The 57,671-nt window shown below is 46.0% G+C and carries 45 protein-coding genes and 1 pseudogene (2 of these 46 only partly in view); 29 read left to right on the top strand and 17 right to left on the bottom strand.

Annotation, left to right across the window (positions count from 1 at the left end; genetic code table 11):
- Both K0H61_RS08355 and K0H61_RS08350 read right to left on the bottom strand, forming a co-directional pair.
- A protein-coding gene (locus tag K0H61_RS08355; RefSeq protein ID WP_220052220.1) for a cation diffusion facilitator family transporter crosses the window boundary here: on the bottom strand, positions 1–273 show its beginning. The gene continues 906 nt to the left of window position 1, outside the view; the window shows 273 of its 1,179 coding nt (coding positions 1–273); its start codon is at positions 271–273; the stop codon falls past the left edge of the window.
- Positions 274–492: 219 nt separating this feature from the next.
- A complete protein-coding gene (locus K0H61_RS08350) occupies positions 493–1,632 on the bottom strand; it encodes a hypothetical protein (protein WP_220052219.1) in 1,140 nt (379 codons plus the stop codon).
- Between the two features lie 1,907 nt (positions 1,633–3,539).
- Here K0H61_RS08350 and gloA point away from each other — a divergent pair.
- Positions 3,540–3,950 (top strand): lactoylglutathione lyase, encoded by a 411-nt coding sequence (gloA, locus tag K0H61_RS08345; protein WP_220052218.1) that lies wholly within the window; start codon positions 3,540–3,542, stop codon positions 3,948–3,950.
- 90 nt (positions 3,951–4,040) lie between these two features.
- Here the strand turns inward: gloA and msrQ are convergent, their stop codons facing one another.
- Positions 4,041–4,721, bottom strand: coding sequence for a protein-methionine-sulfoxide reductase heme-binding subunit MsrQ (gene msrQ, locus K0H61_RS08340; RefSeq protein WP_220052217.1), 681 nt, complete (start codon positions 4,719–4,721; stop codon positions 4,041–4,043).
- A gap of 65 nt (positions 4,722–4,786) precedes the next feature.
- Complete coding sequence (msrP, locus tag K0H61_RS08335; RefSeq protein WP_220052216.1) at positions 4,787–5,821, bottom strand: protein-methionine-sulfoxide reductase catalytic subunit MsrP; 1,035 nt, start codon at positions 5,819–5,821, stop codon at positions 4,787–4,789.
- Between the two features lie 232 nt (positions 5,822–6,053).
- On the opposite strand from msrP, the gene rmuC reads away from it, so the two are divergent.
- The 11 genes and pseudogenes from rmuC to K0H61_RS08285 all read left to right on the top strand — a co-directional run bounded on the left by rmuC (position 6,054) and on the right by K0H61_RS08285 (position 26,185).
- Positions 6,054–7,616, top strand: a complete 1,563-nt coding sequence (rmuC, locus tag K0H61_RS08330; RefSeq protein WP_220052215.1) for a DNA recombination protein RmuC — start codon at positions 6,054–6,056, stop codon at positions 7,614–7,616.
- 95 nt (positions 7,617–7,711) lie between these two features.
- Positions 7,712–9,637, top strand: a complete 1,926-nt coding sequence (locus tag K0H61_RS08325; protein ID WP_220052214.1) for a transglycosylase SLT domain-containing protein — start codon at positions 7,712–7,714, stop codon at positions 9,635–9,637.
- A gap of 272 nt (positions 9,638–9,909) precedes the next feature.
- On the top strand, positions 9,910–10,818 hold the full coding sequence (locus tag K0H61_RS08320) for an AAA family ATPase (RefSeq protein ID WP_220052213.1): 909 nt from the start codon (positions 9,910–9,912) through the stop codon (positions 10,816–10,818).
- 29 nt (positions 10,819–10,847) lie between these two features.
- Positions 10,848–11,918 (top strand): DUF58 domain-containing protein, encoded by a 1,071-nt coding sequence (locus K0H61_RS08315; RefSeq protein WP_220052212.1) that lies wholly within the window; start codon positions 10,848–10,850, stop codon positions 11,916–11,918.
- Positions 11,915–14,047, top strand: coding sequence for a transglutaminase TgpA family protein (locus K0H61_RS08310; protein WP_220052211.1), 2,133 nt, complete (start codon positions 11,915–11,917; stop codon positions 14,045–14,047). The genes K0H61_RS08315 and K0H61_RS08310 overlap by 4 nt, the downstream gene beginning before the upstream one ends.
- Positions 14,048–14,144: 97 nt before the next feature.
- Positions 14,145–17,867: an exodeoxyribonuclease V subunit gamma gene (gene recC, locus K0H61_RS08305; protein WP_220052210.1), complete on the top strand. Its 3,723-nt coding sequence runs from the start codon at positions 14,145–14,147 to the stop codon at positions 17,865–17,867.
- Positions 17,864–21,595, top strand: a complete 3,732-nt coding sequence (gene recB / locus K0H61_RS08300; protein ID WP_220052209.1) for an exodeoxyribonuclease V subunit beta — start codon at positions 17,864–17,866, stop codon at positions 21,593–21,595. Before recC ends, recB begins: the two co-directional genes overlap by 4 nt.
- Entirely contained in the window at positions 21,592–23,673 is a 2,082-nt protein-coding gene (recD, locus tag K0H61_RS08295) for an exodeoxyribonuclease V subunit alpha (protein ID WP_220052208.1), read from the top strand. The genes recB and recD overlap by 4 nt, the downstream gene beginning before the upstream one ends.
- 289 nt (positions 23,674–23,962) lie before the next feature.
- A pseudogene (locus tag K0H61_RS17815) lies at positions 23,963–24,739 on the top strand (PAS domain-containing protein); the annotation flags it as partial.
- A gap of 30 nt (positions 24,740–24,769) precedes the next feature.
- On the top strand, positions 24,770–25,267 hold the full coding sequence (locus tag K0H61_RS17810) for a methyl-accepting chemotaxis protein (RefSeq protein WP_258406045.1): 498 nt from the start codon (positions 24,770–24,772) through the stop codon (positions 25,265–25,267).
- 264 nt (positions 25,268–25,531) lie between these two features.
- Entirely contained in the window at positions 25,532–26,185 is a 654-nt protein-coding gene (locus tag K0H61_RS08285) for a 3'-5' exonuclease (RefSeq protein WP_220052206.1), read from the top strand.
- Between the two features lie 96 nt (positions 26,186–26,281).
- On the opposite strand, the gene K0H61_RS08280 is transcribed toward K0H61_RS08285, so the two are convergent.
- Positions 26,282–27,322 carry a LacI family DNA-binding transcriptional regulator gene (locus tag K0H61_RS08280; RefSeq protein ID WP_220052205.1) on the bottom strand — a complete coding sequence of 347 codons (1,041 nt, stop codon included), beginning with the start codon at positions 27,320–27,322 and terminating at the stop codon, positions 26,282–26,284.
- Between the two features lie 216 nt (positions 27,323–27,538).
- Positions 27,539–28,261, bottom strand: a complete 723-nt coding sequence (locus K0H61_RS08275; protein WP_220052204.1) for a DUF3334 family protein — start codon at positions 28,259–28,261, stop codon at positions 27,539–27,541.
- A 322-nt stretch (positions 28,262–28,583) separates the two neighbouring features.
- On the opposite strand from K0H61_RS08275, the gene K0H61_RS08270 reads away from it, so the two are divergent.
- From K0H61_RS08270 to K0H61_RS08210, 13 genes are all read left to right on the top strand, one after another.
- Positions 28,584–30,221, top strand: coding sequence for a methyl-accepting chemotaxis protein (locus tag K0H61_RS08270; protein WP_220052203.1), 1,638 nt, complete (start codon positions 28,584–28,586; stop codon positions 30,219–30,221).
- Positions 30,222–30,395: 174 nt separating this feature from the next.
- Entirely contained in the window at positions 30,396–30,791 is a 396-nt protein-coding gene (locus K0H61_RS08265; protein ID WP_220052202.1) for an ACT domain-containing protein, read from the top strand.
- A 22-nt stretch (positions 30,792–30,813) separates the two neighbouring features.
- On the top strand, positions 30,814–31,071 hold the full coding sequence (locus K0H61_RS08260; protein WP_220052586.1) for an HPr family phosphocarrier protein: 258 nt from the start codon (positions 30,814–30,816) through the stop codon (positions 31,069–31,071).
- A 32-nt stretch (positions 31,072–31,103) separates the two neighbouring features.
- Positions 31,104–32,810, top strand: a complete 1,707-nt coding sequence (ptsP, locus tag K0H61_RS08255) for a phosphoenolpyruvate--protein phosphotransferase (protein WP_220052201.1) — start codon at positions 31,104–31,106, stop codon at positions 32,808–32,810.
- 67 nt (positions 32,811–32,877) lie between these two features.
- Positions 32,878–33,387 (top strand): PTS glucose transporter subunit IIA, encoded by a 510-nt coding sequence (crr, locus tag K0H61_RS08250; protein WP_220052200.1) that lies wholly within the window; start codon positions 32,878–32,880, stop codon positions 33,385–33,387.
- Positions 33,388–34,048: 661 nt separating this feature from the next.
- The gene (locus K0H61_RS08245; RefSeq protein WP_258406032.1) at positions 34,049–36,739 is read left to right on the top strand and encodes a TonB-dependent receptor; all 2,691 of its coding nucleotides are present in this window, start codon (positions 34,049–34,051) and stop codon (positions 36,737–36,739) included.
- Between the two features lie 181 nt (positions 36,740–36,920).
- Positions 36,921–37,265 (top strand): ArsC family reductase, encoded by a 345-nt coding sequence (locus tag K0H61_RS08240; protein ID WP_220052199.1) that lies wholly within the window; start codon positions 36,921–36,923, stop codon positions 37,263–37,265.
- The gene (gene dapE, locus K0H61_RS08235) at positions 37,262–38,413 is read left to right on the top strand and encodes a succinyl-diaminopimelate desuccinylase (protein WP_220052198.1); all 1,152 of its coding nucleotides are present in this window, start codon (positions 37,262–37,264) and stop codon (positions 38,411–38,413) included. The genes K0H61_RS08240 and dapE overlap by 4 nt, the downstream gene beginning before the upstream one ends.
- A gap of 41 nt (positions 38,414–38,454) precedes the next feature.
- Entirely contained in the window at positions 38,455–39,165 is a 711-nt protein-coding gene (locus K0H61_RS08230) for a M15 family metallopeptidase (protein WP_220052581.1), read from the top strand.
- A gap of 35 nt (positions 39,166–39,200) precedes the next feature.
- Positions 39,201–40,070 (top strand): alpha/beta fold hydrolase, encoded by an 870-nt coding sequence (locus tag K0H61_RS08225; protein WP_220052580.1) that lies wholly within the window; start codon positions 39,201–39,203, stop codon positions 40,068–40,070.
- Between the two features lie 230 nt (positions 40,071–40,300).
- Positions 40,301–40,918, top strand: a complete 618-nt coding sequence (can, locus tag K0H61_RS08220; protein ID WP_220052197.1) for a carbonate dehydratase — start codon at positions 40,301–40,303, stop codon at positions 40,916–40,918.
- Between the two features lie 192 nt (positions 40,919–41,110).
- Positions 41,111–41,857 carry a 3-deoxy-manno-octulosonate cytidylyltransferase gene (kdsB, locus tag K0H61_RS08215; protein ID WP_220052196.1) on the top strand — a complete coding sequence of 249 codons (747 nt, stop codon included), beginning with the start codon at positions 41,111–41,113 and terminating at the stop codon, positions 41,855–41,857.
- Between the two features lie 73 nt (positions 41,858–41,930).
- Positions 41,931–42,173 (top strand): DUF2897 family protein, encoded by a 243-nt coding sequence (locus K0H61_RS08210; protein WP_220052195.1) that lies wholly within the window; start codon positions 41,931–41,933, stop codon positions 42,171–42,173.
- Between the two features lie 65 nt (positions 42,174–42,238).
- On the opposite strand, the gene K0H61_RS08205 is transcribed toward K0H61_RS08210, so the two are convergent.
- Both K0H61_RS08205 and trhO read right to left on the bottom strand, forming a co-directional pair.
- Positions 42,239–42,721, bottom strand: a complete 483-nt coding sequence (locus tag K0H61_RS08205) for a nuclear transport factor 2 family protein (protein ID WP_220052194.1) — start codon at positions 42,719–42,721, stop codon at positions 42,239–42,241.
- A gap of 207 nt (positions 42,722–42,928) precedes the next feature.
- Complete coding sequence (trhO, locus tag K0H61_RS08200; RefSeq protein ID WP_220052193.1) at positions 42,929–43,930, bottom strand: oxygen-dependent tRNA uridine(34) hydroxylase TrhO; 1,002 nt, start codon at positions 43,928–43,930, stop codon at positions 42,929–42,931.
- A gap of 256 nt (positions 43,931–44,186) precedes the next feature.
- Here trhO and K0H61_RS08195 point away from each other — a divergent pair, with 256 nt between their 5' ends.
- Positions 44,187–44,843, top strand: coding sequence for a glutathione S-transferase (locus tag K0H61_RS08195; protein ID WP_220052192.1), 657 nt, complete (start codon positions 44,187–44,189; stop codon positions 44,841–44,843).
- 493 nt (positions 44,844–45,336) lie between these two features.
- On the opposite strand, the gene K0H61_RS08190 is transcribed toward K0H61_RS08195, so the two are convergent.
- Together K0H61_RS08190 and K0H61_RS08185 are read right to left on the bottom strand one after the other, a co-directional pair.
- Positions 45,337–47,094, bottom strand: a complete 1,758-nt coding sequence (locus K0H61_RS08190; protein ID WP_220052191.1) for a SulP family inorganic anion transporter — start codon at positions 47,092–47,094, stop codon at positions 45,337–45,339.
- 360 nt (positions 47,095–47,454) lie between these two features.
- Positions 47,455–49,338 (bottom strand): choice-of-anchor I family protein, encoded by a 1,884-nt coding sequence (locus K0H61_RS08185; RefSeq protein ID WP_220052190.1) that lies wholly within the window; start codon positions 49,336–49,338, stop codon positions 47,455–47,457.
- A gap of 369 nt (positions 49,339–49,707) precedes the next feature.
- Here K0H61_RS08185 and K0H61_RS08180 point away from each other — a divergent pair, with 369 nt between their 5' ends.
- The 3 genes from K0H61_RS08180 to ilvN all read left to right on the top strand — a co-directional run bounded on the left by K0H61_RS08180 (position 49,708) and on the right by ilvN (position 53,537).
- Positions 49,708–50,934, top strand: coding sequence for a multidrug effflux MFS transporter (locus K0H61_RS08180; protein WP_434086607.1), 1,227 nt, complete (start codon positions 49,708–49,710; stop codon positions 50,932–50,934).
- 390 nt (positions 50,935–51,324) lie between these two features.
- Positions 51,325–53,043, top strand: a complete 1,719-nt coding sequence (locus tag K0H61_RS08175; RefSeq protein WP_220052189.1) for an acetolactate synthase 3 large subunit — start codon at positions 51,325–51,327, stop codon at positions 53,041–53,043.
- Entirely contained in the window at positions 53,043–53,537 is a 495-nt protein-coding gene (ilvN, locus tag K0H61_RS08170; RefSeq protein ID WP_220052188.1) for an acetolactate synthase small subunit, read from the top strand. The genes K0H61_RS08175 and ilvN overlap by 1 nt, the downstream gene beginning before the upstream one ends.
- Positions 53,538–53,663: 126 nt before the next feature.
- Here ilvN and K0H61_RS08165 read toward each other — a convergent pair whose 3' ends face one another.
- From K0H61_RS08165 to hscA, 7 genes are all read right to left on the bottom strand, one after another.
- Positions 53,664–54,119: an Hsp20 family protein gene (locus K0H61_RS08165; RefSeq protein ID WP_220052187.1), complete on the bottom strand. Its 456-nt coding sequence runs from the start codon at positions 54,117–54,119 to the stop codon at positions 53,664–53,666.
- Positions 54,120–54,465: 346 nt separating this feature from the next.
- Positions 54,466–54,897 (bottom strand): nucleoside-diphosphate kinase, encoded by a 432-nt coding sequence (gene ndk, locus K0H61_RS08160; protein WP_011717218.1) that lies wholly within the window; start codon positions 54,895–54,897, stop codon positions 54,466–54,468.
- 231 nt (positions 54,898–55,128) lie between these two features.
- Positions 55,129–55,296 (bottom strand): hypothetical protein, encoded by a 168-nt coding sequence (locus tag K0H61_RS08155; RefSeq protein ID WP_220052186.1) that lies wholly within the window; start codon positions 55,294–55,296, stop codon positions 55,129–55,131.
- A gap of 195 nt (positions 55,297–55,491) precedes the next feature.
- On the bottom strand, positions 55,492–55,689 hold the full coding sequence (gene iscX, locus K0H61_RS08150; RefSeq protein WP_220052185.1) for a Fe-S cluster assembly protein IscX: 198 nt from the start codon (positions 55,687–55,689) through the stop codon (positions 55,492–55,494).
- Positions 55,690–55,812: 123 nt separating this feature from the next.
- A complete protein-coding gene (rimK, locus tag K0H61_RS08145) occupies positions 55,813–56,712 on the bottom strand; it encodes a 30S ribosomal protein S6--L-glutamate ligase (RefSeq protein WP_220052184.1) in 900 nt (299 codons plus the stop codon).
- A gap of 156 nt (positions 56,713–56,868) precedes the next feature.
- Positions 56,869–57,204: an ISC system 2Fe-2S type ferredoxin gene (fdx, locus tag K0H61_RS08140; RefSeq protein ID WP_220052183.1), complete on the bottom strand. Its 336-nt coding sequence runs from the start codon at positions 57,202–57,204 to the stop codon at positions 56,869–56,871.
- Positions 57,205–57,212: 8 nt separating this feature from the next.
- A protein-coding gene (gene hscA, locus K0H61_RS08135) for a Fe-S protein assembly chaperone HscA (protein ID WP_220052182.1) crosses the window boundary here: on the bottom strand, positions 57,213–57,671 show its 3' end. 1,404 nt of this gene lie beyond the right edge of the window; the window shows 459 of its 1,863 coding nt (coding positions 1,405–1,863); its start codon lies beyond the right edge, outside the window; the stop codon is at positions 57,213–57,215.

Here is a 57,671-nt window from a genome sequence, read left to right as displayed (position 1 = left end):
ACGGGCATAGCGATAGGCAAACAAAGTAATCATAAAAGCCGCGGCATGGGTGCCCATGTGCCAGCCATCGGCCAGCAGTGCCATAGAACCATAAATGGTCCCCGCAGCAATTTCGGCAATCATGGTAAAAACGGTGAGATACAGTACGTAGCGAGTGTTTTTTTCACCCTCACTATTTTGACTCGAGAAACTATGGGAATGTTGCCATTGGCTGATTGAATGCCCAAGACCTGCATCTTGCACTTGTTGCCCATTAGTTGATGCCATTTTCATTGTTTTATCCTGCAGTTAGCTGGCGTGATACACCTTGTAGAGACTGCGGATTATTTTAGTTTGATTTTCAAAATATTTAAATATCAAACTAATTTCTTTTTGAAGAAATATGGCAATGCAAATAAGTAGAAAGCCAACTAAAACAACCACTCGGAAAATATCGGACCACATCAATAGAAGGCTTTCACAGTGGTAATCTAACACACGAGGATTACAACACTATTCCATAGATGCATCAGCCTGAGCTTCAGCATTAGCACTCACATAAGCACAATCCAACTCAAGATTGCCCGTTTTGGTGATTTCAAGAAAATCTTCCGTTCCTGGAAGGTTTTCATACGTGACGGTCATGCCCATTGCTAAGCTACTACTGGCAAATGTGCCTGCCGCAGCCGTGGCGCTCGCGGTGGCAAATGCGCCGATGTCAGCAGATGCCCCCTTTATCATCTGAGCCGCAGCCGACGCAGTATCGATGTCGGTCACTATGGGCAAAGAACCTGAACCGATAATAGGCAAATCATACTCGAAAGTTAATTGCCCAGAAGACATCGCATCACCGGAAGCCTCAGCCAGCGCATAGACCAATGAAGTTGCAAACGCATCCGCATACACTTTAGCTAATACTTCGGTTTGAACATCAACGATAGCAGCGCTAGCTGTTGCAAGATGGGTTTCAAATTGCTCGATATTGGCTCCTTGGACATAGAAATGTGAACCGTTAACTCCCCCCATAGCACCTGCTGCTGTGGATTGGGCATCACTTTGTCCTTCGGCGGCAGCTTGCGCATCAGACTCGGCGATACTTTGAGCAGTCCCTTCAACGGAAGCGATGGCTTCGATTTTCGCTTCGGCACCAATCTTAATGGTAATGTCGACCAGATCGAGTACATTAATTTCCCAATTCGGCCCAACAAACAAGGTTGCTACAGCTTGCGCTATCATCATCGCAGTAGCTTGGACTTCTTCGCTGGTAGTCGCCTGTGCATCGACATTCACCTCTGCCCCTGCCTTGGCAACTTGAGCAAATATCGTCCCACTTCCCATGCCTGCAGTTAACTCAACCTGATGAACCGCGCCATTATTACCGTGCCTTGTCAAATCAACGTATACATCTCCACTATAACCAACATTGATATAAGACTCTGCCAAAGACTCAGCAAAAGCCCACGCATGGGCAGAATCGGAACTAGCTGTATCAGAATCACTCGCAGGCGCTGACGTCATACACAGCTTTGCATCATCCAGATTCTCCGATACTGAAATCGTGGTACTACCATGGGTATTTGCGCCCGGCGCACCTGCCCATGCGCCGGTTGCTATCACTGAACTTATTACGCCAACAAGAATTGACTTTTTCATAACTTATTTTCCTTTTGTTACGGGGTTAATGAATTACTCGACATGAGCAATTCAAGTCGTAACTTGTTTGTCTTGAGGTGTAATAACAGCACTAAGTCAGTGCGCAAAGATTGGCTTTACTGTCAGCGAACGGTGCAACATGATTCGTTAGGCTGTTGCTAACTCGATTGCAAATTAATTGACAGATACCGCATGAAATACACTGTTATTGCTAAACGCCATTATTCAGTTAGCAAGTACACCTAAGATGACATACTTAACAACTTGACTAAATTAGGACGTTAAAAATTAAGACGTTATATCAATAAGAACACCACAAGATCATTAATATTCAGAATCGACAGACTCATCAGTCCTATAATGGTTTCTCCATAATTAAAATTCCTAAAAATGCGTCCTTGACCAAAATTGACATGGACGCATCAATTTATTATTAACGTGCTTTGTATTAGTTAATTATCTTGATGGATTAATCAATTTATCCTGCAATTATAAATCCATAAGAGTTTAAAAGGAATTAAAAAACAATAAAAATAAAAACCTAATAATAACCATGAACCAGCTTACTAAAATGCATTCACAATCTATATTTAAAATAAAAAATCGAATAAATCTTATGATTAAGAATATAAAATAACGTTATTCATTATGATTTTAAAAAACCATTACCCCCACATCTAATTTAGGCAATCGATCTTTAATTTATTAAAATTTTGATAATTTATATTCAGTGCTTATGCTGCATGCATCAATTAAAACCCGTTAATGGTCTTTTCGAACCTAAAAGCGCAGTATCAAACAAACCACTTTGAACAATCAACTCTCAAGCGGTCAGCTGCAATCTATTTTTGACCAATTAAATAGATAGTGTACCACTCTTGTTTTATCAAGTTTATTTTTAATAAAATAAAAAATAAAAGCGTCAAAATTTTAACTGCAAACTCAATACTGATACAGTCAAAAAAATATCCATTATTGCATAAATGTTGTTTAATTGACTACTTAACCATTAACTGCTCAAATATAACAAATTAATCGAAATCAATTTAATCATTGATAAGTTTTCGCCAACTAATTTTCAGAATGAACTTGAATTAAACCCAAAAATTTAGATTTTTGACGATGTCAAAGTTACTAATTTTTAATTGCCTAAACTCTAGTCCAAAAGCACTTCATCAAATAAAGGCCACACCTAATTTCAACATATTCCATAGTGAAGACTTTAGACTAATCGCAAAACCAACTAGCCGAAAATTCCACAACATCGAACTGGTTACTCTGCCATTTTCACTAACATGTTAAGCAATAAAGATCGAAGAACGCATGTCTTATCAGAGATAAAAATCCAAGAATGAGGGAGGATTTTAAGTATGAGTAAAAATAAGCAAAGGAGGATAACACTCAGGGGTTACTGTCCGAACAGTTCACCTTGAGTGCTAATTAAGAAGGGAAAAACTAGAAAATAGATACGAAAAAAGCACTGAAAAATAACGCGATAACAACGGTAGTACCTAGAGCCATTTTGAGTTCGGTTGACATATTTCACTCTCCTAATCTGTTGTGGCTACATTATGATAACGGCACAGACGAATGCCTATTTTCTCTAGTCAATTTTGTGAGCAACAACCAAATAATTCTTTAGATTTTGCGCGAGTTAACATCGAAAAGTACCCGCGACTCCCATTGACTAACCTGCTTCAGAGGCCCTATTTCGGAAGAATTTAAGTCTTTTGTGCAAGATAAGTAAGACTTATCGGTAGTGCCCGCGCCTCGAGCCCATGATAGTGTTGCCATAGCCGCAACTGCCTGCGCAAACAATGGCATGTCATCATCTTCAATGTTGTAAGTGCCAAATCCCAACAATAGTTTGTTATACTGGGTCGGAAACTTATTTACCGAGATACCCTATGTCACAACTGTTACACACTATGATCCGTGTTGGTAATTTAGAGCGCAGTATTGCCTTTTACACCGAAGTGTTAGGCATGAAGCTTTTACGCACCTCTGAAAACCCAGAATACAAATATTCCCTCGCCTTCGTTGGGTTTGGTGAAGAGTCCACTGGCCAAGCCGTCGTTGAACTCACCTATAATTGGGGCACTGAGAAATACGATTTAGGCACAGGTTTTGGCCATCTTGCCATTGGCGATGAAGATATTTATGCCCGTTGCGAAGCCATTGCTGCTGCGGGTGGTAAAGTGATTCGTGCCCCAGGCCCTGTCGCGGGTGGCACCACTGAAATTGCCTTCGTGGAAGATCCTGACGGATACAAAATTGAATTCATCCAAATGAAATCGGCAACTCAGGGTTTAGGTTAACTCCTTAAGTTTGATTCATACTTCATAAGTTATAAAAATGGCGTTTAAGAGCAACTTAAACGCCATTTTTTTAAACAATTGTTCGTTAATCTAGCCTTTCACCACTTCATTGGCAGAACGCGTTATCGCAGTCTGCTTAATCACTTGACCCTTTTCCAATGACTTAGGCAGTATCCTCTTCTTGCGATACCAAGTGGGCACGCGCCACAGCAGTAACAAACAAAAGCCAAGGATATAGAGACTCGGCTCAATGATTTCTGATTTAACCGACCAATAGAAATGAATAGGTCCCAAAATCGCAATCAAATACACGCCATTATGCAAAGTTTGCCAATGTCGTCCCATTTTACGCATCACTGACTTTAACGATGTGATAGAGAGCGCCGTAAGCAAAACATACGCGGTTGCCCCCACCAAAATATAAGGTCGTTTCATCACTTCACTTAACAGCAAATGCCAAGCAAACAGTAAGTCCAAACTGAAAAATGCCAGGATATGTAAACTTGCATACGCAAACACATAAAGCCCTACCAATCGGCGAGTTTGGATTAACAACCCAAGCTTAAATGTTTTCGCCACGGGTGATATTAGCAGCGTGGCCACCAACGCATTGAGCGCACCTATCCCGGTAAAGTGGATAATGTGCTGCACAGGATCGCCACCCGCGCGCCCCATCATCACGCTCCACACTAAATAGGCTATCGGGAGCAGTCCGATAAGATGGAACAGCAACTTTAACCAAAACAGGTGTTTTGTCGTTAACCTCAACATCTTGTTCCTAATTTTCTGTCATGTTTCTCGGGCCTTCGATTGACTCCCGAACTGGCAAAAAGTGCCTAATAATACTGACGTAAATCCATGCCATCATAAAGCGATGCCACAAATTCACCATAGCCATTAAAGGGTTGGGTATCGATTCTTGTCGCCGAGAATAATCCGCCTGCCCCGATTCGTCGCTCACTGGCCTGTGACCAACGGGGATGATCAACAGCGGGGTTCACATTGGCATAAAAACCATATTCATGTGGCGCGAGTTGATTCCAACTCGTTGGTGGTTGTTTTTCCATGACTTGAATACGTACTATGGATTTAATGCTCTTAAATCCGTACTTCCATGGCACGACAAGGCGAAGTGGCGCACCATTTTGTGGCGGTAAGGTCTTACCATAAAGGCCAACCGAGAGCAGCGTTAGCTCATTCATCGCTTCATCCATGCGCAGCCCCTCAACATAGGGGTAATGAATCCCTCCCCCCATTAGCCGATTTCGTTGTCCTGGCATCTGCTCAGGATCGAAAGCGGTTTCAAAGGCCACATATTTACCCTTACTGGTCACACCCACTGATTTGAGTAATGCCGCCAGCGAAAATCCCACCCAAGGAATGACCATCGACCAAGCCTCTACACAGCGCAGCCGGTAGATTCGCTCCTCAAGGGGAAAGCGCTTAATCAACTCGCTGATATCTAAAGTCATGGGTCGCTCGACTTCCCCTTCAATTCGTATTTGCCATGGGGAAGTTTTGAAGCCTTGCGCGTTTTCGAAAGGATCCTGTTTGCTGGTGCCAAATTCATAGAAATTATTATGGGTTGTCACTTTATCAAGCGGGGTTTGCACCTCATTCTGACCAAAGCCTGCATTCACACTAAAGCTTAAGGGGGTGGTAATAAAACGCTGCTTGGGTTGCTCCCCAAAGAGATCGAACAGTCCCGCCTGCACATATCCTGGAATACTTGCCCCAATTGCCCCCAGCCCAAGGGCTTTAACGATTTGTCGCCGCGCCTTAAATACCGCCTCAGGCGTGCTATGTTGCTCGCTGATATGCCACCGCGGGCGCTTTAAAATCCCTTGCGTGAAACGTGAATGTTTAGCCAATTGTCACCTCGAAGAAAAAACGGCGTTCCTTGGTTGAAAAACGCAATGAAAAATTGCCTGTGCAGATATAGACACGCACGTTAAAAAAAAACTTTCAATCGTGTACAACTTTATCCAACGACTAAGAGTTGTTCATTTAGCTGAACAGCCTAACAGATTGTTGCTTAAAGCACTTGAAGCCTTATTAGGAGCATGCGACCCTAACCATAATCGCTAAAGGAGTGCAGCTGATATGCCATTTTCCCCTACATTTTCCCCCGCTACTATCGTCACCTTAGTCGCCGTTGCACTTTTAAGTCTGCTTATCGGCGCCCTACTCAATCAAAGGTTAACCCGTGGACGTTGGCAACAGTTTAAAGATGAACTTGAACAGGAAATGCGCCAAGTAAACGAGGATGCCGAGCTTTCCCTCGCCCAGCAGCAGATTTTAGTTGACGATAAGGACGCTCAGCTTCGCCAATATCAACAGCGTTTGGAGCAAAAAATTGAGCAACTTGGTAAGGCTGATGCCCTTGCCGAACGCGTGCCTAACCTTGAGCAACAATTAACCGAGAGTCAACGACGTCAATTAGAGTTACAACTGGCACTGTCGAAATCCAATGCCATGCAGCAGAGTATCCAAGCCAAGGCTGAGGCGCAGCAAAGTGCGCTGCAAGAAAAAATCGAGACCCTCGAAAATGCAGAAAAACGTCTGCATACCCAATTCGAAAATCTCGCCAACCGCATTTTTGAAGAACGCAGTGAGAAATTTAAGCATCAAAACAGCAGCCAACTCGAGGGCGTTTTAGGACCCTTAAAACAACAATTAGAAGGTTTTAGACAACAAATCCGTGAATCATACAATCACGAACAGTCTGAGCGCAGTGCCCTAAAACACCAACTAGAACACCTGCGTGAGCTCAACTTAAAGATGAGTCAGGATGCCATCAACCTGACTAAAGCTCTCAAGGGCGATAATAAGCAACAAGGTAACTGGGGCGAAGTCATTTTAGATCGCGTGCTGCAGGAGAGTGGGCTCCGTGAGGGACACGAATACCATACCCAGCAGGATTTAAAGGATGATTCGGGTAAACGCTTTAAGCCTGATGTGATTGTGCACCTCCCAGAAAATAAAGATGTGGTTATCGACGCCAAAATGTCGCTTGTTGCTTATGAGCGCTATTTCAACAGCGAAGACCCCTTAGTACGTGAGCAAGCAATTAATGAACATGTGCTGTCAATTCGTAATCACATTCGAGGTTTAAGCCAAAAGGATTACCAACGTTTGCATGGGCTTAAGAGCTTAGATTATGTGCTGATGTTTATCCCGATTGAACCAGCGTTCCTCCTCGCCCTCGAACACGACCCGAGTTTAGTCAGTTTCGCCCTCGAGCAAAACATCATGTTAGTCAGCCCCACGAATCTGCTGGTGGCACTGCGAACCATTAACAATATTTGGCGCTACGAATATCAAAATCAGCACGCCCAAACGATTGCTAAACAGGCGGGGCGTATCTACGACAAACTCTGCGGTTACCTTGAAGATATGGATAAACTTGGCCGCGCACTAGAAAATGCCGAGAAGACCTACAATAGTGCCATGAACAAATTATCTTCTGGCAAGGGCAACTTAGTCCGCCAAGCCCATTTAATGCAGCAACTGGGGGTTGATACCAGTAAACAACTCGATAAGATATTGCTGGATAAAGCGCTAAACGAAAGCCTCGATGAGGCTGACATGGCTGACTTTTATGCCAATAGCTCAAGCTCAAGCTCAACGGATATAGGGGATAGCAACGCTCGCCAAGCCAACTAAACTTAACCACTAGCGCGTTACCTAAATGATTATCAGTAGCCTTAATCGACAGGGATAGGTCGATTGTAACCCTGATGCCGGGAGGCAATTTTCGCATGTGCAAGCCATTTATGAAGATGGTGTTATCTAGCGCAATTTTATTAGCTGGGGCATTCAGTGCCTCTGCTGCATACGCCTTAACCTCAACCCAAAAAACCTTTCTCGATGCTGAAAAGGCATTGAAAAAACAAGATTATGATACCTATAAGCCCCTTAGGGCGAAATTAGGCAATTATCCGCTGGCAATTTACCTCGATCATGATATCGATATTGGCAAGCTCAATGACCTTCGAGGTGAGCAGGCTAAGCTAATGATCGACAAGTACAAAACAACCCCAATGTATCAACGTTTAAGAGCAAAATATTTGCTCAACGCTGGCGCGCAGAAACGCTGGAATGATTTTTTAACCATTGCACAAGATGTTCCGACAGACGTGCGTCTGCAATGTTATTTTTACGAAGCCAAACTCGCGAAGGGTGAAATCCAAACAGCCTATACTGCGGCCCAATCCCTCTGGGTGTATGGGGGCTCACGCCCTAAGGAATGTGATCCCCTATTCAACAGCTGGACTAAGGCCGGGAAACGCACCCAAGATGTGATTTGGGCCCGTATGCTTTTAAGTTTCGATGCTGGTGAATCTAGCTTACTGAGTTATTTATCCCAAAAAATGACCAGCCACAGTAACGACGCTAAGCGTTTGGTCGCCGTTTATAAGGACCCAAACAGTCTGCGTCATACTGAGAAATTTAGAGATAAAAACCCCATCGTCGGAGATATCGTACTCGCAGGCCTAAAAAGCCTATCCCGCAAAGATTTAGATCAAGCAATTAATTTGTATACCCAGTATCACAAAAATAAACGCTTCACCCCAGCGCAAGATGAGATACTGCAAACATTTTTAGTTCGCCGAGTGTTAATCGAGCAAAACGATGATTACAAAGCCTTTGCCGATCAACGATTGCCTATGATGAAGAGTGACGAAATGATTGAACGTCGTTTGCGCTGGGCAATAAGAGAACAAGATACTGAGCAACTTGCGCGGTATCTTCCTCTGTTGAGTCAAGAGAGCCAAGCAAAAGAACGTTGGCAGTTTTGGCAAGCAAGGGTCAGCGCGAAACAAGCTCAAGAAAAATCAACTCAATTGTTAGCCACCATCAGTAATGAGCGTGACTTTTATGGTTTTGCGGCCTCGCAGCTTTTGAATAAACCCATTTCCCTCAATCAAAGCCCCGAGCCTGTCGTTAATAGTGCAAGCCCAAAACTCGAGGACGATTTGGGCTTTGTTCGGGTAAAAGAATTAATGGCCTTAGACCGCTACTTTGATGCCCGCTATGAATGGGTCGCCCTGCTTAAACGCAGTAATAATGACATGCGTGCACGGTATGGCCGTTTTGCCCACGATCAAGGCTGGTATGACTTCGGGGTCGAAGCCAGTATTCAGGGCAAATTATGGGACGATATTCCGCTTCGATTCCCTTTAGCTCATACCAAAGGTTTTGAGCATGCCAGTAAAAAACACAATGTGAACGTCAACGAGATTATCGCTATCAGTCGCCGCGAGAGTGCATTTTTTCGCTATGCCACTTCAGGAGTTGGTGCTCGCGGCCTAATGCAAATTATGCCCACAACGGCCAAAGCGACAGCGAAAAAGTACGGCGCAACATATCGGGATCCTAAGGATCTCTATGATGCTGAGCTCAATCTTAATCTCGGCAGTGCCTATTATTCACAGCTGCTAAAAGACTTTAACCAAAACCGTATTCTGGCTACCGCAGCCTATAACGCTGGTCCGTCTAGAGTTCGTCGCTGGTTATCGCAATCCGAGGGCAAACTCGATGCGATAAGCTTTATCGAGTCTATCCCCTTCACAGAAACCCGTGAGTATGTGCAAGCAGTATTAAGTTATCGGTTAATTTATGAGGCACAGAAACAAAAGCCCCAGCCGTTATTTAATGAAGCCGAATTGAGTTTTAAATACTAATTCGCTCGTCACATTCAGTGTTCTCAGGCTCCGAACTAAAACAAAGGTGGCATCTAGCCACCTTTCTTTTTCCCCATCTTGATTCGATAAAACACCCTTCTACGCCAAATTTTTGCCTTAGAATTTTCGCATAATCGCAATCTAATCGATTAAAGCATCAGGGTTAATATCAAGCACAGTAATTAATTTGAAAGTAAAAAAGAGGCTGGCTAAGCGCCGAGGATTCTGCCACAGTGATAAGGCATCACCCATCACGGTTACAGGAGTCACATGTGGTTCAGACTGGGATAAATGAATTATTACTCCAACTGGAGCAAGTTTTATTAGGGAAACCAAGGCAAATCCGCTTAGCCCTAGCCTGTATTCTGGCAAGGGGCCACTTGCTGATTGAAGATTTACCCGGCATGGGTAAAACCAGCATTTCCCATGCGCTGGCGCAGAGTTTAGGCCTAAGTTATCAACGCATTCAATTTACTAGCGATATGTTACCCGCAGATATTCTTGGGGTGAGTATTTTTGATAAACATCAAACGCAATTTGTGTTTCACCCTGGCCCTATTTTCAAACAGATGGTGCTCGCAGATGAAATCAACCGCGCGAGCCCCAAGACCCAAAGCGCCTTGCTTGAGGCCATGGCAGAGCAACAAATCTCAGTCGATGGTGTCACCCATCGATTGCCCAATCCCTTTTTTGTGATTGCCACTCAAAACCCCACGGATCAATCAGGGACTTTTCCTTTACCAGAATCACAGCTTGACCGTTTTATGATGCGCATTTCGATTGGCTATCCCAGCCACGATGCCGAGCTATTAATGCTGAAGGGCGATAAAACCATCAATGTAAATGACTTGCCCCAATGTTTGACCCCTATGGCGCTCACTCAACTTCAAGCACAGTGCGATAATGTCAACGCATCAGACGCGCTACTCAATTATATTCTGGCGCTAGTGAAGCAATCACGCACTCAACCCGAGGCCATTGGGCTGTCACCACGGGCAACTAAGGCATTATTACAGGCGGCAAAAGCGTGGGCATTTTTACAGGGTCGGCAGTACTTAGTGCCGGAGGATGTGCAAGCCGTGTTTTGCAGTGTGGCGGAACATCGTCTCAGAACCAGCAGCCAATTACAGGGTGAAGCCATTTCCGAGCGAATACTGGCAAGTGTCAATCCCATCATGTAATCGCCTCCCAATACGGAGATCCAAATTAGGTGAAAACGCTGTTCTCTCCCCTATGGCAAAAATGGTTAGCAAGGCGATTACCGCCAAGCACCGACATCACCTTGAGCCATCGCAGCATTTTTATTTTTCCCAGTGGCTTTGGGATCGTCTGGCTTGCTCTAGTGCTGCTGCTTTATCTTTTTGGAACGAATTATCAAAACAACCTTGTGATTGGTTTAAGTATTTTACTATTAAGCCTGTTTAATACCTGCATCCTCTACAGCTATAAAAATTTAGCAGGATTGAGGCTTCGCGCTGTCACGCCACCCGAGGTCTACGCGGGGGAAACCATCACCTTTCCCGTCGATCTAAGCTCTACCCATAAGAGTCACAATGTGCAGCTTAAATATCCAAAAAATACTGCCTATTTGATTAACCGCGTCGGTGCTGATGAAATTCAAGCACTGGTTCCCTTTGTGCAACATAAGCGCGGCTGGGTTAGGCCTAGTAGGCTCACAATCGAGTCGCTTTATCCCTTAGGTCTCTGCCGCGCCTGGTCAAATGTGGATTTGGCCACCGAACATTTAGCCTTTGCTAGGCCTATCGAATCGCCGTTGCAACTGCAATCGGCTGAAGAACCCGGCGATGAGGAACCACCGCTATGGGCGGGCAAGTACGTTGCGGGTATTGATGAATTTAAGGGGCTTAAACCCCATGTGTTAGGGGAATCCCTTAAACAGGTGGCCTGGAAACAATGGGCCCAAGGGCGCGGCATGTTAACCAAGGAATTTGAGCAGCCCCAAGGGGAGCCTATTTGGCTGAGGTTAATCCCAGATCCCAAGCAATTAGAACTGCAACTAAGTCATTTAAGCTGGCAGGTGGACAAATTAAGTCAGCAGGATCAAATTTATGGATTGTGGCTAAACACAATTAAAGGCGACGACATTATTCTTGCTCCCGCCATCGGCAATCCTCATCGTATCGCCTGCCAACGGGCGCTGGCGCTATATCCAGAAAAGGATGCACCAACAACCCGCTGGACAAATAGCGGATCTTCCCTGTTTGAGGGCGTACTCAATACGGGCACGAACACCGATTTAAAAATGGAGACTCGTCAATGACAAAGGTGAAGTCATCCTGTCTATCCCAAGGCCTCAATAGCCCGCAAACTGGGGATAATATCAGTCGCCAAACCCTGATGTGGTTACTCTTCACCAATGTCGCAGTGCTCAGCCCCTTATTTGATAAAACCACGCCTTGGACCTTAGGGATCTGTGCCATTTGCCTTGTCTGGCGAATAGGCATTTACTTTGGCAAAGTCGCAAAACCGCCACGGTTTTTGGTGACTAGCCTTGCGATAGGAGCTGCTATCACCCTCGCCTTAGTGTCATCGGAAATCGGCCTACTCAATGCACTCATCAACCTGCTGATTTTGGGGTACGCCTTAAAATACATTGAAATGCGAAGCCTTAGGGATGTGCGGGCCGTGGTGATTGTCGGCTATTTTTTGATTGCCCTCACCTTCATAGACCATCAATCGATGTTAAGTACTCTGCATTTAATGGTAGTGACTTTAATCAATACCTGCGTATTGGTGACCTTGTACCAAAGCCGGCATCGCTGGCAGCATACTACCCTCATCGGGGCTAAATTACTGTTACAAAGCGTTCCCCTCGCCCTACTGCTTTTTATCGTGCTGCCGCGTTTTGCCCCACTTTGGTTAGTACCTAATATGAAGGAAACCAAAACGGGGCTCTCAGATACTGTCGCAATTGGAGACATTGGCAAATTAACCCGCTCGACTGAACTGGCCTTTAGGGTGTCATTCGATAGGGAAATTCCTACCCAGCCTGAGCGTTATTGGCGCTCAATTGTACTTGAAGATTACGATGGTAAGACTTGGAGCCAGGAAGCAGGTATAAAAAAACGCCAACGCGAAGCGTTTATCTTTTCACCCACACGGCCTGAGCCATCAAAGTTGCTGCCCCGTTCTACGCCTAGCGGCTCAAACCAACAAACAGATACTGAGCCCAAGGTATATCGTTATGAGGTAATTGCCGAACCCAGCCACCAGCCCTGGCTATACGGTTTGGATGTTGCCTACAGCCAAGATCCCAATGTGGTCAATCTGCCTGACTATCGTCTCTACGCCCTGAGAAATGTCGATCAACGCATGAGTTACCGCGCCACCTCTTGGCCAACGGCCACCATGGACCTTACACTCACAGAAATACAACGTCAACAAAATCTTAAGCTTCCCCCCAATAGCAATCCCCGAACCCTTGCACTCGGGCTTGAGTTTTCACATCAATACCCAGAGCCACAGCAGCGCCTTGCCGCCATGATGCGCTACTTCAACCATGAACCCTATTTTTATACCTTGACGCCTCCGCCACTCGGGCCGCAGCAAATCGATGACTTCTTATTTGAAAACAAAGCGGGATTTTGTGTGCATTATGCCTCGGCCTTTATTTTTATGGCGCGGGCCAGCGGCTTACCCGCACGTATGGTCACTGGCTATCAGGGCGGGGAACTCAATAGCCAAGCCAATTACTTAAGCATTTATCAGTATATGGCCCATGCGTGGGCCGAAGTTTGGATTGAAAACCGTGGCTGGGTACGTTACGACCCCACGGCGATGATCGCCCCTAATCGGATCAATGAGGGCTTCGATGCCGAGTTTTCCCCCGAGCAAAGTTACCTATTGGACAGACCCTTTAGCACCTTGCGCCTAAAATCCATTCCCTGGCTGAATGAACTGAGATATCGCTTTGCGAGCCTTGATTACTATTGGAGTCAATGGGTGTTAGGCTTTAATCATCAACGGCAAAATACCCTCTTAAGTGGCATCTTGGGCGAGGTCACCAAAACCAAGGTCGCCGTCTTTATGAGCATTTGCATTAGTCTTATCGGGCTTTACATTGCCTATAGTGTCGGCCTTTTCAAGCGAGGAAAAAAAACGGAGCCTTTGAGTGCTCGCTATCAAAAAATTTGTCAGCAATTACCCCGCTATGGCATTAACCGCAGCGAACACTTGGGACCAAGTCAATTTGCCGAGCAATTGCAACGGGATTATCAGGCTAAAGCGCCGCAATTTTGCCAGTTATTTTCAGCCTTCAGCCAAAGTTATGTCGCGCTGAAATATCAAAACCTTAACGATAGGGATTATCGGCAGCAATTAAGTACCTTTAATGCCGCCGCGAAAGCACTTAACTGGATGCTATTTCGCCAACGGGAAAAACTGAAATAGCCGCAAAAATCATCACACTAAATAAGATTATTGAATCTTATAAATCAAACACATAGAATCGATAACGCCTTTGCATGCCTAACATCAAGAGTCGAATATGCTTAAGTTGATCCAGTCAAATCAGATGGAAGTGCTCTGCGCCCACCTAGCGGCCTTTTTGCGCACGCCCTTACCCCACGCCAGTATCTTACAGAGCGAACATATTCTGGTTCAGAGTCCCGGCATGTCGACCTGGTTACGCCTTGAAATTGCACAGCAAAATGGCATTGCGGCGGCGCTTGAGTTTCCTCTGCCCTCAAGCTTTATTTGGCAACTCTGCCACCAATTACTGCCCAATGTCCCCAAGGAAAACGCCTTTACTAAGCCGTCAATGACTTGGAAGCTGATGCAATTACTGCCAAGGTTGTTAGCGCACGACGCCTTCGGTCCATTAAGGCATTACCTTAACCTGGATACCCTTGACTCGAAAACGCCAAATCAACACGAGTCACACCCCGTAAACGATCAAGATGATGTAAAGCTGTATCAGCTCTGCGGACGCATTGCCGACATTTTCGACCAATATTTAGTTTACCGCCCCGATTGGATTGCAGCCTGGGAAGCACAAGATACCGACAACGCGCCTCAGCTGAATAATGATCAGCAATGGCAACCCATCCTTTGGCGGGCATTGATTGAATTTAACGCGACTGAATTAGGCCAAAGCCGCTACCACAGGGCGAATCTTCATCGTGATTTGATTGACGCCCTGAAAAATCCACACACTTCGATAAGTAAACTGCCTAAACGGCTGTTTGTGTTTGGGATTTCATCCATGGCGCCGCAAACCATCGATGTGTTGCATCAACTTGCTGGGCGCATCGATGTGATTATTCTGAGCTTGAGTCCCTGTCAGCACTATTGGGGCGATATTATTGACCCACGTCATCGGGCGCGGATGGCTTTGCAATACGCAGGCAAGCGCCAATTAGCGGAGCAATGGGAAGATAAACTCGAGGTTGGTAATCCCCTGCTTGCCAATAACGGCAAGATGGGCCGCGAACTCTTAGACATGTTGCTCGAACTCCCTGAAGAACATTGTGACTTTGGTGATGATGTTTACCTTGCTCCCTGTGCCGATCCCAACGATGCTCACAGCAATGCCAGCATGCTCCAAGGAGTGCAGTACGATATCCTCGAGATGCAAACATTGGATCGGGTACTGGGTCCCGACGCCGAATTATACCAAGACGTCAGTCATCGCCGCATCCTAAAAGCAACCGATGAGTCCATCCAAATCAACAGTTGCCACAGCCCACTACGTGAAGTCGAAACTCTGCACGATCACCTGCTGGATTTACTCGATAGACACAGCTCGCTCACGGTAAAGGATATTGTAGTGATGATGCCCGATGTGGCCGCCTATGCGCCCTATATCGATGCGGTATTTTCAGCAAAGCAAGGACTTAACTTTTTACCCTATGCGATTGCCGACCGCGGCGCCGCGCAGGAATCTCCGCTCATTAACAGCTTTTTAAATCTGCTCAAGATTAATCAGAGCCGCTTTGGTCTGACCGACATCTTAAGTATTCTCGAAGTGCCGGCCGTGCTCAGACGCTTTCGTTTAAACGATGATGAGTTTGGGCTGATCCGCCGCTGGCTCGACGATGCGGGGGTGCGTTGGGGCCGCGATGAGCACAGTCGTGAGAAACAAGGTTTACCTGCCTTTAGTCAGAACTCCTGGGCCTATGGGATTAAACGACTGATATTGGGTTATGCCATGCGCGATGACGCGCCGCTGTACCATGACCAATTAGTGGTCGCGGGGATTGAGGGGCAATCGGCGCAGGCGCTAGGCAAGTTGCTGAATTTTATTGAGGTGCTCGATGAGACCGCCAAGCGCCTGCAAACTCGGCAAAACAGTCAGGTGCGTTTAGCCGAGTTAACCGCGCTACTCGATGCCTTTTTTGAGAGTGATGAAGAAGAGCGCGAGCAAATCCAGGAAATTCGTGAGGCCATCGTAAAACTCGAAGAGGAGCTGTTATCTGCGGCCAAAGCGCAATCCCTGCCCCCCATAGCGTCCGAGGTGGAGCAACACCTTACAAACCTTGATCTTAAGCGCAATAGCTTAGAAAACAATGGGCTCGAAATCAGTATCGATGTGCTTTCCCAATGGTTTAATCAACGCTTAACGGAATCCCGAGTAGGTCAACGCTATCTCGCCGGCAGTGTGAACTTTTGCACCCTAATGCCAATGCGTTCTATTCCCTTCAAAGTCGTCTGTTTACTGGGAATGAACGATGGCGTATACCCAAGGGTTCAACATCCAGTGGGTTTTGATTTAATGGCGCACTTTGGTGCCCGTAAGGGCGATCGCTCACGCCGCCTCGATGACAGATACCTTTTCTTAGAAGCGTTGCTGTCGGCGCGCCAGCAGCTTTACATCAGCTTTATAGGCCGCAGCGAGCGGGATAACTCCGAGCGTATCGCATCCATGTTAGTCTCAGAACTGATTGAATATTGTCAGCTATGTTATCTACCTGAATCCCTAGAAGCGCAGCTTCCCAATGTTAATAATGAACAAGCGAAAGAAGCGCTACTGGCTCGTATCTTGCGCCATCAGCCGCTGCAGCCCTTCGACGCTAAACTGTATCAAGTAGCGGCTCTAACCGATGGCCATCCAAACGACTTAGGCGTTAAACAAAGTTATTCCACCCAGTGGTGCCCGCCGACATTGCAAATCAGCTCTGACTCGCAGATTAAGAGCCGCTTTATCACCCCCGGCAGTAAGATTGTCTTGGAGGCTAGCCAAGCTGACAGCGACTTTGACGCCAACTGCGATGAGTTCATCGACCTCTCCGCCTTCATTCGCTTCTTTCGCAATCCGGCGCAGTATTTTTTCAATCGCACTTTAAAGGTTGATTTAAAACTTAATATTCAAGCCGACGATAACGACGAGCCCTTCAGTCTCGATGGATTACAGCGCTATCAATTGCAGGCCGAACTCATCGAAGATGCGCTCGACAGAAACACCAACGAACCCAGTGTCGAGTTAGTGCAGCGCTTAAAAGCCAGTGGCAGTTTACCTATGCCCCCCTTCGATGATTTGCTGCTTCGAGGTTACGCAAAAGATGTTGCGCCCATGATAGAGCGGACCTTGTTTCTCCGCGGTGAACAGGACACATTCGATGCCAATATCTGTTTGAACTTTACCTTAAATCTAGATGATAGCGCGCCAGCCAAACGTATCTGTCTTGAGGGGCGAATCGATGATATCTCGGCTAAGGGACTGGTCAGTTATCGCCCCGGCACGGCACACGGCAGGGATATTCTTGCCCTATACCTGCGCCACTTGTGCTTAATGGCAACAGGCTATAGCCAAACCAGTTATTTGCTGGATATGCGCTCATTCCATGCCTTGGCTCCGATTGCCCCCAAAGAAGCCCACAAGCTGTTAACCGAATTATTTTTGCTGTTTTATCAGGGACAACACTCGCCCCTGTGTTTTATGCCGCGAACCGCCCTTGCCTACATTCAGGCCGAAGGTGAGCATCTTGAACGCTTATTAGAAGCCAAAACCGAATGGTTAGATGAACAGGGTGAAAAAGGTGAAGGCCTAGAACCCCATTACCAACGGTTATTCCGCTTTCCAGAAGACTTTACTGAAGCGAGCTTTGGACATATTGCAGAGCGGATTTATCAGCCAATGGTAAGCCTGCTACACCAGGATAAACTCGATGCACTGGGGAATTTTGTGCTCAATAGTACCGCTCACACGCCTTCGACCGATGAGATACAAGCCTTAAGTGATGTGAATGGCGGCAAAGGAGTATCGGCATGAGTACTGCAAACAACAAAGACATCAGTGCACAACCGCTCAATCCGTTGACCTTGCCCTTTGGCGGCAGTCGCTTGATTGAGGCCAGTGCGGGTACGGGTAAAACCTATACTATTTCAGGGCTTTATTTACGTTTACTCCTCGGTGATGGCTTAAGCGCGCCGCTTACCTGCGAACAAATCCTAGTGGTCACCTTTACCAATGCCGCCACAGAGGAACTCAGGGACAGAATTCGTAAACGTATTCAGCTCGCCTACCAATGCTTTTTAGGCCTGCAAATCGACGATCCCTTTGTTCAAGCGCTATTTGATAACACCCCTGAGTCTGAGCGCGGCATTGCCCTGCGCCGCTTCGATTTAGCGCTAAAATCCCTCGATGAGGCGGCCATTTTCACCATTCATGGCTTCTGTCAGCGAATTTTATCGGATCTTGCCTTTGAGTCATCACTGCTATTTGAGTCAGACTTTACCTTAGATGACAGCGAATTTTTGCACCATGCGGTGCGGGATTTTTGGCGTGAGACCTGTTATCCCTTACCGGGTTTTTTAGCCCAGATTGTTGCTAAAGCCTTTGGTGAGCCCGATGGTGTGGTGAAGAAATTGCGCCCGCTGATTGGCGCAAGTACCGCCAAGCCCTTAAAGCCCGTGCCGGCGTTTGAAAAGCTCGCCGAATCGTTAAGCCAAAGTTTAGAGCGCTTTAAACTCGCCTGGCCCCGTGGCCGTGACGGCCTACTCGCGTTACTCCACGACCTGCCGTTAAATGGCGTGACCTTTGGTAAAGCAAGCGACAATTTTCCTAAACTTGCCGCCATGTTTGATGCGCTTGATAACTGGTATTCATTCGGGTTCGGTCTGCCCCCCGTTGAAGTACTCAAAAAACTGTCTTTATCGCAACTTAAACTCAATAAGGGTGGCGTTATCCCTAGCGCGCAGGAAGCACCGCTGCTGGATCATATGGAGCAACTCGCCCTCCTTATCGAGGATATTGAGCCCGCCTTTTTATACAGTGCCAAAGTGGGCATAAGCCGCCGTTTTGCCGAGCAAAAACAGCAACAGAATGTGCTTACGCCCGACGATCTGCTGACCACGCTCGCCACCGCCTTAACTCAAAATGCCGCCACCTTGCCAAGCGCGGTAGCCAAGCGTTTCCCCGTGGCGCTCATCGATGAGTTTCAGGATACGGATCCACTGCAGTTTGACATTTTTTCAACGATTTATCAGAGCAAACATCAACTCGATGAAGTGAGCGATCCTAAGACTAAACTCAGCTTACTGATGATTGGCGATCCCAAGCAGGCCATTTATGCCTTTCGTGGTGCCGATATTTATACCTATATCGAAGCCCGTAAGGAAACCGAGGAGCACTATTTCCTCGATACTAACTATCGCTCCAATGCGAATTTAGTGGCTGGGGTGAATCATCTATTTGCCCAGCATCCAAATCCTTTTATCAGTCAGGCCATTCCCTTCGATCGGGTTAACACGCCGCCAAGTGCCGCGAATAAGTGCCTCGTTGAAGCAAGCGGCGACAACTCGGCGCTAAGGTTAAAGCTGTTAAGTGAAGGTGAGAGTGGCCTGAACAAGACCACGGCGCGCCAACAACTGGCACAGGATGCGGCGAGTGAAATCACGCGTCTGTTGACTGAGGCGGCCAATGGCGAGTGCTTTACCCCAAAAGGACCACTTAAAGCCAAGGACATTGCTATTCTAGTCCGCGATCGCAATGAAGCGGCCATTATGAAGGCAGCCTTAAGCAAGCGAGGCATAGGCGCAGTATTTTTAAGCCGTGACAGTGTATTCAATACCCTAGAGGCACAGGAGATGGCGCTGATCCTCCGTGCTCTGGCTCATCCTAAGGATGAGCGCGCCCTGCGAAGTGCCCTCGCCACGTCACTCCTTGGCTTTAACGCCGAAGATATTCATGCCTTCAATCAGGATGAAGAACGCAGACAAGGGTTACTCGAGCAATTTTTTGAACTTAACCAAACCTGGCTTCGACGCGGCATCATGCCCGCACTCTTAAGCCTTGCCCAGCAAACCCAGATGATTGAGCGCCTGTTAAAGCCCACGGCGCCCGCAAGTTTAACCTATGATGACCCCGCACTTTTCTGCGATAACGAAAACAGCGGTGAACGCCGCTTAACGGATTTTCGTCACCTTGCCGAATTGCTACAACAAAAAGCCACCGAACTCGATGGCATCAATGCCCTACTCAATTGGTTTGAGCAGCAACTGATTGACGGTAACAGCAGTGACGAGCAGCAGCTTCGCGTCGAGAGTGAGCAAAATCTGGTGCAAATCGTCACCATCCATAAGAGTAAAGGGCTTGAATATCCCGTTTGTTTTATCCCCTTTGTCAGCCTTGCACGGGACAGCAGTCGTAAGCCAACGCCTATGCTGTATCACCGAACGACTGACGATGGCAGTCAACAATTAGTTTGGGATATTGAAGGCACTAATGAAGGCTATGAACTGGCGAAGGCAGAGATCCTCGCCGAGGATCTTCGCCTGCTCTATGTGGCGCTAACCCGCCCCGTGTATGTGTGTTACCTCTATATTGCTAACCACAGCCGTCAACTCAAGGATGGCATTAAAAGTTTTATCCACGAGACCGCCATCGGCTATTTGCTTGGCATCGATGATAAGGATTGTGATTTTTCCAGATTAGCCAACGCCGCACAATCCCTCATTAACGGGGTGGATGCAATTAGCCTAAGCGAGATTGATATCCACGCAATTGACACTAAATTGCCAAGCGCAGCGTCTGAGCACGCGGCACTTGGTGCTAAAGTGGTTAGCCGCAAATACACCACACCCTGGCGAGTCGGCAGTTATTCTGGGCTGATTAAAAACGCTGGCCATGGCAAAGCCGCACCCGGCGCCGACGATGAAGGGATTGAAGCCTTTGGCGTTGAGGTCGGCTTCCAAAGCCTAGGTGAGTTTGTTGAGCCCCAAATAGAAACTGATCTTTCTATCACACCTGCGCTCAATCGCTTTAATTTCGAGCGCGGCGCCAATGCGGGTAGCTTTATGCACTTAGTGCTGGAACTCATTGATTTTACCAACGCAGAAACTGAGCTCCCTGCAGCCTTACCTAAGGCGATGCTGCAATACGGTATTGGCGAGGAATGGCTGGAAGTACTTCAAGATTGGTATCTCGATGTATTAAGGACGCCGTTTGCCGCGGACGACAGTGTCAATGCCGACCTTTGCCTTGCAAAATTAGCCCCAAGCCAAACCTTGGTTGAGATGGAGTTTTACCTGCCGCTCAGTCGCCTTAAGGATCAGCAGCTCAACCAGCTATTACAGCAACATGGCTATAACGCTGCGCTTAATTTCGAAGAACTCAAGGGCATGCTTAAGGGTTTTATCGACTTAACTTTTGAATATAAGGGGAAGTTTTATATTGCCGACTATAAGTCTAACCACCTTGGCGACAACGTTACCGCCTATAGCCACATCGCATTAAAGACGGCGATAGGCGATCATCACTACGATCTGCAATACATTCTTTACACGCTTGCACTGCACCGCTATTTAAGCCTAAGGCTTAATCACTACGACTATGACGCCCATATTGGCGGCTGTTATTACTTATTTTTGCGGGGAATGTCGGCGCAGTTCCAGGGTTCTGGTGTGTACTATGATAAGCCGCCAAAGGCACTTATTTTAGCACTTGATGCTCTCTTTCAAGAGTCAGACATCATCGAACAACGAGGAGCCTTGGCATGATGCGTTCAACCCTTGGCCTTAATCAACACGCGTTAACTGCCGCTAATTGGCAGGATTTAGGATCTTTGCAACTGAGACAGCCGCTGACCGAACTGTTAAAACATTGGGAGCAGCAGCGAATTATCACCGCCCTAGACAGGCATTTTGCCCTCGAAATGGCAGCCATCCATCTTGAGGATGGTCAGGATCCCCTGTTTATTTTGCTGTGCGCACTCCTCAGTCAGCAGCTTTCTGCCCAGCACACTTGTTTGGTACTCGAGCATATTGTGCCGCTTAATCCCATGGCAGAAACCCAGAGCCACTGCAAGATCACCCTAGGATTGAGTGAGCTGCAGGAGAAAATATTAACCTTTGATGCCGTTGGCATAGCGGGCAGCAACAAGCCACTGATCCTAGATAACGGCAGACTGTACCTTGAGCGTTACCACCATTTTGAGACCGAGGTGGCCGATAAACTGCGTGCGTTGTCCAAACAAACCAAAACCATTCACCCCGATGACAGAGCCTATATTCAACGATTGTTGGCAGGACTGTTTCCCGCCAATCCCAACCAAACCATTGATTGGCAGAAGGTCGCGACCGCAACAGCCCTTGGTCGTAAGCTCTCCGTTATAACAGGGGGGCCAGGCACGGGCAAAACTACCACAGTGACTAAGCTGCTGTTATTGTCGCAGACAATGACCACCTACACGATTCGCCTCGTGGCGCCAACGGGTAAAGCCGCGGCGCGGCTCAGCGAATCCATTAAAGCCACTAAGGTGCGCTTGGCCGATGAGCTGAAGACTCGCCATATCGCCGAATTCACACCAGAAAATAGAACCGTGCTGCTAGAAGCACTCGCAAAGGTGCCTGAGGAAGCCTCGACCCTGCACCGATTGCTGGGCGTCATCCCCAACTCGCCACATTTTAGGCACAACAAGGACAATCCCTTAAGGCTCAATCTGCTGATTGTGGATGAAGCCTCAATGGTTGATTTACCTATGATGCACAAGCTACTCAGCGCCCTACCAGAGGAAGCTGGCATTATTCTCCTTGGGGATCAGGATCAGCTTGCATCGGTTGAAGCAGGCGCAGTTCTCGCCGACATTTGCGCCGGCCTTAAGGTGACGGATGCCAACCATGGCAGTTTTTGGCAGATGCGTTATAGCCCTGAGCAGGTCATTCATTTATCCGCCCTAACAGGCTTTAACTTAGATCAATACCAGGATATCGAACCGCAGATAGGCGACAGTCTGTGTATGCTGACCCACAGTCACCGCTTCAAGGGGGATGCGGGAATTGGCATACTGGCAAATGCCGTTAATCGCTCTGACTTAGCAGGAATTTTACAGGTATGGCAGCAAGGTCTTGCCGAACTCAAATGGCTTGAACATAGCCGCACCCATGGCCAAACCCAATCTAGCTTTACCGAGTTAGCCGACAATAGCGGTTTTAGCGCTTTACTTGAACAAGCTTGCCAACAGTACGGTAGCTACCTCAGTCAATTACAACAGAGCCTTTTGCACAATGGTCCTCTGCCTACACCGAGCGAAATCATTGCCAGCTTTAATCAATACAGGATCCTCTGCGCTACGCGCACTGGCGACTACGGCGTTGAAGGGGTAAATGCCCATGTGACAAAGGCGCTGGCCGCGTCAAAACTCATCAATCCCTTACAGGAATTTTATTTAGGGCGGCCCATCATTATCCAGAGTAACGACTATAACTTGGGCCTCTTTAACGGCGATATCGGCTTAATTTTACAGGATCAAGAAAAACCAGAGCGCTTGATGGCACACTTTATTAAGGCAGATGGTAGCTTACTAAAAGTGCTTCCCGCACGATTGCCCAGTCACGAAACCTGTTATGCCATGACAGTACACAAGAGTCAGGGAAGTGAATTTAGCCGCGTTGCCTTAGTATTGCCACCAATGCCAAGTCCAGTTCAATGGCAGCTATTAACCAAGGAGTTAGTGTATACCGCCATCACCCGCGCTAAAGCACATTTCACCTGTTTGGGCACCCAGGAGGTATTTGAACGTGCAAGCAGTCAGGCAACCCAGAGAGCATCGGGGCTCGCCACGCGCCTTTGGTGCTAGTTAGCCAATGACGGATGAACCAGATGAGCTCAATGACGCAGCCGATTGCGTGCATTGAGGTAAAATCATGCCAGTACTCAACCACGATGAGTCGACAAAACTCATAGCTTATGCTTGGTGGATGAAATTATTAATATCTATCAGATGGATAAACCTTAGCGACTGCTATATGTTTATTTAAGGTATAAGAATTAGAGGGGTTATGTCGCCCCTTTCTTAGGTAGACAACACAAAGCCGTAATGATGTTTTCTATTAAAGTAACATATTAATTTATATAGGAATGACATTATGTTTTGGTGGAAATCCAAATCGAAAAACACGGATGAAACAGCTCAATCATCACCCAATCAACGCCAGAATAGTGATCACGAACTCGAGGCTATCCGTGCCTACACAGCCTATATTTGCTTCTCACCCGATGGAAAAATTCTGGAGGTCAATCCGTTATTTTTGGATGTTGTTGGCTACCAAGAAGCGGAAATCCTGGGTAAACATCACAGGATGTTTTGCCCTAACCACTACAGTAACAGCTTAGAATATCAACAATTTTGGCAGGATTTAGCCTTAGGAAAAGCCTTCAAAGGCACTTTTATGAGGCTTAAAAAAGACCGTTCCCCGGTTTATCTCGAAGCCAGTTATTTTCCCGTCAAAAATGGCCATGGGGATGTTATCAAAATCATCAAAATTGCCAATGATGTCACTCAAGCGCAGGTAGAACTAATGGCAAAGAATGCCATACTTGATGCCCTAGACACTTCCCAAGCTGTGATTGAATTTGAACCCGATGGTACTGTGATTACCGCAAACAAAAACTTCCTCGACATTATGCATTACCGGCTAGATGAAATTAGAGGAAAACACCATAAGATATTCTGTGATAACGAATTTTATCGCACCAAACCCGATTTTTGGAAACGTTTAGCTAATGGCGAGCATTTTACCGGGCGCTTTAAACGGCTAGATTCCAATAACAATGTTATTTGGTTAGAGGCGACCTATAACCCTATCCTCGATTCATCGAACAAAGTGTATAAAATCGTTAAGTTTGCCTCCGATATCTCCTATCGCGTTAATACCGCCCTACAGGCCGTGGACATGGCGGCTGCCACATCTGAGCAAACCTCACAGATCACCACTAATGCAGTGCAAGTACTTAACGAAGCAGTCTGTACTTCCCATCAAATTGCAGAGCAAGTTAAAAATGCCTCGGAAATTGGCGGCGAGTTGCTGGTTCAGTCGAAAAACATTAATGATATCGTTATTACCATACGCGGGATTGCCGAGCAGACGAACCTACTTGCCCTCAATGCTGCTATCGAAGCCGCACGGGCGGGCGATTTAGGTCGAGGTTTTGCCGTAGTGGCCGATGAAGTGCGAAAACTGGCTTCTCGCACCGCCAGTGCCACCAGCGAAATCGCGGCGGTTGTGCAGCAAAATACCGATTTAATTAAAGATATTGACGAGCAACTCGGCTCAATCACTAATGTTGCCCTACATGGGGAAGACAGTATCAACCATGTCGCCGCAGGCTTAGCCGATGTAGGTAATGGTGTGAATCAATTTGTCGCCATGGTTGAGCAATTACGCCCCTAAGCTGATGTTGATTGCGATAAAAACCATTTTATCGCAATCAAATGCCCGACTCACGTTCACACAACTCGATTTACATCTGATTTTTAAAGAAAAAATTTAAATCCCCTCCCAATACCTCAATATCTAATACAATTCAAACTTAATAACAATTAAAAATCTATTATCAAAATTTTTGATTTAACAATCACACCAACAACCACAGAGTTGATTATCGATTAAAATTTTGAGCTACTATCACAAATATTTATTCACCACATCGAGCCTATGCCCCAAATTGCCTCTCTAAAATCCCCTGCCCATAGCCCAGCCCACACGGTTGTAGTACTGGACTTTGAAACGTCAGGACTGTCCCCCAATCAGGGCGATCGTGCCATCGAGATAGGTGCAGTGCTCATCGAAAATGGCGTGATTACCAAGCGGTTTTCACAGTTAATGAATCCAGGTTTTAGGATTAGTAGCTTTATCGAAGATTACACTGGCATCAATAACCAGATGCTTAAGGATGCACCTCCCTGTAAGGAGGTGATGCAAAGCTTTGCCGAATTTATGGGGTGTCACCATTTAGTTGCCCATAACGCCGCCTTTGATAGACGTTTTTTAGAGGCAGAATTCGCCCACTTTGGTCATGAGTATTCTGGACAATTCAGTTGTTCCTTATTGGTTGCACGGCGTCTCTATCAAGGTGCGGCGAATCATCAATTAGGCACGCTGGTCAAATACAAAGGCTTGCCCAATGATGGCACCTTTCATAGGGCTCTGGCCGATGCACAGATGACCGCCCATTTATGGCTAAGCATGCTTGATGAACTTAAGATCGAGTATGGCATTGAGAACCCGCCATTTAGTCTGATGCAAAGAATTGCGACTAAGAATAAGACGGAAGTGGGTCGTTTTTTGCGCCAATATGCAAGGGGCTAACACAAGGGAAGCACAGAATTAAGCCTTAAGCATAATACGGATAGCGTAGGGTGAACGATGGGCCGACATGTATCGGCTCATCGGGCATTACAAGGACTATAGGCTAAGTGGATTATCGATGCCGCAAGAGCTGCGAACCACTAAGGTAGTCGGGATGAGCTGCGGACTCACTGACTGACCGCGAATCAACTTCAGTACACTTTCCACCAAAATCTCTCCCGCTAGGCGAGTATTTTGCTTAATCGTCGTGAGCGGTGGATTAGCAAAACTGGCGACAGGGATATCATCATACCCCACTACCGCGACTTGTTCAGGTACGCTTATCCCCTTCTCTTTTAGTGCTCGAATTGCCCCAATGGCAATCAAATCGCTCGCTGCAAAAATTGCATCGAATGTCACGGCTCGCTCAATCAGGGTCATCGCCGCATCGTAGCCTGAGCTTTCGGTGCTAATCGCATCAACCTGCCTAAAATTGTTTACCTCAAGCTGGGCGGTTTCCAGTGCTTTGACATGGCCTAGGTAGCGATCGCGAAATTCAGGGCTATGACTCGAGGCGTCACCAAGAAAGGCGAAGGATTTACGTCCAAGGGATATCAAATGTTCTGTTGCGATTAAGCCACCTTGGTGATTATCGCAACCGATAGACAAAACCGACTTATGGTTATGCTCGGCTCCCCAGATCACAAAATGGGTGTTTTGCTCCAATAACTTTTCCAGCTTTTGCTCGTAATCCATATAGTCGCCATAACCGAGCAAAATAATACCGTCGGCCTTATTACTGTCCTCGTAATCGGCATGCCAATCACTGGATAACTGCTGAAAAGACACTAATAAATCATAACCCTGCTGCGCCGTTGCCCGCGTAATAGACCCCAGCATCGACAGGAAGAAGGGGTTAATAAGTGAGTCATCATTAGTGGGATCTTCACACAAAAGCAGCGCCAAGGTATGACTGTTTTGAGTCCTTAAGTTACTGGCGTTTTTATCAACCTTATAGTTGAGCTCCTTGGCGATGGCTTGAATACGTTGCCGGGTCTCTAAATTCACCAATGGACTGTTACGTAATGCCCGTGAAACCGTTGACTGGGATACACCAGCACGATAAGCAATATCAATCGAGGTCGCTTTCGATGCCATAGTTGAGGTCACCATATTTATCATTTGGGGCGATACTAAAACAGTTATAACGCCTTGTATACACGCAGCTTGAGCCCGTTCGCTGGTCAAACTTAATTAAACTGTAAGTTGAGTTACAACCTTCCTTGGGGAACAGCTCGCTCCATTAAGAAACGTTCAAAATGTCCCCCCAAGGGATGCTGATTAAGTCACAACAACCATACCTTCATTTTTCCGTTAAATACCCAATTCATCGAGTAAATCATCTGCATCCAAATTTGTCATGCCATTTGTCACACAGGGTTTGCCATCTGTCTGTGGCTTTATTGAATACCCGCTTGCCGCAGACTGTGTGCTCACACCATGGAGCTCGAGCAAACTATCAGGATCAAACTCCTCATCAAATTCAAACTCATCAAGTTTAATAAATTCGGTTTTATCCATGGCAAATTCTAAGTAAAACACATGGTTATTTTCTGTTTTGAATGAGACTCTTCTGGCAACTGCGTCATCGAGATTGGCATCGATGGAAATGGTAATTTCCTTATTGATGGTTAACATTTTTGGTTGGCTTTGGCTGATTGAGGTCTGCAACTCCTTGGATACCTTATTAATAAAGTCCCCAAGAATTTGGTTCATCAACTCACCCATCACATTTCCGACCTCATCGGACGTATGTGAAAACGCCAACTCCGCCTCGGGCATGCCCATGCTCAACATATAGCGCCGATAGAGCTCGATGGCGGCCTCGGAGGAGAAATTAATCACTACCAATCCTGAAAAACCACCATCAAAAATCGAGAAGCAACCTAAGTCAGGTTTTAGGCGAGTGCGACTAATGCTCTGTACCATGCCTGCGTGACTCACTAGGCTCCCAGTCGTGTTTGATAGCACGTGGGATACCGAATGGCATAACTTCAATAAAATATCATCGGAGCTTACGATCGTATTTGTTGACATATTGCACTCCCGAAGCTGTTGTTAAACTTATCTTGCGCAATAAAAGGCATTAAATCAAATAAAACAATTGATTAGCATCTTCTTGTTCACCCATGTTTATTGCGACTACAAACCACCGTTCGACAGGGGGTAGTAAGGATAGACCAATCCACATTTTAGTCGCTTAGGATACGCATTTTGGGTTGTTGGGCTGTATTTTCTGCTCAAGATCAAATATCTGAAATATTGTTAACCTCTGAACATAAGATTTAACCGTTTGCAATTCTCTTAAATTCATTTGCTGGGTTATAGTGATGCGCAAAATTCCCTGCTAAGGAAGATTATGATCCCCTTATTGCGCCAATTAACCATCCTGCAACGCCTCATGATGATGTTGCTGTTAGCCGCCATCGGTACTGTTTGCTTTGCCAGTTTCTCCATCAAAGAACAATATCACCATCTTATCGATCAAAAATGGCTTCAAATTGATGGACAACTGGGCAGCGTAATGAGTTTACTCAATGTGTATCAGCAGGATGTCATCAAGGGAAAATACAGTGAACAGGAAGCCAAAACTGCAGCTGCCGAGATGATTAATCAACTGCGCTATGCGGGTATCGGTTATTTTGTGTTGATTGACGACAATAACCAAATCCTTGCCTACGGTGAACGCCAGGATTTAATTGGGACTTCTGCCCTGTCCTTTAAGCTTCCCAATGGCAGCAATCCACTGGCCACCATGCTGCCACTTGCACGTCAAGCAGGTAAAACCCAGCTACAATATCCCATCTCAAATCCAATGACCCACGAAATGGATGATAAATTAGCGGAGGCACACTATTACCCTCAATGGGGTTGGACGATTCTAACGGGTGCCTATTTAAGCGATGTAAAGCAAGGGCTTAAAGAGGTTATCATCGATTACCTTATTATAATGTTGCTTATCTCCGTGCCGATTTTCGTCTTCTTTTTGGTACTTAATCGCTCTATTACCGCGCCGTTAAATGATGCCATTGACGCCCTTAAAGACATTGCCCAAGGTGAGGGTGATTTAAGCCAACGGCTCAATCCCAAGGGTAAAGATGAAATTGCTCACCTCGCCGTCGCGTTTAACCTGTTCGCACAAAAAATTGGCGATATGATTGGGCACCTTCAGCCCCTTGGCCATACCTTAGATACTGATGCTAAACAATTAATGCATTCCGTTGAAGAATCAAACCGCAGTGCAGAACACATTCACCGAGAAACGGGTAGTGTTGCCACCGCTGTCACCCAAATGCTTTCGACTACCCATGAAATGGCCCGGAATACCCAGCAAGCGGCCGATGCGGCGACAAGTGTTAAACAGCAGGCACAACAAAGTCAGGCTGTGATTGATAACACGGTCGAAAATACCGAAAAGCTGGTTCAGGAACTGAGAGCGTCAGAACTGATCACCCAAAATCTGGGAAAAGCATCGACGCAAATCGGCAGCATCTTAGATGTGATCCGTAATATCGCCGATCAAACCAATCTGCTGGCTCTCAATGCCGCTATTGAAGCGGCTCGGGCTGGCAGCCATGGCCGTGGTTTTGCGGTAGTAGCAGATGAAGTGCGTGCCCTAGCTAATCGCACCCAAGACTCAACCAATGAAATTCAAACCATCATTAGTGATATTCAATCAGGCGTAGAATCGGTAATGACGAGTAACGCGGCCACGCAAACTCAATCGGCTCAGTTACAGGCAAAAGCCCATGAAGCAGGCACAGCGATGGCGACGATTCTCGAGCTGATTGCCCATATCAGTGATATGAACACCCAACTGGCCAGCGCTACTGAGGAGCAAAGCTTAGTGACGGAAGAAATTAACCGTAATATCTGCACTATTTCGGAGCTTACGCAAGTAGCGGTAAATTCGAATGAAACTAATCAGCATGCGGCGCAGTCTCTTCGAGCAATAAGCCAAGATCTAGCCAGCACACTAGGCCAGTTCAAAGTCTAGCCTCAGACCTAAGCACGGTTTCGCCAAAAAGGATGGCGATGAGCGTATTTAAGCCATTCTTGGTTTGAAAAAGACCTCGCCACAGAATGGGTAAATCATCCCACCGACCGTCGATTCATGCTATAAGGTATGGTGCAATCCGACAAATACGTTATTGCCGATTAAGGAGCGCCAATGCGCATGACCTTAGCCGTTCATTCACGGCAGTATACTATTCATAGTTTCAGCCCAAATGCCGAGCTTCCGAGCCAAGTCTTTGCTGAAGAAGTGTATTTTATTGGTAAAACCGAAGAAGGATTAACTTTAGTCATCTCGAGCGAAGTTGAATTAGACAGTCTGGAACAGGAAACCGATTGGTGTTGTTTGGAAGTATTAGGTCCTTTGGGTTTTTCAATGACGGGGATCCTTTCAAAAGTCTCAGGCACTTTAGCCGATGTCCAGATCAGTATATTTGCGCTATCAACCTTCGATACCGACTATATTCTCGTTAAAAAAAATCGCCTCACTAACGCCATTGCCGCCCTAAAAAAAGCAGGTTACCAGATTATTGAATCGAGTGATGCGAACTAATTTGCTTATGAGTCAAGCCAGTATGTACGAAAAGTCTGTCACTATCACCGCAAAACATGGTATTCATACCCGCCCTGCCGCTTTATTAGTAAAAGAGGCAAAGACCTTTGATTGCGATGTGTTAGTCGAATGTAATGGTAAGCAGGCCAGCGCGAAAAGCCTGTTCAAACTGCAAACACTTGGCCTTTACCATGGCGTTACCGTCAGGGTGTTTGCCGAAGGTGAGCAGGCAGAACTCGCCGTCAACAGGGTATCCGAACTGCTGATCACCCTGAGTTAATTTGTTGCGATACATCGTTGATAGGAATCAATATGTCGATCACTGGGATCATAGTGTCATCGGGAATTGCCTTTGGAAAGGCATTGCACTTAAACCATAGCGAAACACACCTCGACTATCGTCCTATTGCCCTTTCTCGGATCCCAGAGCAACAACGCCAATTCGATAAGGCCCTGCAAAACCTGCAGCAACAATTAAGCCTAAGCCAGGCAAACCTTGCACCAGAGAGTGAAAATTATCAGCTTATCGAGGCGGATTTACTGCTACTGGAAGATGAAGACTTAAGTGAACAAATTAAGGATGCCATCGGCACCTTACAATTATCTGCAAGTGTTGCGGTGGAGCGCATTTTTGCTCACCAAGCCAACGAACTTGAAGCTTTAGATGATCCATACCTTGCTAATCGCGCCCAGGATGTACGCTGCTTGGGGCATCGCTTAGTCAGTGCGATTCAAGGGCATTTACAACAAAGCTTAGAGAACCTTAATGAACCCACGATTTTATTAGCACAGGATCTCACCCCCGCCGAATTTGCCCTGCTGCCAAAAGAACAGATCAGCGGCATTGTACTTAAAACTGGCGGACTGACCAGCCACACCGCGATTTTAGCCAGAAGCGCGGGGATACCGGCGCTCCTCAGCTGTCAATTCGATGCGCAGATCATCCCAAACGGCACCCCCCTTGTACTCGATGCCCTAACGGGTCAATTGCATATCGACCCGAATAGCGAGCAGCAAAATGCGTTAAATCACACTTTAGAGCAGGAACGCGCAAGACGAGTTGCCCTTCAGGCTTTTAGGGAAGTTGAGACCCAAACCCAAGATGGCCATCCCATTAAACTGCTGGCCAATGTCGGTAATCTTAACGATATTACCCATGTGAGCGAGGCAGGCGCCGATGGTATCGGGCTCTTTCGTACTGAATTTATGCTGATGCACACCAGCACCCTGCCCGATGAAAAGGCGCAGTACAATCTGTACTGTGAAGCACTGCATGCCCTTGGCGGTAAAACCTTTACCATACGTACCTTGGATATTGGCGCCGATAAAGAACTCCCCTGTCTTAGCCAAGAACCGGAAGACAACCCCGCACTCGGGCTGAGGGGATTACGCTATACGCTCGCCAATCCCGAATTGTTTAAGACGCAGCTAAGGGCCATTTTAAGGGCGGCCAACCATGGACCCATCCGTTTAATGTTCCCTATGGTAAATCAGGTAGAGGAGCTTGATGAGGTGTTCAAACTCATCGGCGAATGTAAGGATGCCCTCGAGGATGAAGAAAAGGGCTATGGCGAATTGAGTTATGGCATCGTCGTCGAAACCCCTGCGGCAGTGCTCAATCTTAGCGCCATGTTGCCAAAACTCGATTTTGTCAGTATTGGTACAAATGATTTAACCCAATACGCGATGGCCGCGGATAGAACCAATCCCAAACTGACGCGGGATTATCCCTCGCTATCCCCCGCCATACTACAGCTGATTAAGATGACGATAAGCCAATGCCAAGGGTTTGGGGTTAAAGTCTCTCTTTGCGGCGAACTTGGCAGTGCGCCGCATACGGTGCCGCTGCTGTTAGGGATGGGGCTAGATGAACTGAGCGTGAATTTAAATGCGTTACTTGAGGTCAAAGCGACGATCTGTCAGGGGCAAATGGCATCGTTCAAGGCTTTAGCAGAAAAAGCATTGAAGCTAGATCGCATTTCGGCACTGCAGCAATGCATAACAAGCTATAAATCCTAGAACTTATTGGTTATGCTGGGTTTACGCGCTAATGACAAAATATAATATGCGAAAGGGGCAATAGAATATGGGTTTTTTAAGCCGAATTAGGCGACTCGTCTCAGGACAGCCCAATTTAACCGGTGGGGTCAAGATTTACGCTCCTGTCAACGGGGAAATTGTCGCGATTGAAAAAGTCCCCGATGTGGTATTTGCTGAAAAGATTGTCGGTGATGGCATCGCAATCGCCCCAAAAGGCGATACTATCGTGGCACCAATCGATGGGACCATTGGAAAGATTTTCGAAACTAATCACGCCTTTAGCATTGAGTCCCCCCAAGGTTTAGAACTGTTCGTGCACTTTGGCGTAGGCACAGTCGAACTGCGGGGTAATGGCTTTAGCCGCCTTGCCGAAGAAGGACAACAGGTTAAAGTGGGCGATCCCATTTTATCCTTTGATATTGAATACCTTAAAGACCAAGTAGACAGCTTACTTACTCCTGTCGTGCTGGCGAATATGGAAGATGTGAAATACCTCGACAAGGCGCAGGGCAGTGTCGAAGCTGGTAAAGATGTGATCTTTACTGTTCAAATGTAATAAATCGAACATTCCAGCGTGTTAAGGCGCCAATATACAAATATAACGCAAGTACTTGCAGCCAGTCATTATGGTAATCATTATAACCATAATGACTTCAGAATATTCAGTCTGCACTTCAAACGCTTCGCACCACACATATACCTGTTCGCTGTTGTTAAGATTCATGCCATGTTTGATAAATTTTCATTTATATACACGCAAAAATATTATGACGTGTATTTAGCATAAAGTATCAGTGAAACCATATTTTTAACCATATCAGGTTAATTAAATAACTTTACAAGTAAAATCTATAATTTTGTTTTGGTGATATTCTCTAACTGACTATAATCGACTAAAATGTTCAATAATCATTCAATTTAATTCGTAAATTTTTACAGAAAGGCTATTGGGTAAAATTTAAACATTTAATTCATTAACATCAAATAATGAATATTCTTAATTGAATATTCATTATTTTTACGCCCCAGTTGTTGCAAAATTGTATATTTCAATTGCGTAATTACTCACTAAGAACCTCGCCAATTCAACAGATGAGTATTTAAATGAAATGTCACACCCAAAAAAACAAACATTAATACAACAATTTTAACATTAAACTCTATTGTCATATTTTTATTTAATGATAAATTCAAGCCGCTTGGATAGGATTATTTATTTGAATCTCACCAAAGCTATTAATAATAAATATATGGGAATGAAGATAATGACAACGCAATCAACCGTAGCAAAAGCGGTTCGCTTTGGCTTGTTAGCCTTAGCATCAGCATCAGTAACTCCATTTGTAGTAGCCGCTGAACAATCAGCAGCTAATGAAGAAAAAGTAGAACGTATTGAGGTAACTGGTTCACGTATTAAACGCACAGATATGGAAAACGCCGCACCTATCGTTGTAGTCAGTGCTGCAGACATTGAAAAAGGTGGTTTTAACTCAGTACAAGATGTACTAGGCAACTTATCACAAAATGCTGGAGGTTCAATGACGCAGCAAGAAGTACACGGTTTTACGCCTGCAGCTTCTTCGGTCAATTTACGAGGCGTTGGCGCAGGTCGCGTGTTAACGCTTATCAACGGTAAACGCGTACCTAAATATCCTTTTGGGGCGGGTGGTACAAGCAGCTTTGTAGACACTGCAAATATCCCATTAGGCGCAATTGACCGTATCGAAATTTTAACATCAGGCGCTTCAGCTATTTACGGCTCTGATGCTATGGGCGGTGTAATTAACTTCATTCTGAAGAAGGACGTTGAACAAACGACCTTTAAATATCGAATATCAGATACCGATGATGGCGGATTACAAACTAATCAGTTCTCCTTTATGACAGGTGTCAGCAGCAATACTGCTAACCTAACATTCTTTGCTGAGTACGAAGACCGTGAAGCCCTAAAAGGCACCGATAGAGATTGGGGTACCGATATCCCAGTTGAAGGTCATCCATATGCCACATTTAGTAGTTATGGAGCAAACCTATTTACCGGCAATAAGCTCTTTAAGAGTATTAGTGAAGACGACTGTCAATCACGCGGTTACGAAATATTATCAGGTGGGAGATGTGGTTTTGACCGCTCTAAGCAACGTGATTTCTCACCCGAGCAAACGCGTTATTCAACCATGGTCAATCTGACAAAAGAATTAAACGACAATCATCAACTGTATTCGCGTATCGACTATACCCATGCATCCACCTATACAGAGATTGAATCATCAACGGTAGGCACTGATTACATGTTTAATGTAGCTGGTGATAATGTAACCATTAGCAGTGCAGACCTCGGCACTTCTCTCACTTATAATAAGGCAACGGCATTTGGTGGTGACTTTGCCGATGCAGAGGATGGTGATTACTACTACACGCGCCGTATGTCAGAACTGGGTCCTCGCGCAACAGATTTCACTACCGACAACTTTTCTTTCGTTATTGGTGCAAAAGGCGCTTTAACTGAAGAAATTGAATATGATACGTCTTGGGCTATTGCTCGTCAAAAAGTCACGACTCTGGGTACAGGCTTCCCTACGTATCAAAGTATGTTTGATTATCTCACTTCAGGCACAGATGGGAAATCCTTACTGGATATTATCAGTGCAGAAGATGCTGAATTAATTGACTATCAACTATCTAAAGACGGTCAATCGACACTTTCTACCTTCAACGCAGGTATCAATGGCGAAGCCTTTGAATTACCTGCTGGTGCAGTAGCGTACGCTGCAGGTATTGAATACGGCAAAGAGTGGTTTTACGACCGTTCTGATAGCATGTCATCCGCTGGTAAAGTCATCGGTAAAGGTGGTAGCAGTGCAGCGGGTGAAAGAGAGCAATACTCTGGCTACACCGAACTGGCCGTTCCTGTTATCGATGATTTAACTGTTACCCTAGCAGGTCGTTATGACTACTATGATGACGAATCCGATGTGGGTGGCCAATTCAGTCCGCAAGTGGCTGTCGAATATCGACCAGTAGAAAATCTACTGCTACGTGCCTTGTACGCCGAAACCTTCCGTGCACCAGATATGCAACGTTTGTTTGGTGACCCAACATCTGCGTATTCTACCGTACTCGATCCTCAAAACAATTATGAGAAAATTGAATCTTTAGATATTACCGTTGGCTCAAACATGGAGCTGGATGCTGAGACAGGCAAAAACTATAACCTCGGTTTTGTTTGGGACTACAATAACTTCAACGTCACTATGGATTACTGGATTGTTGATATCAGCAACATAGTCAGCAGCCCTTCTGCTCAATATATCCTCGACCACGAAGATGCCTATGCTGATAAAGTCTTCCGCGATGCAAATGGAAAGTTATTATTAGTTAACACTCAGGCGATAAACATGGCCTCTAGAGAAACCTCAGGTATCGACTTCTCTGTAGGTTATCGCTACGAACTGACTAACTATGGTGAATTAAGTGCGCGTTTCGAAGGCTCTTACATGTTGAAATGGGATGAGCAACTGACGCCTGATTCAGAAACTCTTGATTTGATTGATGGCGAAGATTCTGCACCACAACTGCGTGCAAATCTAAACTTGGGGTGGGCGTATAATGACTTTAGTAGCAATATCCTAATCAAGTATATTGATGGTATGAATGGATATAACATGGATTACTTCATTGAGAAGGGTTACAACGAAGATTATCCAGTTACTGTGAAGAGCCATACAGAAGTTAACCTTGCAGCAAGTTACATTTTAACCGATGGAGTTAAACTATCAGGCGGGGTGAATAACTTATTCAATGAAGGCCCAGAAGTGGACTGGACATACAACAGCTGGCCACACTATTCACGTTCCTACTACAATGACGTAGGCCGCGAATACTATATGTCAGTTGAAATGACCTTCTAATTTAAGGGTAAATTAAATCTGAATTTTAAAAGCCGAAGCAAATTGCTTCGGCTTTTTGTTTCTCCAAGATTTAAATCTACTCTCAATATTTCTTCCATTCTTCTTGAGACAATCACTTCACAATGCCACAATGCGAGCAAAATCAAAGCGTGCCCTAACGCCTTTCATCAGGAGCATCACCTTGACCCTATTTGGCATTAAAAACTGCGATACAGTGCGTAAAGCCCGTAAATGGCTAGAGCAACACCAATTACCCGTGGCCTTCCACGACTTTAGAGAAGATGGCTTAGCAGCAGCCGAGCTCACCACTTGGTGCAGCACCCTAGGCTGGGAAACCGTATTTAACAAACGCAGCACCAGTTTTCGTGAGCTTTCTGATGCCGATAAAACTGATATCGATGAAGCTAAAGCCATTGCCCTGATGTTAGCTCACCCTACCCTTATTAAACGCCCAGTATTGGTCGTTGGCGAGCAAGTGCTCGTTGGCTTTAAAGAAGCAGATTATAAAAAGGTCTTCGCACTATGACCCACGACAATACAAACGAGCAGTACCCCGTAACCGAATTGACCAAGGAGCTGATTGCCCGTCCCTCGGTCACGCCCTTAGATGAAGGTTGCCAAACCCTGATGGCCGAGCGCTTATCTGCCATCGGTTTTAACATCGAACCCATGGTATTTGAAGACACCACAAATATGTGGGCTCGCCGTGGCAACGATGGTCCCGTATTTTGTTTTGCCGGTCATACCGATGTGGTCCCTGCTGGCGATATCAGTCGCTGGCATACTCCACCATTTGAGCCGACTATCATCGATGGTTATCTCTATGGTCGCGGCGCTGCGGATATGAAGGGCTCATTGGCGTCAATGGTTATCGCCACCGAGCGTTTTGTGGCCAAACACCCAAATCATCCTGGTTCTATTGCCTTCCTCATCACCAGCGATGAAGAAGGTCCGTTCATTAACGGTACGACACGTGTAATTGACACCTTAGAGGCGCGCAATGAAAAAATCACGTGGGCGTTAGTGGGCGAGCCTTCATCGACCCTGAAACTCGGTGATGTAGTGAAAAACGGTCGCCGCGGCAGCTTAACTGCCAATTTGACTGTCAAAGGTATTCAAGGGCATGTTGCTTACCCGCACCTTGCACTCAACCCGATTCATACAGCAGCCCCCTTCTTAGCTGAGCTCAGTAAAACCCATTGGGATAACGGCAACGAGTTCTTCCCGCCCACCAGCATGCAAATTGCCAATATCAATGGCGGTACGGGCGCATCCAATGTGATCCCTGGCTCACTGGAAGTGATGTTTAACTTTCGTTACTCCACCGAAGTGACCGCTGAGATGTTAATTGAGCGTGTCGAAGCGATGCTCAAAGCCCATGAATTGGATTATGATATCGCATGGATATTCAATGGCCGACCTTTCCTAACTGGGGAAGGCCCACTGCTGGATGCGACCCGTCATGCGATTCGTCAGGTCACGGGCTACGATACCGATCCACAAACCACGGGGGGTACATCTGACGGTCGCTTTATTGCACCCACGGGTGCCAAAGTACTGGAATTAGGGCCGGTTAATGCCACCATTCATAAAGTAAATGAATGTGTGAACATCGATGACCTTGAGCAACTCGCCCTCTGCTACGAGGTGATTTTGGAACAACTATTGTGCTAAATGGCAAATGCCTTAATACCGGCGATGAAACGGCTGAGTTGCTGAATATTAATAATCCCCAGCTCTACGGGCTCGCGTCCGAAGGCTTAGTCGACTATATCAGCCCGTATCACGGCACCGCTAACAACGCTGACCACACGCGTTTTTTCCTCGAAGCACAAACAGCCAATGCGTTTAATGCAATGGCGGCAAGGGCGTTAGAGGATGGTATAAAACTGGGCATTTGCTCTGCCTATCGCAGTTTCGATAGGCAATTGGCGATTTGGAATGCTAAGGCCTCGGGTAAACGAGTCGTTCTCGATAAAAAAGAGTTACCTGTAGATATTTTAGGTCTGAGCGACACTGAACTCGTCGACACCATACTATTATGGTCGGCCCTGCCCGGCGCCTCTCGGCACCACTGGGGAACGGATCTCGATGTATTCGATGCTAACCAAATTGAAGTTTCTTCGCTGGGTTTAGTCGAGGCCGAATACACAGGATCTGGCCCCTGCGCTAAACTGCATATCTGGCTCAAAACCCATGCCAAAGACTTTGGGTTTTATTTCCCATTTCAGCCTAACCTAAGTGGTGTGAGCCCTGAGCCATGGCATATCAGTTATTTTCCACACTCACAGGGCTTATTAGCTCAATTCGATACCCAAGCACTCGCTCAAATTATCGCAAATAGTGACATGCGATTAAAAGATGCCGTGCTGGCTCGATTAACAGAATTAGTCAATGAATACGTAAGACGGGTAGCACAGCCTTAACCATTTTCAATGGCAACCTCATCACAATGTTGAAGATGCTAAACCGTCACAATCAATCATTTAAAGTAGGTGTTATGGATTTTTCTATATATCGTCAACAAGTTAACATCGACAATAAACAGTTAAGTTATCTTGATATCGGTTCGGGTCCAGTTTTGCTATTTGGCCACTGTTTCCTTTGGGACAGCCTCATGTGGGCGCCCCAGATCGAAATGTTGAGTCAACATTATCGCTGTATTGTGCCCGATCTCTGGGGGCACGGCGCATCCGACAGCATGCCGGAAAATACCAAAAGCCTACTCGATATTGCCGAGCACATGCTTCAGCTGATGGACAGCTTAGGCGTAGCCGAATTTAACCTGATTGGTTTATCTGTGGGGGCTATGTGGGGCGCCGAGTTAGTGCTTAAAGCCCCTGATCGAGTCAAATCCATCGTCATGTTAGACAGCTTTATTGGATATGAGCCCGAAATTACCCGCACTAAATACTTGGCTATGCTAGATAAAATCCAAGCCGAAGGTAACATCAGTACCCCGCTTATTCAGCAAATTTCACCGTTGTTTTTTGCCGATAATGCATCGATTGACTCAGCACAAATCGTTGAACAGTTTGAGCAATATCTCGCGTCATTAAAAGCAGAGCAGTTAGGCCCCCTAATCGACCTTGGCAGACTAATGTTTAGCCGTCGTGACACGATGGATTTTGCCGAGCAATTCACCCTACCCTGTTTAATCATGGTGGGTATCGAGGATAAATCCCGCACGGTACTGGAAAGCTACCTAATGCACGATGCCATCGATGGCAGTGAATTTGTACATATCCCCAATGCTGGTCATATCTCGAATCTAGAACAGTCAGACTTCGTTAGCGCTAAAATCAGTGATTTTTTAGCCCGCCTGAACTAGAGCTTTTTAGATTCAATAAAATTAGACACTTACACTATTAGGGAACACTGGCATCCACCAATAATCCACATAAAAGATCAGTGCTGTTTTTTAGATTATGTTTTGTCAACTTGATAGATTGGATAGACCAGAGAAAGATAATTTACTGGTATACTCATTGGCGAAACGTGCTGCTTACATTTCATAGGGCAATACCACATTTTAATATTACGATAAAACAATAGGTTAAAATGAAACTTCTCAAACCCTTATTCGATAATAACCGCCGCTGGGCTGGACGCATTAGCCAAGAGCACCCTGATTTCTTCGAGCAATTGGCCAAACAACAGAACCCTGAGTATCTGTGGATTGGTTGCTCCGACAGCCGTGTGCCTTCTAACCAAATCATCGATTTAATGCCGGGTGAAGTCTTTGTTCACCGTAATATCGCCAACATGGTGATCCACACCGATCTTAACTGCTTATCCGTACTGCAATATGCGGTCGAAGTGCTAAAAGTGAAGCACGTTATGGTAGTAGGTCACTACGGTTGTGGCGGTGTACGTGCCTCTATGGGCAATCAACGCCTAGGGTTAATTGACAACTGGTTAGGTCATATTCGCGATGTGTATCGTATGCATCAGCAAGACTTACTCAAACTAGATGAAGCCGAACGTTTTGATCGCCTGTGTGAACTGAACGTTATCGAGCAGGTGGCAAACGTAGTTAACACCACTATCGTGCAAGAAGCTTGGGCCCGTGGTCAGGATCTGGCAATTCACGGTTGGATTTACGGCATCGACAATGGTTTATTAACCGATCTGGATGTGACTATCGACCGTGAACAGGGTTTAGCGACTAAAGGTTAATCCCTATCATCCCCGCAGCATCCTTCGATAAAACCTGCCTCTGGCAGGTTTTTCTTTTGCATTTACCCCATTTAAGCATCGCTTGCACAATGCGACACAGTTATAATCCAAGCATTTACGAACGGTGCCCGATAATCTTATGCGGCTCAACGTTGTGCTAACCCTATGGGTCGATAAAGGTAGGATAATTAAATGAATGTGACTGTATTAATTCCCGCGCGTTTCGGTTCAAGCCGTTTTCCAGGCAAGCCACTGGCACTCATCAATGGCAAGCCGATGATCCAGCACGTGTTTGAACGCGCATCACTTGCCCAAGGCGTGACTAACATCTATATCGCCACCGATGATGAACGCATTAAAACCACAGTTGAAGGCTTTGGCGGTAAAGTCGTAATGACAGACTCAAACGCCGCCTCAGGTACCGATCGCATCAACGAAGCCAGTGAGATATTAGGCCTAGCTGAAACCGACCTTATCATTAACGTGCAAGGCGACCAACCCTTAGTTAACCCCCGCGCAATTGAACAACTGATTGAACTGTTTGCTAATCAACCGGGTGAGTTCGAGATGGCAACCTTAGGTTTTGAGCTTGAGGCTCAAGAAGAGCGCGACAATCCAATGAACGTGAAGATGGTGTTCGACAACAACGACTACGCCCTGTATTTCTCACGTGCGCGCATTCCTTTCGGCCGCGACACCAATGACTACCCAGTTTACAAACACTTAGGTATTTATGCTTATACTCGTCGTTTTGTGAATGCCTTTGCTAAGTTGCCCCTCGGTCGCCTCGAAGATCTTGAAAAACTGGAGCAACTGCGCGCACTTGAGCACGGTTACAAGATTAAGATCGCCATTACCGAGCCAAGCGCAGTTGAAGTGGACGTACCCGACGATATCCGTAAGTGTGAGGAATATTTAGCGCTGCAAACTACACGCTAAGGCTACTCTTACCCGTCATTGAATATGAGTGACTGGTTAAGCATTACTGTAAATATTGAAGTAGGAGTAAGGCATGTCCAATTTCGAAGCATGGATCATTATCATTTTGGTGGTCGGTGTGGTTGTCAGTAACCTTGCCGTGCTGAAGTACAGCTCCAAATTCAAGATGCCCCAGTTTGGTCAAGATAAGGGACACGATACATCACTTAAAGGCAAAACGTCAGGAACTGAAGAACCTGAAGCAGAGCAAGCAACTAGTGCTCCCGACAAAACACCGCCTACTGATAGTGATTCAGACGCTGAGATAAAGAAGTAACAACTGCGGTATTATTGCACAACTAAAAAGGCGCTTAGTGCGCCTTTTGGCTTTCTCAAATAGGCTTAGTGATCGTAACTCACAACTCTCACTAACTCCCATTTCTCGCTAAGCTTTTTCCACACATGGACAAACTTAAAAGTGCCACAGTCATTCTTGCCATTCTCAAAATGGCAAAATTGATGACGCCCCTCCTGAATGGCCCCAAAGTTCGGCACGGGGAACACACTTAAGCTACCAGGCACTAAGGTCCTGGTTAATCCCAGTTTGCGATCGCAATTCTGTTTAGTCGCCGCCATGGTCTGGCTGTAATTGGTCAGTCCCCCTTGGTCGTGGTAAAACTCTAACCCTTTACCAAAAATCTGCCCCATGGTCTCAATATCGCAATGATTAAAGGCGGCGAATAACTTGGTATCCATGGCCGTAATTTCACTGGTTAATTCGCTGAGTTTAACCTCATTCGCTGTCACAGTTGAAGACAAGGTAAGGCTTAACATAATGAGTGTAATTGGCAACAAGGAGCTTAAAGGGTTGATACGTATTATCATCACTGTTTTCCTAGAAGTATTTTTAAATCCTGGACACAACACGATAGATGATTGCCTAAGCTAAAAACTCAAAATGGTAAAAATATATTTTTCAGCACGTTAGCACTAACACACTAGAAGATTCAATTTAATTCAAATAACAATCGCCCATAAAAAAGGCCCAGGATCTCCGAGCCTTTAACATCAAATCAACGAAATGATTGCCGCTTAGGCCTTCACTTGATTCGCCTTATTCTTTTGAGCGGATTGCTTACGGAGTTCTTCTTTTTTCTGGCGACGGGCTTCAATCACTTGGTTAACGTCGCTGCCGATATGGGCTTCGTTACGTGATTTTGCGAGGTTCACCTGACGCTCACGTTCAATAAAGCGCTTACGCTGCTCGTCGCTGATTTTTTCAATACAGTGTGGGCAGCTTACGCCTTGCACATAGGCAGGAGACAGTTTCTCTTCTTCGGTAATCGGCATACGACAAGCGTTACATTGGTCGTATTGGCCTTTTTTCAGGCTGTGGTCAACCGCAACGCGGTTATCGAATACGAAACACTCACCTTCCCAGAGACTTTCTTCCTGTTTCACTTCTTCGAGGTATTTTAAAATACCGCCTTCTAAGTGATACACCTCTTCAAAACCTTGCTCTTTTAAGTAAGCTGTTGATTTCTCGCAGCGAATACCACCAGTACAGAACATCGCCACTTTTTTGTGTTTGGCAGGATCAAGATTCTGCTTCACGTATTCAGGAAATTCTCTGAAGGTTTCAGTCACAGGGTTTATGGCGTTTTTGAATGTGCCGATTTGCACTTCGTAGTCGTTACGGGTATCAACGAGGATGACTTCAGGATCGGAGATCAGTGCGTTCCAATCTTGGGGTTTAACGTAGGTGCCAACCACTTTGAGTGGGTCGATACCTTCAACGCCCATGGTCACGATTTCTTTTTTAAGCTTAACCTTAGTACGATAGAACGGCATTTCATCATCGAAAGATAATTTATAAACGATGTTTTCGAGGCCATTTTGGTTGTTAAGCCACGCGAGCAACGCATCGATTGCCACTTGAGACCCTGCAACAGTCCCGTTAATCCCTTCGCTCGCTAACAGTAAAGTGCCCTTAATCTCCGCCTCTTCCATCATAGTTAATAATGGTTCGCGTAATGACTCAAAGTGCGGTAAAGAAACAAATTTATATAAAGCACATACAACTACGTTTGACATAACATCCTCAACTGCTGGCTGGAACTTAATTTCCAGTGCATTAGCTATCGATGATCCAAAACCTTATCTGGATCGCAAAAATCGCGCCGAATTTTACCTGAGTCACATCAGAATAAACACTAGAAATTAATTAACTCACATGAAATTGACCAAGGATTCGCTAAAATTGTCGCTAATTGAAGGTCAAACTAGGTTAAGCTATGCCAAAAAATCAGTGATTGTCATCTAAATCCCCAAGTTGTTGAGAAGCGTAGCTATGCCTTTACCGATACTTTATACCTTTCGCCGTTGCCCCTATGCCATGCGTGCTCGCCTTGGATTATTACTGGGCGAAGCTAAGGTCGAAATTCGGGAAATCATCCTAAAAGCGAAACCCAGTGAAATGTTAGCGGCAAATCCTAGGGGAACGGTGCCTGTATTAGTACAAAGCAATGGTCAGGTGATCAGTGAAAGCTTAGAAATTATGTATTGGGCCTTAAGGCAAGGCTCCTACAGCCAAACCATACATCCACTTCTCGGACAAAGCCAATCGGAGAAAACGCTCATCGATGAGCTTATCACCCTTAATGATCAACAATTTAAACCTTGGCTTGATAAGTACAAATACGCTGATAGGCATCCCGAATTCACTCAGGAGGATTACTTCATTAGGGCTGCTGAGTTTTTAGCGAGGCTAGAAACTGAACTTAATCGGCATCAGTTTCTTGTCCGAGACAGTTTAAGTCTTGCCGATTACGCTATTGTCCCTTTTATTCGGCAGTTTACTGCCGTGGATAGCAAGCGGGATTTACACCTTCACTTTCCTCGGCTGATTCAGTGGTTAACACTTCTTATCCAAAGCACAGTCTTTCACAGGGCAATGGAAAAATACCCCGTGTGGGAACAGGGACAAGTGGCAATATATTTAGAGTAAAAACACTATCCAAAACTAACTAACATCTTAAAAGCTAACAGATTATTTTATTTACCCAATAGCAATCGGTATATAAATCGAGTAAAGTTACACCACTTAAGCTATACACTTAAGTGATTGAGTTGAGTGTGGGACTTAACTCAAAGGCCCTATCGGGCTAAAACCATTCGAATAAATAGTCTCTAGGATTAGATACTTGAACAATACGGACATTGAAATCATCGCCATGTTAACTGGCTTAATTATTTTGCATTGCTTATTTGCGCACAAAGTTTTTAAAACTGATGCCAAACTTCGCAGTAAGCAAAAATGTGTTTGGTGTTTCCTCAGCTTGTTATTAGGCCCCATAGGCTATTATGGGTACCAAGGGCTGATCCCCTTAGACAAACTGCCGCAGGACTAAGCCGTTAGGCTAAAGCTTATTTATAAATCAAAATCGATAATCACTTAAAAAAGCGCGATTCAATCGCGCTTTTTTATTCCCATTTCACCACTATAAATGGCTGTGGAGTAAAACCAGATCGTCCGGATCCTTTTTAATCACAGGTGCCTGCCCTTCGGCAAGGGCTTGTTTATAGCTTTGATTCATCTTGAGCGCGAGGTACATGTCTGGACGAATTAAAATGCCGCCCTCGCCTGCATGCATACCCGCCTGCTCAAACCAACCGAGCATCTGCCGTTTACGCCCCGCCAACACCAAACGAACCCCGCGCTTTTTCAGCACTTGATGGAGATCCGCCAGCATGGCCATTACACTCAAATCTAAATGGGTGAAACAAGGCACCGCATCGATGATAATGCAATCGACAGGCTCAGTTTCGCGGATAAACTTCTCCAATAAACGACGTTTAAAATAAGTGGCGTTAAAGTAAGTTAAGGGCGAATTAAAACGATACATAAAGACGCCTGGCACAGATTTCGCTTTACCCGAATCATCGACGCTACGAATCACCCCTTTATGATCCAGCCCTAATACCTGATCCGTCGGCCGCATCACGGTCGCTAAAAATTGGAATAAACCTAAAAGAACTGCCAGAGTAATGCCTGGGATAACACCAATAAACAGCACTGAAAACAAGGTAGTACAGGCCAAAAAGAAAGCTGAACGGTCGCGAACCCTTAAATTCCACAGCGCCTTTAAATCAATCAGCGAAAGAGAGGCAATCACCAACACCACCCCCAGCGCCGCACTTGGAATGTATTTTAGTGGCGCGGTAAAAAACAGTGCCACCAGCGCAATTAATACCGCCGCAATAATCGAGACTAACTGACTCTTACCACCATTGGCATCGTTGACCGCTGTACGCGAATCGGCGCCGCTCACTGCAAAGCCTTGGGAAATGGCCGAGGCAATGTTAGCAATCCCGAGTGCCCTAAACTCCTTATCGGCATCGATATCATAGCCATTTTTTGCCGCAAAACTGCGCGCGGTAAGCATCATACTCACAAAGCTCACCATCGCTAAGTTAAGTGCAGGCACCACCAGCTCTCGGGCAATCCCTATATCAAAGGCCGGCGCTTGAAAAGGCGGTAATCCAGAGGTTACCTCGCCCACAACACTAATCTCAAAACTGGTCAGATTAAACACCCAAACTAATATGGCCGCCACGGCCATCGCACACAAAGACGCAGGCCACTGCGGACGATAACGCTTAACCACGATATAAGTGACTAGGGTTACCATTCCCAACAATAATGTCGGCCAATGGGTCTGACTCAAGTAGGAAGGTGTCCCTTTCAAACGCTCGATAAGGTAACGCTCGTCAAAGGTAAAACCAAATATTTTTGAAAACTGTCCCACGATAATAGTGATAGCAACACCATTAAGGAGTCCCATTAAAATCGGTTTAGAGAGAAAGTCGGCGAGCACACCGAGGCGAAAACGGCTGGCAATTAAACACCAAAAGCCCGTCATGGCGGTCATGGTCATGACCAGTTGCCAATGTTTCATGCTATCGCCCGCCGCAAGTGGCGTGACTACAGCCGCGATGACGGCGCAGGTAGCAGCATCGGGCCCGACAATCAATTGTCTCGAGGTGCCAAACAAGGCGTACACCAACATAGGTAGCACACAGGAATAAAGTCCTACAGCAGCATTCACTCCGGTTAATTGGGCGTAAGCAATCGCGACAGGTAAGGCGACTGCGGCGACAGAAAGCCCCGCCCGCACATCATCGCGAAGCCATTGGCGCTCATACTGCAGCATCTGCGCCAGACCCGGCGTATAAGACACAAGACTTGGTAACCTCACGCAGTAACCTCCCTATTAAGACTTCCACGGCAGCCTATACATGCACGCTTGAGGTAATAAAGTATAACGAAGCTTAGGTAAGTTCCTAAAAGCTCAGCAACTAAAAAAGTCGCCCATATTAAGTTGCTTAAGGGCGAAAGCCAATCCTATACCGCGATGACATCGTTGAAAATTGTAAAGATGTTTCACAAAATGCAACACCAATGAGGGCTTGAACAGACCATAACACAATAAAAACGTAAGCTGCCAATGACTGGATGATAAAAATAAACACGCCAGAGCATGGCTCTGGCGTTAACGGTTTCGAGGCGCTAATTGATTACCCCCATTAGCACTTAGTATTGTCCCCAAAGCAAAGGATTAATGTTGCTTAAGTTGGTAGACACTGGTGGTGCCGCTCACTTCATTGCCAATAATCAGCAGCGGCCAACCCGATGGGCTGTTTTCAGCACTCACAAACTTCATTCCTTCAGGCCCTAAATCACCCGCTAAGGTTGCATCGCCAGTGACATCACCCGTATCGGTATCAATCACAAAATCTGCGTCAAAATCACGATTGACCACGTAATCGACAAAATGCACCGCAAATGGGTTAGTAATGTCGTAAATCATAAAGCCTGACGTTCGCTCCAAACCGATGAAGGCATAACGCTTTTGGCCAATCTGCCCTATCGCTAAGGCCTCTGGTTCGGGGCCTTTATCGTCGCTGCGACTGTCACCTTTGTTTTCTTCATTGTTATTATTGAAATTATCACCTAAGAGTGCTGCCGTGATACGTTCAAAATCGCTGCCACTGTCGAACACTTGCTGACCGTCGCGGGTCCAAATAGAGAAAGACCGCGCGCCGAAACCCACGATTCTGTCATAGTCGCCATCCTTATCATCATCGCCCATACTCGTAGTGACTTTAAGGCGGGCTAACTGGGTCTTATCCTTCGCTGCAGCGTATTGGGGGTGGTTAGGATCCAAGGTTAAATCCCCTGCACGAGCCTCTTCAGAAAAACCTTTATAATCGCGGGAATCGCCCTCATTCGCCGTCACAATAAAATCCATCTTGTTCCAGCTAAAGCTTGCCAAAGTGTCTGGCTGATACATGCCATACACACCTTCATAGCGGCGAAGATTAATGCCATCATCCTTATCGCTGGCATCAATTTTATTCACATCAAGACCGTAATCTTTAAATCCTAACGGTAAAATGCTTGTTACGGCTCCGTTTGCAATATCAATAATTGCGATAGCATTATTTTCCTGCAGGCTCACAAAGGCGCGGGCATTATCGGGACTGATGCTGATGTATTCAGGCTCTAAGTCCTGGGCAACACTCGCCATTGGGCCATTGATTTTAATGTCTTTGGTAATTTCGCTATGACGCGCCCCTCCAACATTAAAGTCTGTAAAGCCGATGATGGTCGCCGTAGCAGCAGGCTTTCCATCTTCAATCTTGATAAGTGCCACACTACCCTCAGGATCTAAGCTGTAATCCTGATTAGGCTCCCCTTCATTGGCGACAAGTAGATTCTTACCATCGTGGCTAAACACTAGATTATCGGGTAATGCACCCACCTCAATGGCGCCAATATACTCGGCGCCCTGCTCAGCATCTAACTGATAAAAGGCAACATATCCATTACGTTGAGTGTTATTTCCCGCACCATCGCCACGCTCGATGGCAGCGGCGAGTAAATTACCCGATACACTTACACTATTAACACTGCCCAAATTGGATATCGCCACATCCTTGGCGACATCAAGCTCTGCGACTTTCTCAAGGTTATTTAGACTCAAGGGATCACTTGCATTGCCGGCTGACGCCAAAACACTGCCATCGAGCACATCGACTTTGCCACTCACGGCATTGACAACAAAAATGCGGTTTGATGGACGATGGAATTCGACAATCTCAGCCGCACTTAAGCCGTAGACATGGGTTTGATGACGACCAATCAGTTCAGCACTCAACCCACCGGATACTAACTGGCAAAGATATTGGCTCTGTGTAATATCGATTTCATTTACATCGAGCACACCGTTTTGATTAGTGTCTAATCCCGTATCGATGCGACTCCCCCCTGCGGGGCAATTTTCATCACCGATAACCAATGCAGTCACATTGACTAACGAAGCAATGCCGTCGGCACCTTTTTCGCCGTTTTGACCATTCTGGCCATCATCTCCATCGCTACAGCCACTCAGTATTATCGTTGTGAGTAACGCTGCCAGTCCTAGGGGTTTTGTTTTCATCTTTTGTCCCAATGATTGAATGAGGTAAAGCCAAACAAACTAATGGGGATTTAATACGCTGCGATGAAAGTAACATGACAAGAAAATGACATTGGCAACTACATAACTGTTTACATTTTATCTCTAACCATAAGCTATTACAGGGTTAATCAAACATGAGTAAATTTAAAGTTACATAAAGTGGCTTGGCTAATTCGAGTAAGGAGATTACCATTCGCGGGCTAAATTCTTTTTCGAGGGGTGAGTATTGCATACTTCAACTTTGAGATTTCGCCCTATACTCCTTCAATATCCAGCTTGAAATCGTTAGATAGCCAATTGGCTGTTTTCGGCCTGCGCTAACACAATATTTTGCCACCCGAGGTAATAGTGGACTCACAATCGCAATCATCTGGCTCTGCTCAAGCACGTGCAATACCACGATTGGTTATGTTAATTCCAATGCTTGCAGCCATAGTGGCAATTACGCCCTTGGCTATCGACATGTATTTGCCTGCCATGTCGACCCTAGCAAAGAGTTTTAATAGCGACATCACCACCATTCAGCAATCCTTGAGTATTTATCTGGGCGGTTATGCCCTTGGTATGATGTGCTTTGGACCACTTGCCGATCGCATCGGTCGCAGACCTTTGGCGATCATAGGCTTATCGGGTTTCACTTTGGCCAGTTTTATGCTCGGGCTTGCCCAGCAAGTTGAAGTATTTTTAGGCCTAAGATTCCTACAAGCCTTTATTGGTGCCGCGGCAACCGTAGTGGTGCCGGGTTACATTAAAGAAGTCTACGGTGAAAATACCGCTAAGGGCATGTCTTATGTCAGTCTAATCATGATGTTAGCGCCACTACTTGCCCCGAGTATCGGCAGTTTAATCTTAACGCTCGGTGAATGGCATCTGATTTTCTTTATCCAGTCAGGTTACGCAGCCCTTCTACTCTGCCTAGTGCTGCTGTTTTTAAAAATGCCAAGTGATAAAGATAAAAGTAGCCGCAGCCAAAAATCCTTTCTTGGTGCCTATGGGACTGTGTTTACACGCCCAAATGTTAAACTTAATATCGCCAGCGGTGTACTGACCTCCTTTGCGTTTTTCTGTTACCTTACCGCCTCACCCTTTGTCTATATGGAAGTGTTTTCCTTAGATAAATCAATGTTTGCAGTGCTATTTAGTACCAACGTCGGGGCGCTAATGCTCGCCAATATCATCAATACTCGCATTGTGAGCCGTTTCGGTTCACTGCGTATGTTGCATGTGGCGACTTTTTGTGGGGCCATTGCCGCTTTTGGCCTGTTAACTGTCAATCTATTAGGCCTGAGTTACCATTTCACTGTGTTGATGCTCATTCCACTGATGGGCAGTTTGGGGATCATGTCGGTCAACGCCGATGCCATAGTGTTGATGAAATTTAAACAGGAAACGGGCACTGCCACTGCGGTAATTGGCACGCTACGTTTTGGCTGCGGCGCTATTGCAGGCCCCCTGCTCGCACTTTTTTACAATGGCACTGCCGTGCCCTTTTCGGCGCTAATGCTTACTGCCGTGCTGTTAGTTGGTGTTTGTCAGTTTAACCGTCCGACCCACAAGGCGAAACCCACTAGCTAGTTTGGAGCACACATCAAACCGCTTATTCATTTGTACGGCGCCATCGAGCCGTTTTTAATCTTTGAATTGCAATTAATTGAAAAATCCCTAATTCATATTTTATTCATCTCACCACTTCAGCACACAATCTGATTTACTCCGTCCAAATGATGAATTTCATTCATGTTAGTTATTTTTTACAAAAAACCCTTGATATGTGTTCTTTAATTTGAATATGATGATTTTCTGTTCATTGCAACAGTGGCTGCATCATAAAGGATGAACGCTTAAGCAAAGACTTAAGTCAGCTAGTGGAGCCTGAATTACCCTTCAGGCTTGTTTTTAGAGCGATTACCGTCGCTGTAACGAGATACTGTTTACCGTAACGGTACTATGCAATAGGAGTTACACATGGAGAAGTTATCCGGCGCCAGCATGATTGTGCGTTCCCTGATTGACGAAGGTGTTAAGCACATTTTTGGTTATCCTGGCGGCTCAGTTCTAGATATCTACGATGCCCTGCACTTAATCCCCGGTATTGAACACATTCTGGTACGTCACGAGCAAGCGGCCGTGCATATGGCCGATGGCTATGCCCGCGCTACAGGCAAAGTGGGCGTGGTGTTAGTGACCTCGGGCCCAGGTGCTACGAATGCCATCACAGGTATTGCCACCGCCTATATGGATTCAATCCCACTGGTTGTGCTCTCAGGCCAAGTACCGAGCAATCTTATCGGTAATGATGCCTTCCAAGAATGCGACATGATAGGGATCTCACGCCCGGTCGTGAAACACAGCTTTTTAGTCCAAGATCCGACTCAAATCCCCGAGATCATTAAAAAAGCCTTCTACATTGCTTCGACGGGTCGTCCAGGTCCTGTGGTAGTCGATTTACCTAAGGATTGCCTGAATCCTGCACTGCTGCACGATTACATTTACCCCGAATCCGTTAAGATGCGTTCCTACAATCCAACGACCATGGGACATAAGGGACAAATTCGCCGTGGTCTGCAGGCATTAATAGCCGCGAAAAAGCCCGTTCTTTATGTGGGTGGCGGCGCCATTATTTCGGGTTGTGAAAAGCAAATTCTCACCTTAGCCGAAAAGTTAAATATCCCTGTCGTCAGCACCTTAATGGGCTTAGGCGCTTTTCCTGGCACCCACAAAAACAGCTTAGGCATGCTCGGGATGCACGGTCGCTATGAGGCGAACATGACCATGCACAACTGCGATCTGATTTTCGGTATTGGTGTGCGCTTCGATGACCGCACCACCAATAACGTCGAAAAATACTGTCCTAATGCCACGATTTTGCATATCGATATCGACCCTTCATCGATTTCGAAAACCGTGCGTGTCGATATCCCGATTGTAGGTTCAGCCGATACTGTGCTCGACAGTATGCTAGTCCTACTCGAAGAGTCGAATGAAAAAAATGATGGGGAAGCGTTAGCGCAGTGGTGGCAGGATATCGATGGCTGGAAGGCACGCCAATGTTTAGCCTACGATAAAGAGGGGACTCGGATTAAACCGCAGCAAGTGATTGAAACCTTATACAAACTCACCAATGGCGATGCCTATGTAGCCTCCGATGTGGGTCAACACCAAATGTTTGCCGCGCTCTATTATCCCTTCGATAAGCCGCGCCGCTGGATTAACTCGGGCGGCCTTGGCACCATGGGCTTTGGTTTGCCCGCAGCAATGGGCGTAAAAATGGCAATGCCGAATGAGACCGTTGTCTGTGTGACAGGCGATGGCTCCATTCAAATGAACATTCAAGAGCTTTCGACCGCGCTGCAATACGACACACCGGTTAAAATCATCAACTTAAACAACCGTTTCCTCGGCATGGTGAAACAGTGGCAGGACATGATTTATTCGGGTCGCCATTCCCACTCCTATATGGATTCTGTGCCTAATTTTGCCAAAATTGCCGAGGCCTACGGCCATGTCGGCATGACGATTAGCGATCCCGCAGAGCTTGAAACTAAGATGGCCGAAGCCCTCGCCATGAAGGATAGACTGGTGTTTATCGACATTATGGTGGATGAAACTGAGCACGTTTATCCTATGCTCATTCGCGGCGGCGCGATGAACGAAATGTGGTTAAGCAAAACGGAGAAATGCTAATGCGTCGAATCATATCCCTATTATTGGAAAACCAATCCGGCGCTCTTTCCCGTGTCGTAGGCCTGTTTTCCCAGCGCGGTTATAACATTGAAAGTTTAACTGTTGCCCCAACCGATGATCATACCCTATCGCGCCTCAACATTACCGTAGTGGCCGATGAAATGATCCTCGAGCAAATTGAAAAGCAGCTTCATAAGCTTATTGATGTGCTCAAAGTGTCAAACATCACTGAATCTGCCTATATCGAGCGTGAATTAGCGCTCGTGAAGGTAAAAGCCCAAGGTGAAATGCGGGAAGAAATTAAACGTACTGCGGATATTTTCCGTGGCCAAATCGTAGATGTCACCGCCAATCTTTATACCATTCAGCTGGTTGGCACGACAGAAAAACTCGATGCCTTTATCAACTCCATGGGGGAGGTGACCAAAGTCATTGAGGTTTCCCGCTCGGGTGTTGTGGGCCTTGCCCGCGGTGAAAAGGCAATGCGAGCCTGATCTATTTTGAGTTTCAAAATACTAAGGGGAGCAATTAGCTCCCCTTTTTCATTCACTTAACTCTCCATCACTGCCTACTTAGCTTTTATCAAACAAATTCATATAGCTAAGTCAATTGGCCCGTAATTAAGATTGGCTGTCTAAGATACGTGATGTGGTAATTTCAATCTTACGCGGTTTTAAGGCTTCTGGGATTTCACGCACTAGATCGATATTCAAAAGGCCATTTTCTAGGTTGGCCCCCAGTACAGTTACATAGTCGGCGAGCTGGAAGGTACGCTCAAAACCGCGCTCGGCAATGCCTTGATACAGATATTGGCGCTCAGATTGATTTTCAGCTTTATCGCCTTTGACTAAGAGTTTTTCACCTTCACTGCTGATCTCAAGTTCTTCCATCGAAAATCCAGCAACCGCCATCGTGATGCGGTAACGATTCTCGCCGAGGAGCTCAATATTGTAGGGAGGATAACCTGAGTTGCCGTTATTGGCGGCGGCGCGCTCAGCCATTTGGGCTAAACGATCAAAACCAATGGCACTGCGGTAAAGTGGGGCTAAATCATAGTTACGGTCAAAATTACGCATATTCATATCCTTGTCTTAAGCAATATGGGAAATTGGCAGACTGACTTTCTCTTTGACGGTGTTAAATGACTGTCTGAATACGGCATTTAAACCTGTCTGTCGCCAAAATTAACTTCTGTCCTAGCGGCACAGAATCGATTGGGATCCTCATCGAGCGATCCTGAAATAGATATAAGGATGGGGAAATCAGATTTCAAGGAAGGTTTTTAAAATTTTTTAAACTGAGTTAAATCTTAATAAAATTAATGTGTTAGATATTCAGCTTCATTCATTAATCATAAATATTGAAATCGCAGCCAATAAAAAAGGAGCCCTTAGGCTCCCTTTTAATGACCTCATACTCGGATTAGCGAGTACGTGGGCACAGTTCTTCAGCGCTGAAGAAGTAAGCAATTTCGCGAGCAGCTGATTCTAACGCGTCAGAACCGTGAGCAGCGTTTTCGTCAATGCTTTCAGCGAAATCAGCACGGATAGTACCAGGAGCAGCTTGAGCTGGGTTAGTCGCACCTAAAATTTCGCGGTGAGCTAAAACAGCGTTTTCGCCTTCTAATACTTGAACCATGATTGGGCCAGAAGTCATGAATGCAACTAATGCACCAAAGAAACCACGCTCGCTGTGCTCAGCGTAGAAGCCTTCAGCTTGTTCTTTAGTCAGGTGTAACATTTTAGCTGCAACGATCTTCAGACCAGCAGTTTCAAAACGGTTGTAGATTGCACCGATGTGGTTTTTAGCAACTGCATCAGGCTTAATGATAGAAAATGTGCGTTCGATCGCCATAACAAGCTTCCTTTGTCAGCTAGTTTGAAAAATTCGCGCGGATTATACGAAATTTAAAATCTAAATCCTATCTCTATTGCAAATTAGTCTGCGATATTGCACACATTGGCTGGATTTATAAGCAGTTTTAGTTAGCAAAAAATCACCAGTACCGCGTATTTTACGGTACTGGTCAATCAATTTGATTAATCCACCTTGAGCGAGCACACCGCTAGGTGGAATGTCTTGGGTTTATTTTTTGTTTTTGGCCCAAATCCCTACCCAAACAACCAGTAACACTAAAACCATAGCTGGGGCAAAATCTAACAAATGATGGAATAATCCCACACCGCCGTGTCCAGAATGTGCCCAGACGAGTGAGGGTAATAAGCAACTCATTAGCGCAAACAAAAGTTTCATGGCAACGTCCTTGCATACTGTGAATAACATTAAGCCCGTAAATGCTTAAAGACTGAATAACAAGGTACGTGAATTGAGTATGGGGGAATTGATAAGGATCAACTAACAACATCAATCCCCAAGAAAGCGGGTTAAAATGTGATGATTATCACAGAATTTGACATCAAAGATAAGGTGATAGATAACTGTTTCAGTTTATTTTTCTTCAATCCAGCATTGCTGAATCGCTTCTAAAATCCGCTCATTACAGTGTTTAGGATCATCGTCAAAATCCTCCAACGCCAACACCCATTCGTAGAGTTCGGTAAAATGCAGCTTGTGGGGATCCACATCTGAGTGTTCTTCTAACAGCTCTAGGGCAATATCTAAGGAATCTATCCACTTAAGCGTCATTACCATCCCCTTTAAGGACAATCAACTGCATCAAATGAATAGAGTTTAGTCCATTACTGGCGATGCGTTTAGGCACCGCCAATAATGATAACTCAGTCACTGAAGTATCAGTCCTAGGAAAGTTTAAGCCTGAATGACCTTTTTCGCCTTGGCGGCATTTTTCTCGACGAACTCGATAATCGCACCCGCCACATCCTTAGCGGTTGCCCCTTCAATGCCCTCAAGACCTGGCGAAGAGTTGACTTCCATCACCACAGGGCCATGGTTTGAGCGCAGTAAATCCACACCCGCCACATTTAAACCCATGGTTTTCGCAGCGCGAATGGCAACTGAGCGCTCCTCTGGCGTGAGTTTGACCAAACTCGCCGTACCGCCGCGGTGGAGGTTAGAGCGAAACTCACCCGGCATTGCTTGGCGTTTCATCGCAGCAATCACCTTATCACCGAGCACAAAACAGCGAATGTCCGCACCATTGGCTTCTTTAATGTATTCCTGCACCATGATGTTGGCTTTAAGCCCCATAAAGGCTTCAATCACGCTTTCGGCCGCTTTGCGGGTTTCAGCCAGCACTACACCAATCCCCTGGGTGCCCTCAAGCAGTTTAATCACTAGCGGCGCGCCGCCGACCATATCAATCAAATCGGGTATATCGCTCGGTTTATTGGCAAAACCGGTAATAGGTAAACCAATACCGCGGCGAGACATTAACTGCATCGAGCGCAGTTTATCGCGGGAGCGGGAAATGCCGACAGAATCATTGAGCGCATACACGCCCATCATTTCGAATTGACGTAGCACCGCTGAGCCATAAAAAGTAATCGATGCGCCGATACGCGGTATAACCGCATCGAATGCCGGTAATTCTTCACCGCCAATATGAATGCTCGACTGACGCATATTGATGTTCATGTAGCATTCTAGCGGGTTGATCACTTGTACTTCGTGACCACGTAATGTCGCAGCCTCAACGATTCGCTTAGTTGAATACAGCTCTGGCCCTTGCGATAGGATCGCGATTCTCATTTTGGTCTCCGACAACCATTTTCATTTTGAGCGCATAATACGCCGGATAAGGGATAAATCAATCGCGGCGAATAGCACTTGGATATTTGCTATGCGCCAGAAATCAAAAACCAGTCACGAGGACTGGTTTTTGGTGATATAGCAAGCGTAAATCAATTAGCCTTCGCTTACCATATTCACTGTGTATTTAGGGATCTCAATCACGAGATCGCAATCCACTACTTTAGCCTGGCACGACAGACGGCTCTCAGGCTCAAGACCCCATGCCTTATCGAGCATGTCATCTTCGAGTTCATCGCTTGGTTCTAACTCGTCAAAACCTTCGCGCACGATACAGTGGCAAGTGGTACATGCACAGGATTTTTCACAGGCATGCTCAATATCGATACCGTTACGCAGCGCGACATCGAGAATGGTTTCACCAACCTTGGCTTCCAACACGGCGCCATCTGGACATAATTCCGCGTGGGGAAGAAAGACTAACTGGGGCATCACATCACCTATATGTTGTCGATTGACTGACCCTTAAAGGCCACTCGAATAGAATTGTCCATACGTTTAGCGGCGAAATCCTGAGTTTGTTCATCAAGGACTTCAATCGCCTTTTTAATTGCATCGGCATCATCGCCGCTCGCGGTTTGTGCAAGCGCGGCCATATGGACCTCAATTTGCGCACGCTCATTACTTGTCAGTAACTCGCCATCTTTTGTAAGTGCCGCATTTAATGACTCAAGTACCCTCGCCGCTTCAACTTGCTGCTCAGCAAGCATACGACGGGTAATATCATCCTTGGCATGTTTCATCGAATCCTTCAGCATAGTTGCGATTTCGGTATCCGATAAACCAAATGACGGCTTCACTTGAATGCTTGATTGCACGCCAGTGGATTTCTCCATCGCGGTCACGCTCAAAAGACCGTCGGCATCCACTTGGAAGGTCACGCGAATATGCGCAGCACC

It is taken from the genome of Shewanella acanthi (assembly GCF_019457475.1).
Classification (GTDB): domain Bacteria; phylum Pseudomonadota; class Gammaproteobacteria; order Enterobacterales; family Shewanellaceae; genus Shewanella; species Shewanella acanthi.
Note: the sequence above shows the minus strand (reverse complement) of the source record. Positions and strands in the feature narration are given on the sequence as shown.

Excerpts from the sequence above, each read along its gene's own strand:
- K0H61_RS08225 (WP_220052580.1), top strand. The coding sequence starts at position 39,201 with ATGCTAAACCGTCACAATCAATCATTTAAAGTAGGTGTTATGGATTTT.
- ptsP (WP_220052201.1), top strand. The coding sequence starts at position 31,104 with ATGTCGATCACTGGGATCATAGTGTCATCGGGAATTGCCTTTGGAAAG.
- K0H61_RS08350 (WP_220052219.1), bottom strand. The coding sequence starts at position 1,632 with ATGAAAAAGTCAATTCTTGTTGGCGTAATAAGTTCAGTGATAGCAACC.
- K0H61_RS08325 (WP_220052214.1), top strand. The coding sequence starts at position 7,712 with ATGTGCAAGCCATTTATGAAGATGGTGTTATCTAGCGCAATTTTATTA.
- K0H61_RS08260 (WP_220052586.1), top strand. The coding sequence starts at position 30,814 with ATGTACGAAAAGTCTGTCACTATCACCGCAAAACATGGTATTCATACC.
- can (WP_220052197.1), top strand. The coding sequence starts at position 40,301 with ATGAAACTTCTCAAACCCTTATTCGATAATAACCGCCGCTGGGCTGGA.
- K0H61_RS08285 (WP_220052206.1), top strand. The coding sequence starts at position 25,532 with ATGCCCCAAATTGCCTCTCTAAAATCCCCTGCCCATAGCCCAGCCCAC.
- K0H61_RS08265 (WP_220052202.1), top strand. The coding sequence starts at position 30,396 with ATGCGCATGACCTTAGCCGTTCATTCACGGCAGTATACTATTCATAGT.
- K0H61_RS08155 (WP_220052186.1), bottom strand. The coding sequence starts at position 55,296 with ATGAAACTTTTGTTTGCGCTAATGAGTTGCTTATTACCCTCACTCGTC.
- ilvN (WP_220052188.1), top strand. The coding sequence starts at position 53,043 with ATGCGTCGAATCATATCCCTATTATTGGAAAACCAATCCGGCGCTCTT.
- K0H61_RS08185 (WP_220052190.1), bottom strand. The coding sequence starts at position 49,338 with ATGAAAACAAAACCCCTAGGACTGGCAGCGTTACTCACAACGATAATA.
- gloA (WP_220052218.1), top strand. The coding sequence starts at position 3,540 with ATGTCACAACTGTTACACACTATGATCCGTGTTGGTAATTTAGAGCGC.
- rimK (WP_220052184.1), bottom strand. The coding sequence starts at position 56,712 with ATGAGAATCGCGATCCTATCGCAAGGGCCAGAGCTGTATTCAACTAAG.
- K0H61_RS08205 (WP_220052194.1), bottom strand. The coding sequence starts at position 42,721 with ATGATAATACGTATCAACCCTTTAAGCTCCTTGTTGCCAATTACACTC.
- K0H61_RS17810 (WP_258406045.1), top strand. The coding sequence starts at position 24,770 with ATGGCGGCTGCCACATCTGAGCAAACCTCACAGATCACCACTAATGCA.
- K0H61_RS08275 (WP_220052204.1), bottom strand. The coding sequence starts at position 28,261 with ATGTCAACAAATACGATCGTAAGCTCCGATGATATTTTATTGAAGTTA.
- recC (WP_220052210.1), top strand. The coding sequence starts at position 14,145 with ATGCTTAAGTTGATCCAGTCAAATCAGATGGAAGTGCTCTGCGCCCAC.
- rmuC (WP_220052215.1), top strand. The coding sequence starts at position 6,054 with ATGCCATTTTCCCCTACATTTTCCCCCGCTACTATCGTCACCTTAGTC.
- recD (WP_220052208.1), top strand. The coding sequence starts at position 21,592 with ATGATGCGTTCAACCCTTGGCCTTAATCAACACGCGTTAACTGCCGCT.
- K0H61_RS08165 (WP_220052187.1), bottom strand. The coding sequence starts at position 54,119 with ATGCGTAATTTTGACCGTAACTATGATTTAGCCCCACTTTACCGCAGT.
- ndk (WP_011717218.1), bottom strand. The coding sequence starts at position 54,897 with ATGGCGATCGAACGCACATTTTCTATCATTAAGCCTGATGCAGTTGCT.
- K0H61_RS08175 (WP_220052189.1), top strand. The coding sequence starts at position 51,325 with ATGGAGAAGTTATCCGGCGCCAGCATGATTGTGCGTTCCCTGATTGAC.
- msrQ (WP_220052217.1), bottom strand. The coding sequence starts at position 4,721 with ATGTTGAGGTTAACGACAAAACACCTGTTTTGGTTAAAGTTGCTGTTC.
- kdsB (WP_220052196.1), top strand. The coding sequence starts at position 41,111 with ATGAATGTGACTGTATTAATTCCCGCGCGTTTCGGTTCAAGCCGTTTT.
- recB (WP_220052209.1), top strand. The coding sequence starts at position 17,864 with ATGAGTACTGCAAACAACAAAGACATCAGTGCACAACCGCTCAATCCG.
- trhO (WP_220052193.1), bottom strand. The coding sequence starts at position 43,930 with ATGTCAAACGTAGTTGTATGTGCTTTATATAAATTTGTTTCTTTACCG.
- K0H61_RS08195 (WP_220052192.1), top strand. The coding sequence starts at position 44,187 with ATGCCTTTACCGATACTTTATACCTTTCGCCGTTGCCCCTATGCCATG.
- K0H61_RS08270 (WP_220052203.1), top strand. The coding sequence starts at position 28,584 with ATGATCCCCTTATTGCGCCAATTAACCATCCTGCAACGCCTCATGATG.
- K0H61_RS08210 (WP_220052195.1), top strand. The coding sequence starts at position 41,931 with ATGTCCAATTTCGAAGCATGGATCATTATCATTTTGGTGGTCGGTGTG.
- iscX (WP_220052185.1), bottom strand. The coding sequence starts at position 55,689 with ATGACGCTTAAGTGGATAGATTCCTTAGATATTGCCCTAGAGCTGTTA.
- crr (WP_220052200.1), top strand. The coding sequence starts at position 32,878 with ATGGGTTTTTTAAGCCGAATTAGGCGACTCGTCTCAGGACAGCCCAAT.
- fdx (WP_220052183.1), bottom strand. The coding sequence starts at position 57,204 with ATGCCCCAGTTAGTCTTTCTTCCCCACGCGGAATTATGTCCAGATGGC.
- K0H61_RS08280 (WP_220052205.1), bottom strand. The coding sequence starts at position 27,322 with ATGGCATCGAAAGCGACCTCGATTGATATTGCTTATCGTGCTGGTGTA.
- K0H61_RS08310 (WP_220052211.1), top strand. The coding sequence starts at position 11,915 with ATGACAAAGGTGAAGTCATCCTGTCTATCCCAAGGCCTCAATAGCCCG.
- dapE (WP_220052198.1), top strand. The coding sequence starts at position 37,262 with ATGACCCACGACAATACAAACGAGCAGTACCCCGTAACCGAATTGACC.